General features: G+C 54.6%; 53 protein-coding genes, 1 tRNA gene and 2 pseudogenes (2 of these 56 running past the window's edge). 21 read left to right on the top strand and 35 right to left on the bottom strand.

Translation table 11 applies throughout. From position 1 onward, the window contains the following. Window positions 1-556 carry the 3' portion of an urease accessory protein UreG gene (gene ureG, locus PYL13_RS14615; protein ID WP_275641816.1) on the top strand. The gene continues 56 nt to the left of window position 1, outside the view, so only the last 556 of its 612 coding nucleotides appear in the window; its start codon lies beyond the left edge, outside the window; its stop codon occupies window positions 554-556. Between the two features lie 203 nt (window positions 557-759). On the opposite strand, the gene PYL13_RS14610 is transcribed toward ureG, so the two are convergent. The 11 genes from PYL13_RS14610 to PYL13_RS14560 all read right to left on the bottom strand — a co-directional run bounded on the left by PYL13_RS14610 (window position 760) and on the right by PYL13_RS14560 (window position 13,950). Further along, window positions 760-1,452, bottom strand: a complete 693-nt coding sequence (locus tag PYL13_RS14610; RefSeq protein ID WP_250982092.1) for a Crp/Fnr family transcriptional regulator — start codon at window positions 1,450-1,452, stop codon at window positions 760-762. Window positions 1,453-1,738: 286 nt separating this feature from the next. Continuing rightward, window positions 1,739-5,065: an efflux RND transporter permease subunit gene (locus PYL13_RS14605; RefSeq protein ID WP_275641815.1), complete on the bottom strand. Its 3,327-nt coding sequence runs from the start codon at window positions 5,063-5,065 to the stop codon at window positions 1,739-1,741. Between the two features lie 12 nt (window positions 5,066-5,077). Then, complete coding sequence (locus PYL13_RS14600; RefSeq protein ID WP_275641814.1) at window positions 5,078-6,265, bottom strand: efflux RND transporter periplasmic adaptor subunit; 1,188 nt, start codon at window positions 6,263-6,265, stop codon at window positions 5,078-5,080. Between the two features lie 423 nt (window positions 6,266-6,688). Further along, a complete protein-coding gene (locus PYL13_RS14595; protein WP_275641813.1) occupies window positions 6,689-7,681 on the bottom strand; it encodes an ABC transporter substrate-binding protein in 993 nt (330 codons plus the stop codon). 20 nt (window positions 7,682-7,701) lie between these two features. After that, window positions 7,702-8,574 (bottom strand): ABC transporter permease, encoded by an 873-nt coding sequence (locus PYL13_RS14590; protein WP_275641812.1) that lies wholly within the window; start codon window positions 8,572-8,574, stop codon window positions 7,702-7,704. Beyond that, window positions 8,571-9,446 carry an ABC transporter permease gene (locus PYL13_RS14585; protein ID WP_275641811.1) on the bottom strand — a complete coding sequence of 292 codons (876 nt, stop codon included), beginning with the start codon at window positions 9,444-9,446 and terminating at the stop codon, window positions 8,571-8,573. The genes PYL13_RS14590 and PYL13_RS14585 overlap by 4 nt, the downstream gene beginning before the upstream one ends. Before the next feature lie 156 nt (window positions 9,447-9,602). Further along, complete coding sequence (locus PYL13_RS14580) at window positions 9,603-10,397, bottom strand: ABC transporter ATP-binding protein (protein ID WP_275641810.1); 795 nt, start codon at window positions 10,395-10,397, stop codon at window positions 9,603-9,605. Beyond that, entirely contained in the window at window positions 10,394-10,756 is a 363-nt protein-coding gene (locus PYL13_RS14575; RefSeq protein ID WP_275641809.1) for a hypothetical protein, read from the bottom strand. The genes PYL13_RS14580 and PYL13_RS14575 overlap by 4 nt, the downstream gene beginning before the upstream one ends. A gap of 59 nt (window positions 10,757-10,815) precedes the next feature. Beyond that, entirely contained in the window at window positions 10,816-11,244 is a 429-nt protein-coding gene (locus PYL13_RS14570) for an NUDIX hydrolase (RefSeq protein WP_275641808.1), read from the bottom strand. Window position 11,245: 1 nt separating this feature from the next. Then, entirely contained in the window at window positions 11,246-12,700 is a 1,455-nt protein-coding gene (hydA, locus tag PYL13_RS14565) for a dihydropyrimidinase (RefSeq protein ID WP_250982084.1), read from the bottom strand. Beyond that, window positions 12,697-13,950, bottom strand: coding sequence for a Zn-dependent hydrolase (locus tag PYL13_RS14560; RefSeq protein WP_275641807.1), 1,254 nt, complete (start codon window positions 13,948-13,950; stop codon window positions 12,697-12,699). Before PYL13_RS14560 ends, hydA begins: the two co-directional genes overlap by 4 nt. A gap of 267 nt (window positions 13,951-14,217) precedes the next feature. On the opposite strand from PYL13_RS14560, the gene PYL13_RS14555 reads away from it, so the two are divergent. From PYL13_RS14555 to PYL13_RS14545, 3 genes and pseudogenes are all read left to right on the top strand, one after another. Continuing rightward, entirely contained in the window at window positions 14,218-14,868 is a 651-nt protein-coding gene (locus PYL13_RS14555; RefSeq protein WP_192488264.1) for a TetR family transcriptional regulator C-terminal domain-containing protein, read from the top strand. Window positions 14,869-15,118: 250 nt separating this feature from the next. Continuing rightward, window positions 15,119-15,442: pseudogene (locus tag PYL13_RS14550) on the top strand (DUF2325 domain-containing protein); the annotation flags it as partial. Then, complete coding sequence (locus PYL13_RS14545; protein ID WP_275641805.1) at window positions 15,423-15,737, top strand: hypothetical protein; 315 nt, start codon at window positions 15,423-15,425, stop codon at window positions 15,735-15,737. The pseudogene PYL13_RS14550 and the gene PYL13_RS14545, both read left to right, overlap by 20 nt. Here the strand turns inward: PYL13_RS14545 and PYL13_RS14540 are convergent. The 3 genes from PYL13_RS14540 to PYL13_RS14530 form a co-directional block, all read right to left on the bottom strand. Continuing rightward, on the bottom strand, window positions 15,727-16,095 hold the full coding sequence (locus PYL13_RS14540) for a DUF423 domain-containing protein (protein WP_250982079.1): 369 nt from the start codon (window positions 16,093-16,095) through the stop codon (window positions 15,727-15,729). The genes PYL13_RS14545 and PYL13_RS14540 overlap by 11 nt on opposite strands. Then, entirely contained in the window at window positions 16,092-16,493 is a 402-nt protein-coding gene (locus PYL13_RS14535) for a group II truncated hemoglobin (RefSeq protein ID WP_275641804.1), read from the bottom strand. Before PYL13_RS14535 ends, PYL13_RS14540 begins: the two co-directional genes overlap by 4 nt. A 94-nt stretch (window positions 16,494-16,587) precedes the next feature. After that, window positions 16,588-18,003, bottom strand: coding sequence for a phosphomannomutase (locus tag PYL13_RS14530; RefSeq protein WP_275641803.1), 1,416 nt, complete (start codon window positions 18,001-18,003; stop codon window positions 16,588-16,590). Between the two features lie 331 nt (window positions 18,004-18,334). On the opposite strand from PYL13_RS14530, the gene PYL13_RS14525 reads away from it, so the two are divergent. Then, window positions 18,335-19,933, top strand: a complete 1,599-nt coding sequence (locus tag PYL13_RS14525; protein WP_275641802.1) for a GumC family protein — start codon at window positions 18,335-18,337, stop codon at window positions 19,931-19,933. Here PYL13_RS14525 and PYL13_RS14520 read toward each other — a convergent pair whose 3' ends face one another. Further along, on the bottom strand, window positions 19,934-21,004 hold the full coding sequence (locus PYL13_RS14520) for a glycosyltransferase family 2 protein (RefSeq protein WP_275641801.1): 1,071 nt from the start codon (window positions 21,002-21,004) through the stop codon (window positions 19,934-19,936). Between the two features lie 3 nt (window positions 21,005-21,007). After that, on the bottom strand, window positions 21,008-22,078 hold the full coding sequence (locus PYL13_RS14515) for an endo-1,4-beta-xylanase (RefSeq protein WP_275641800.1): 1,071 nt from the start codon (window positions 22,076-22,078) through the stop codon (window positions 21,008-21,010). A 192-nt stretch (window positions 22,079-22,270) separates the two neighbouring features. Here PYL13_RS14515 and PYL13_RS14510 point away from each other — a divergent pair, with 192 nt between their 5' ends. After that, window positions 22,271-23,179 (top strand): glycosyltransferase family 2 protein, encoded by a 909-nt coding sequence (locus tag PYL13_RS14510; RefSeq protein ID WP_275641799.1) that lies wholly within the window; start codon window positions 22,271-22,273, stop codon window positions 23,177-23,179. A gap of 12 nt (window positions 23,180-23,191) precedes the next feature. Continuing rightward, entirely contained in the window at window positions 23,192-24,133 is a 942-nt protein-coding gene (locus PYL13_RS14505; protein WP_275641798.1) for a glycosyltransferase family 2 protein, read from the top strand. Window positions 24,134-24,139: 6 nt separating this feature from the next. Here PYL13_RS14505 and PYL13_RS14500 read toward each other — a convergent pair whose 3' ends face one another. Continuing rightward, the gene (locus PYL13_RS14500) at window positions 24,140-25,381 is read right to left on the bottom strand and encodes a lipopolysaccharide biosynthesis protein (protein WP_441296668.1); all 1,242 of its coding nucleotides are present in this window, start codon (window positions 25,379-25,381) and stop codon (window positions 24,140-24,142) included. 353 nt (window positions 25,382-25,734) lie between these two features. On the opposite strand from PYL13_RS14500, the gene PYL13_RS14495 reads away from it, so the two are divergent. Beyond that, complete coding sequence (locus PYL13_RS14495) at window positions 25,735-27,048, top strand: O-antigen ligase family protein (protein ID WP_368077686.1); 1,314 nt, start codon at window positions 25,735-25,737, stop codon at window positions 27,046-27,048. Further along, window positions 27,041-27,817: a polysaccharide deacetylase family protein gene (locus PYL13_RS14490; protein WP_275641796.1), complete on the top strand. Its 777-nt coding sequence runs from the start codon at window positions 27,041-27,043 to the stop codon at window positions 27,815-27,817. Before PYL13_RS14495 ends, PYL13_RS14490 begins: the two co-directional genes overlap by 8 nt. Window positions 27,818-27,827: 10 nt before the next feature. Here the strand turns inward: PYL13_RS14490 and PYL13_RS14485 are convergent, their stop codons facing one another. The 3 genes from PYL13_RS14485 to PYL13_RS14475 all read right to left on the bottom strand — a co-directional run bounded on the left by PYL13_RS14485 (window position 27,828) and on the right by PYL13_RS14475 (window position 29,998). After that, window positions 27,828-28,037, bottom strand: coding sequence for a hypothetical protein (locus PYL13_RS14485; RefSeq protein WP_275641795.1), 210 nt, complete (start codon window positions 28,035-28,037; stop codon window positions 27,828-27,830). A gap of 178 nt (window positions 28,038-28,215) precedes the next feature. Beyond that, complete coding sequence (locus PYL13_RS14480; protein WP_275641794.1) at window positions 28,216-29,079, bottom strand: WecB/TagA/CpsF family glycosyltransferase; 864 nt, start codon at window positions 29,077-29,079, stop codon at window positions 28,216-28,218. 409 nt (window positions 29,080-29,488) lie between these two features. Continuing rightward, the gene (locus PYL13_RS14475; protein WP_250982067.1) at window positions 29,489-29,998 is read right to left on the bottom strand and encodes a MarR family winged helix-turn-helix transcriptional regulator; all 510 of its coding nucleotides are present in this window, start codon (window positions 29,996-29,998) and stop codon (window positions 29,489-29,491) included. A 341-nt stretch (window positions 29,999-30,339) separates the two neighbouring features. On the opposite strand from PYL13_RS14475, the gene PYL13_RS14470 reads away from it, so the two are divergent. Continuing rightward, a tRNA-Arg gene (locus tag PYL13_RS14470) sits at window positions 30,340-30,416 on the top strand. 205 nt (window positions 30,417-30,621) lie between these two features. Continuing rightward, a complete protein-coding gene (locus tag PYL13_RS14465) occupies window positions 30,622-31,305 on the top strand; it encodes a hypothetical protein (RefSeq protein ID WP_275641793.1) in 684 nt (227 codons plus the stop codon). Window positions 31,306-31,556: 251 nt separating this feature from the next. Here the strand turns inward: PYL13_RS14465 and PYL13_RS14460 are convergent, their stop codons facing one another. Beyond that, window positions 31,557-33,431 (bottom strand): prohead protease/major capsid protein fusion protein, encoded by a 1,875-nt coding sequence (locus PYL13_RS14460; protein WP_275641792.1) that lies wholly within the window; start codon window positions 33,429-33,431, stop codon window positions 31,557-31,559. Continuing rightward, on the bottom strand, window positions 33,432-33,851 hold the full coding sequence (locus PYL13_RS14455) for a hypothetical protein (protein WP_275641791.1): 420 nt from the start codon (window positions 33,849-33,851) through the stop codon (window positions 33,432-33,434). A 349-nt stretch (window positions 33,852-34,200) separates the two neighbouring features. Between PYL13_RS14455 and PYL13_RS14450 the strand changes: the two genes are divergently transcribed. Together PYL13_RS14450 and PYL13_RS14445 are read left to right on the top strand one after the other, a co-directional pair. Beyond that, on the top strand, window positions 34,201-36,744 hold the full coding sequence (locus tag PYL13_RS14450) for a phage tail tape measure protein (protein ID WP_275641790.1): 2,544 nt from the start codon (window positions 34,201-34,203) through the stop codon (window positions 36,742-36,744). Between the two features lie 81 nt (window positions 36,745-36,825). Next, complete coding sequence (locus PYL13_RS14445) at window positions 36,826-37,722, top strand: AbiTii domain-containing protein (RefSeq protein WP_275641789.1); 897 nt, start codon at window positions 36,826-36,828, stop codon at window positions 37,720-37,722. On the opposite strand, the gene PYL13_RS14440 is transcribed toward PYL13_RS14445, so the two are convergent. From PYL13_RS14440 to PYL13_RS14380, 13 genes and pseudogenes are all read right to left on the bottom strand, one after another. Further along, the gene (locus PYL13_RS14440; protein WP_275641788.1) at window positions 37,723-37,923 is read right to left on the bottom strand and encodes a hypothetical protein; all 201 of its coding nucleotides are present in this window, start codon (window positions 37,921-37,923) and stop codon (window positions 37,723-37,725) included. It lies immediately after the preceding gene. Between the two features lie 129 nt (window positions 37,924-38,052). After that, complete coding sequence (locus tag PYL13_RS14435; RefSeq protein ID WP_275641787.1) at window positions 38,053-38,289, bottom strand: hypothetical protein; 237 nt, start codon at window positions 38,287-38,289, stop codon at window positions 38,053-38,055. Then, on the bottom strand, window positions 38,286-38,609 hold the full coding sequence (locus PYL13_RS14430) for a hypothetical protein (protein ID WP_275641786.1): 324 nt from the start codon (window positions 38,607-38,609) through the stop codon (window positions 38,286-38,288). Before PYL13_RS14430 ends, PYL13_RS14435 begins: the two co-directional genes overlap by 4 nt. Continuing rightward, window positions 38,606-38,887: a hypothetical protein gene (locus PYL13_RS14425; RefSeq protein ID WP_275641785.1), complete on the bottom strand. Its 282-nt coding sequence runs from the start codon at window positions 38,885-38,887 to the stop codon at window positions 38,606-38,608. Before PYL13_RS14425 ends, PYL13_RS14430 begins: the two co-directional genes overlap by 4 nt. Window positions 38,888-39,577: 690 nt before the next feature. Beyond that, entirely contained in the window at window positions 39,578-39,832 is a 255-nt protein-coding gene (locus tag PYL13_RS14420; protein WP_275641784.1) for a hypothetical protein, read from the bottom strand. A gap of 220 nt (window positions 39,833-40,052) precedes the next feature. Next, complete coding sequence (locus PYL13_RS14415) at window positions 40,053-40,268, bottom strand: helix-turn-helix transcriptional regulator (RefSeq protein WP_275641783.1); 216 nt, start codon at window positions 40,266-40,268, stop codon at window positions 40,053-40,055. A gap of 196 nt (window positions 40,269-40,464) precedes the next feature. Then, the gene (locus PYL13_RS14410; protein WP_275642043.1) at window positions 40,465-41,391 is read right to left on the bottom strand and encodes a tyrosine-type recombinase/integrase; all 927 of its coding nucleotides are present in this window, start codon (window positions 41,389-41,391) and stop codon (window positions 40,465-40,467) included. 33 nt (window positions 41,392-41,424) lie between these two features. After that, window positions 41,425-41,676: pseudogene (locus tag PYL13_RS14405) on the bottom strand (Arm DNA-binding domain-containing protein); the annotation flags it as partial. 221 nt (window positions 41,677-41,897) lie between these two features. Beyond that, complete coding sequence (locus PYL13_RS14400; RefSeq protein ID WP_275641782.1) at window positions 41,898-42,116, bottom strand: hypothetical protein; 219 nt, start codon at window positions 42,114-42,116, stop codon at window positions 41,898-41,900. A gap of 243 nt (window positions 42,117-42,359) precedes the next feature. Continuing rightward, window positions 42,360-42,497, bottom strand: a complete 138-nt coding sequence (locus PYL13_RS14395) for a DUF1127 domain-containing protein (RefSeq protein ID WP_192488279.1) — start codon at window positions 42,495-42,497, stop codon at window positions 42,360-42,362. A gap of 192 nt (window positions 42,498-42,689) precedes the next feature. After that, window positions 42,690-43,898, bottom strand: coding sequence for a TIGR03862 family flavoprotein (locus PYL13_RS14390; protein WP_275641781.1), 1,209 nt, complete (start codon window positions 43,896-43,898; stop codon window positions 42,690-42,692). Between the two features lie 193 nt (window positions 43,899-44,091). Then, window positions 44,092-45,576, bottom strand: a complete 1,485-nt coding sequence (locus tag PYL13_RS14385) for a pectate lyase family protein (protein WP_275641780.1) — start codon at window positions 45,574-45,576, stop codon at window positions 44,092-44,094. Between the two features lie 206 nt (window positions 45,577-45,782). Beyond that, entirely contained in the window at window positions 45,783-46,463 is a 681-nt protein-coding gene (locus PYL13_RS14380; protein WP_275641779.1) for a GntR family transcriptional regulator, read from the bottom strand. A 255-nt stretch (window positions 46,464-46,718) separates the two neighbouring features. On the opposite strand from PYL13_RS14380, the gene PYL13_RS14375 reads away from it, so the two are divergent. From PYL13_RS14375 to PYL13_RS14340, 8 genes are all read left to right on the top strand, one after another. Beyond that, entirely contained in the window at window positions 46,719-47,837 is a 1,119-nt protein-coding gene (locus tag PYL13_RS14375) for a mandelate racemase/muconate lactonizing enzyme family protein (RefSeq protein ID WP_275641778.1), read from the top strand. A gap of 191 nt (window positions 47,838-48,028) precedes the next feature. Beyond that, window positions 48,029-48,529 (top strand): RNA polymerase sigma factor, encoded by a 501-nt coding sequence (locus PYL13_RS14370; RefSeq protein WP_259143474.1) that lies wholly within the window; start codon window positions 48,029-48,031, stop codon window positions 48,527-48,529. A 112-nt stretch (window positions 48,530-48,641) separates the two neighbouring features. Then, complete coding sequence (locus tag PYL13_RS14365; protein WP_275641777.1) at window positions 48,642-49,649, top strand: FecR family protein; 1,008 nt, start codon at window positions 48,642-48,644, stop codon at window positions 49,647-49,649. A 148-nt stretch (window positions 49,650-49,797) separates the two neighbouring features. Further along, entirely contained in the window at window positions 49,798-52,569 is a 2,772-nt protein-coding gene (locus PYL13_RS14360) for a TonB-dependent receptor (protein WP_275641776.1), read from the top strand. A gap of 128 nt (window positions 52,570-52,697) precedes the next feature. Then, a complete protein-coding gene (locus PYL13_RS14355; RefSeq protein WP_275641775.1) occupies window positions 52,698-53,465 on the top strand; it encodes a hypothetical protein in 768 nt (255 codons plus the stop codon). Between the two features lie 14 nt (window positions 53,466-53,479). Next, entirely contained in the window at window positions 53,480-55,327 is a 1,848-nt protein-coding gene (locus tag PYL13_RS14350) for a type I secretion system permease/ATPase (RefSeq protein WP_275641774.1), read from the top strand. Beyond that, on the top strand, window positions 55,314-56,627 hold the full coding sequence (locus PYL13_RS14345; RefSeq protein WP_275641773.1) for an HlyD family type I secretion periplasmic adaptor subunit: 1,314 nt from the start codon (window positions 55,314-55,316) through the stop codon (window positions 56,625-56,627). The genes PYL13_RS14350 and PYL13_RS14345 overlap by 14 nt, the downstream gene beginning before the upstream one ends. 170 nt (window positions 56,628-56,797) lie before the next feature. After that, window positions 56,798-57,671: the beginning of a heavy metal translocating P-type ATPase gene (locus PYL13_RS14340; RefSeq protein ID WP_275641772.1), read on the top strand. Its footprint extends 1,391 nt past the window's final position; the window shows 874 of its 2,265 coding nt (coding positions 1-874); the start codon lies at window positions 56,798-56,800; its stop codon lies beyond the right edge, outside the window.

Genomic DNA, 57,671 nt, shown 5'->3' with positions numbered 1-57,671 from the left:
AAAAACCGCTCTGACGGAAAAGCTGTGCAAGGCGATGAGCGCGGATTACTCGGTCGCTGTCGTGACCAATGATATCTACACCAAGGAAGATGCCGAGGCGCTGGTGCGTATGCAGGCTTTGCCATCTGAGCGTATCGTCGGGGTCGAGACAGGTGGTTGTCCGCACACCGCCATTCGCGAAGATGCCACCATTAATCTGCAGGCCATCGCCGGTCTCAATGAACGGTTCCCGGATCTCGATGTGGTGTTTATCGAATCGGGTGGCGACAATCTGGCTGCGACCTTCTCCCCTGATCTCGCAGACATCACCATCTATGTGATTTCGGTTTGCCAGGGTGAAGAAATCCCGCGTAAGGGCGGTCCGGGCATTACCCGCTCCGATTTGCTGGTGATCAACAAAAAAGACCTGGCGCCCTATGTCGGCGCTGATCTCGATGTGATGGACAAGGACGCAACGCGAATGCGCAAACAGATGCCGTTCCTTTTCACAGATATGAAACGCGGCGATGGCGTCGATGGTATCGTCAGTTTCCTGAAAATGCAGGGCGGTCTTTAAGGCTGTTGCCTTGTTTCCTGCTCCGTAAACCTTGGGTGCCATGAAACAGAAAAGACGGAACGCCCCACGAAGGCATCCCGTCTTTTCACTCCCCCGCTCCCCGCAGGAAAGGGTCAAGGCACGTTGCGGGTAATGGTCATGCAACGGCTTTGGATTTGTCCTATTTCTTTCCCAATGCCATCTCGGCGTTGAGAGATGCGGTGCTAAATCTGGCGCAGCGCGCCGATGTCATTTACCTGAACGACGCGACCACGAACCGTCACACCTGCGTCCCGCAGGGTGGAAAAAGCGCGGGACAGCGCTTCTGGCGCAAGGCCCAACTTGCCTGCCAGAAGACTTTTCTGGAATGGCAAGCGCAGGGAATAGGATGTCGCGCCGTGAGGGCCGCTGGTGATCAGATAGTTTGCGACACGCTGTGGTGCTGTCTGCAAACGGTCATTGGCCACACAGTCCATGGCGTTGAGAAGGCTGTTCGACAGGCACTGCATAACGGCCTTCGCAACACCGGGCTCCTGCTCGATCATGTTGCGGATACGCGGCAGCTCGAAACGCGCCAGCGTTGTGCTTTCGGCAGTCTGGGCATTGTAACGGTAGCGGTCGCTACCGAAAATTAGACACTCGTTGAAAGTGTCACCCGGTCCGCAGACACGGATATCCGCTTCGCGGCCGTCCTTGTTCAGGCGATAGATACGCACAAAGCCATTCAGCACACAGTAAAGGTGCTCGGCCGGATCATTTTCGCGAAAAAGGATATGGCGTGGATCGAATGTTACGATGGCCGCCGCTTCCAGAAGTTTCAGCGCCGACGCATCATCCCCCGCTCCTATGAAGGGAGCGCGGACAAGGATGTTCCTGTCCTTATTGCTCAGTTTCACAGTTTTGTTCACGTTTGTCATGGCTCCCGATCAAACCCCGACCTGACAGACGATACCATGAACGCAGCAGTCCGGTTCACTGCTTCCGGCCCTGCACACCATGCCACTGGTGTTCTCACTGTCTGCCAAGTCTTGCCAACATTAAACTTGCCAATTTCGGGAATAATACCACGGCGGAAAATCCGCTATTTGATTTCGATCAACGAACTGTGAAGTTCCCTGTAAATGTTGCTTGGCATTTATGTGCCCGCGCAAACAAAAACGCCGGATTATGCACCCGGCGTTTGTCGTGTCATTGAGCAAGACTTTATTCTGCAGCGAGGGGCGGTAATCTCAGAACATTGTCGTTTTTCGTATTGTCTCGCGTTGAGCCTAATCCGGTACGCTCCATGGCATCCATCCGTTTTTCAACCTCTGCCAGGACGCGGGAATTATCGAGCGCCATTTGGGACAGTTCTTCCTTGGAGAGAACGTCCGGGTCTTCTTCCTTCTTGCCGACAAAGCGACCGAAAATCCGTCCCAGAAGCGTGGAGAGGTCATCCATGATCAGGAAGAAGGCAGGAACAACCACCAGTGACAGGACTGTCGAGACGATGATGCCGCCGATCACCGCAATCGCCATTGGCGCGCGGAATGAACCGCCTTCACCAACGCCGAGCGCCGAAGGAAGCATGCCGGCTGACATGGCAATTGAAGTCATAATGATTGGACGGGCACGTTTGCGACCAGCCTCCACCATGGCGTGAACACGCTCCATGCCGTGGCGTCGCATTTCAATGGCGAAATCAACCAGCAGGATGGCGTTCTTGGTGACGATGCCCATCAGCATCAGGATGCCGATCAGAACAGGCATGGACAGCGCATTCTGGGTGATAATCAACGCCACCGCCACGCCACCGATTGCCAGCGGCAGAGAGAACAGGATGGTAAATGGCTGGATGACGTCCTTGAACAGCAGGATGAGTACCACCAGAACCAGCATCAGGCCAAGCAACATGGCGTTGCCGAAGCTCTGCTGCATCTCGGCTTGAATTTTGGCGTCACCACTTTCGGCAAGATGCACTGATGGTGGCAGCTGGGTTTCAGAAACGATGCGCTTGAATTCGGCCGTCGACGTATCAAGTGCTGTACCGAATGGCACATCCGAGCCGATGGCAACCACGCGGTTACGGTTGTTGCGCTTGATGGAGCTTGGGCCTTCCGAATAATCAATGTCGGCAACGCTGTAGAGCGGTACGGATGCGCCGGCTGCCGTCTTGATCTTGATGGCACGGATTTGTGCAAGATCACGGCGAACATCGAGCGAGGCCTGAACCCGGATCGGGATCTGGCGATCATCCAACGAAATCTTGGTCAACAAGGCGTCGATATCACCGATAGTGGCAACGCGAACAGTTTGGGCGATCTGCTGGGGCGTTATGCCGAGGCGGGCAATCTCATCCTTGCGTGGACGAATTTGCAGTTCCGGACGGGGCAGGGCGCCTTCCGAGCTTACATTTGCCAGAATTGACGAGGCACGCAGGCGAGATTCCAGGATGCCGGTTGCTTCGTTCAGATCGGCTTCATTTGACGACAGGAAGTTGAATGTCAGTTCGCGTTCTGCACGGTCATTCAGCTTGATGATGCGAACATCGGGAATGCTTTTTACGCGTGCGAAAATATCGCGTTCGACATCCCATTGCGGTCTGGTGCGCCCTGTTTCCTCGACCTTTGGCGAGTACTGTCCAATGAGCGGAATTGAGCCTAGACCTTTGTTGACCAGCATTTTGACAAGTGAGTGGTCGATGTTCTGCAAAATGACGCGCACGGTGGCACGGCGCAGTTCCAGATCACCCTTTGGCGAGGCACCACCGAGAACGAAAACGCTTTCCACGCCATTGATGTCGCGTAATGCGTCATAGATTTTCGTGGTGGTGGCGTCGGTTTCATCGAGAGTCGCATTAGGCGGCAGTTCGATGGACAGCACGACGCGTGAGGAATCTTCCGGAGGCATGAAGCTGCCCGGCACGCCGCTGAGAAGAAACAGCGAGCCAGCAAGAAACGCCACTGCACCGACCAGGGTCAGATAACGGGCCCACCATTTGCGTGTGGTGGCAGTGACGAGGCGGGTATATGCCTTCATCAGCTTGCCGTCATTATCGTGATGGTCATCCATGGCGTCTTCAGCGCGCATCAGATAGGCGGCCATCAACGGTGTGATAAGACGCGCCACCATTAGCGAGAAGAATACCGAGAAGGCAACGGTCAGGCCGAACTGGATGAAGTACTGGCCGGGTACACCCGGCATGAAGGACACCGGCACGAAGACCGCGATGATGGTGAAGCTGGTGGCAATCACCGCAAGACCGATTTCATCGGCAGCTTCCAGCGCTGCACGATACGGCGTTTTGCCCATCTTTATATGGCGGGCGATGTTTTCGATTTCCACGATCGCGTCATCCACCAGAATACCGGTGGCGAGCGTTAAGGCGAGGAAGCTGACGAGGTTCAGCGAAAAGCCCATGACATCCATGATCCAGAATGTCGGGATAGCAGAAAGCGGCAGCGCGACGGCGGCAATCAGTGTTGCACGCCAGTTGCGGAGGAACAGCAACACCACGATGATGGCAAGAACTGCACCTTCAATCAGCGTGTGAAGGGCAGACTCGTAGTTGCCATAAGTGAAATAGACCGCATCATCGACCATTTCGATGGTAACGTCCTTATGTGCGGCACGCACTTCATCAAGGCTTTTAGCAACGGTTTCGGCAACGGAGACTTCACTGGCGCCTTTCGAACGGAAAACGGCAAAGGTTACAGCAGGTGTGCCATTGAAGCGCGAGAAGGACTTTGGCTCCTCGTAGGTGTCGTTGATGGTGCCGAGTTCCGATAATTTTACGAAACGGCCGCTTGGCAGGGAAATGGTGGTGTCGGCAAGCTGTGCGACATTGCGTGCATCACCCAGGGTACGGATGGTCTGCTCGTTTCCTGCGACCTGTCCGCGACCGGAACCGAGGTCGATGTTGGTGCCACGAAGCTGGCTGTTTACCTCGGTTGCAGTAATGCCATAGGCATCCAGCTTGGCAGGATTGAGCGAAACACGGATTTCACGGTCTGCACCGCCATAGCGGTCGATCTTGCCGATGCCGGGCTGGCCTTGCAGCGCGCGCTTGACGGTGTCATCCACAAACCATGACAGTTCTTCCAGCGTCATGTTTGGCGAAGAAACCGCAAAGGTCTGAATGGCCTGGCCTTCGACATCCACCTTCGTAACAATTGGTTCTTCAATGTCAGACGGAAGATCGCTACGGATCTTGTCGATGGCGTCCTTGGTGTCCTGAACGGCTTCTTCGGTCGGCTTTTCGATACGGAAGATAACCGTCGTCTGCGACTGGCCATCCGTTACCGTTGACTGGATTTCGTCGATACCGCTGATTGAGGCGACCGCGTCTTCAATTTCCTTGGTGACCTGCATTTCCAGTTCAGATGGCGAGGAGCCACTCTGGTTGACCGTGATGGCCACCACTGGAACGTCAATGTTGGGGAAGCGGGTAATCGGCAACGTATAAAACGACTGTATGCCGACAACAAGCAGCAGCACAAAGCCGAGTATCGGAGCAATCGGATTCTTGATCGACCATGCTGAGAAGTTCATGGGATCGCTCCGTTAATTAGAGACGGCGGCAGAAGCCGCGACAGGGCTGATATGGTCACCATCACGCACAAATGCACCGGCCTTTTCGACAACCTTGTCGCCTGCGGAAAGGCCGCTCAACACTTCAACGAAACCGTTGTCCTGTATGCCGGTTTCGATCTTCACCTGCCGGACAATATTATCCTCCACCTTGCGTGCGGTCGATCCGTCACGATTGGTGGTAACAGCGGAAAGAGGAAGCGCCAGAGCATTTTCCTGGGCGACAATGATTTCGGCGTTGGCGTACATGCCCGAGCGTGCCTCATCTGCCGGAATTGTAATATGGATAGAGCCAAGACGGGTCACCGGATCAACGGTTGGCGACACAAGACGCACCTTGCCTTCGACACGTTTGCTGGCTCCGGCAATGGTCAAAAATGCGGACTGGCCGATTTTGATTTTCTGAATGCTGGTTTCCGAGAGTTCGGCGACCAGTTCAATAGCGCCGTCCTTGATAACTGTAAAAAGCGGTGTTCCAGAACCACTGGCAATGGCACCAATCTTGGCGTTCTTTGCCGCGATGATACCGGCCACCGGAGATTTGACGCCGGTGCGGGCAAGTTTCAGATCAATGTCATCAATCTGGGTATCAACGACCTTTACATCGGCTTCGCCGACCGTGACCGCCTGTCTGGCGGCTTGCAGCCGTGCTAGCGCAACTTCGGCCTGTGCCTGGGTCTGTTCAACCTGCGAGACGGAACCTGAGCCGCTTTTGCCGAGCCTTGCGGCGCGGTCGCTTTGACGGGAGGCATCGTCGGAATTGGCCTGCGCTTCGATAACCTGCGCCTTGAATTGTGCAAGGGCAGCTTCAGCCTTCGCCTTGTTGGCTTCAAGCTGGCTCTTTTGCAGGAGAAGCGCGTCGGTAGACAGCACAGCCAGAACTTCGTTGGCTTCCACTTTGTCACCGATATCGACATTCAGCTTGTCAATGGACAGACCGTCGACCAAAGGCTGCACGTAGATTTCATCAACCGGCTGAATGGTGCCCGTGGCGATAATCCGGTCCACCAAATCGCGTTTGACCGTTTCTGTCACGACGATTGAAGGCAGGTTTGCTTGTGCCTCAGCGGGAGACTTCTCCTCGGCCGTTGCTGCAAAGGGCAGCAATACGCTGGAAAAAAGTGCCACAACAAATGGCTTGCCGATGGTTTTGCGCTGCATGTGTCATATCCGCGAAAGGTCGTTCACATGCTCTTATGCGTGCTCCACGTCAGAAGGCATTGACTACGACTTGTGAAACCAGAGACGAAAACTCTTGTCATTTGGCGCAGGCTATATTGTCCAGAGCATTAAGGCGAAACTGTATCCCCCGCACCAATGCCAGCCATCGAAACCGCAAACAGAAAATTTTTATCTGCAACGCAATGTAATTAGTCAGCTGGTACAAATCAATATACGCAACAACTTTAGTTGCTATACATTTATGAATATCTCCAGTGGTTGTATTGTTCATCAAAATCGCGGGTTTAAATGAAATGAGGTGCGTAGCCAAAACCACGCACCTCATTTTTGTCAGTTGATGTGACCCGGCACCAAAGCACATTGGAATGAGTGTTCAGGCTCCGCCAGTTATGGGGCCTGTGACTATTTCAGAGCAGCATCGGTGATTTCAGTGGTGTAGGCACCGCTTGGTTCCTTGGTAATGACCGGATCGGAGCCGCCACCAAGAAGAGTTTTGACGGTACGTTCGTAATCCGCAGCATCTAGTGCACCGGTGGCGCCTGCCGTCAGTTTTGCCACTTCCGTCATCATGCCCTTCTGGTGTGCTTCGGTCTGTGCGCCGGAGGCGTCGTTTTCAAGAACGATATCAGCGGCTTCATCGGGATGGTCCTCGGCATATTTCCAGCCCTTCAGTGACGCACGGACGAACTTGACCATGTTGTCCTTAAACGTCGCATCCTTCAGCTTGTCCTCCAGAACATAAAGACCGTCTTCCAGAGTTGCGACACCTTCATCTTCATATTTGAAGGTCACGAGATCGTCGGCCTTCACGCCAGCTTCGAGGACCTGCAGATATTCATTGTAGGTCATGGTGGAAATGCAAGCGGCCTGCTTCTGCAACAGTGGATCGACGTTGAAGCCCTGCTTGAGAACCGTGACACCTTCTGCACCACCTTCGGTCGGGATGTTCAGGTGCGCCATCCAGGACAGGAACGGGTATTCGTTGCCAAAGAACCAGACGCCCAGTGTCTTGCCCTTGAAATCATCAGGTTTGGTGATGCCGGTTTCTTTCAGGCATGTTAGCATCATGCCAGATTTTTTGAATGGCTGGGCAATATTGACCAGCGGCACGCCTTTTTCGCGTGTTGCGAGCGCCGATGGCATCCAGTCCACGATGACATCCGCACCGCCACCGGCCAGAACCTGTGCGGGTGCAATGTCAGGGCCACCCGGCTTGATGTCGACATCAAGCCCTTCAGCCTCGTAAAAACCCTTGTCCTTGGCAACGTAATATCCTGCAAACTGTGCCTGTGTGACCCATTTGAGTTGCAGTGTCACCTTTTCGGCAGCTTGAGCGCTGAACGCAGTCATCAGCGACGCGCCCGCCAGAAGAATGGATGCAAGTTTCATTTTCATTGCTGTTCCCTTTTTCTTATTTACGTTCGCCCACCACGGACGGACGGATGCCAGAAGGTGACGGCCCGCTCTGCGAGCGCCACCAATCCGTAAAAGCCTGAACCCGCCAGCGCCGCGACGGCGATTTCGGCCCAGACCATATCCACATTGCTTCGCCCCATTTCGGCGGAGATGCGGAAACCCATGCCCACGATGGGCGTGCCGAAGAACTCCGCGACGATGGCGCCGATCAGTGCCAGCGTGGAGTTGATTTTCAGGGCGTTGAAGATGAACGGCCAGGCGGCAGGCAGGCGCAGCTTCAGCAGCGTCTTCCACCAACTGGCCGCATAGGTGTGCATCAGGTCCCGCTCCATGTGGCTCGATGCTTCCAGCCCCTGCACGGTATTCACCAGCATCGGGAAGAAGGTCATGATGATCACCACCGCGACCTTGGACGGCCAATCGAAACCGAACCACATGACCATGATCGGCGCTACGCCGATGACGGGCAGGGCGGAAATGAAATTGCCGATTGGCAGCAGGCCCTTTTGCAAGAAAGGAGAGCGGTCGATCAGAATGGCGACAATGAAACCAAGGCCGCAGCCTGCGATGTACCCGGTGAGAACCGATTTCAGAAATGTCTGGCGGAAGTCCGCCCAGAGAATGGGAAGTGAGCTAAAGAGCCGCGCACCAATGGCACTCGGTGCAGGCAGCAGGATCGATGGTACGGCAAAACCGCGCACCAGCCCTTCCCACAGAACCAGCAAGGTGACACCGAACAGGATAGGCACGGCAAGACGGGCTGTCTGGTTCAACGCGTCGGAGTGGAATTTCTGGCGGACAAGCCATTCATTCAGAGACCAAGCGGCGATCCAGAATGCGACTGCGCTGATCATCCATAAGGGTTGGGTCATGGTCTTGCTCCCATGCGTTTCAGCACACGTCGATGGGCAATACCAACAAGCGATACGAGGATGGCAGCCACGGCAGCTGCCATGAACAGGGCCGCCCAGATCTGCACGGTCTGCCCGTAGTAGGAGCCAGAAAGAAGCCGTGCACCGAGACCGGCCACAGCACCGGTTGGCAGCTCACCGACGATGGCGCCGACCAGAGAAATGGCGACCGCAATTTTCAATGAGGTGAACAGGTAGGGCATGGCTGATGGCCAGCGCAACTTCCAGAAGGTTTGCTGCGGTGTGGCGTTGTAGGTGCGCATCAGGTCAAGCTGAATGGCTTCGGGGCTGCGCAGTCCCTTCACCATGCCAACAACAATCGGGAAAAAGCTGAGATAGGTGGAGATCAGTGCCTTGGGCAACAGGCCCGAGATATTGATGGAGTTGAGCACCACGATGATCATCGGGGCGATTGCAAGGATCGGGATGGTCTGGCTGGCAATGACCCACGGCATTAGTGAGCGGTCCAGCGCGCGGTTATGCACAATGGCAATGGCCAGCACAACACCAAGCACGGTGCCGATACCAAAGCCGAGCAGCGTGGCCGACAGTGTAATGCCGGCGTGATAGACGAGGCTGCGTTTTGAGGTGATCGCCTTGTTGACGGTGGTGTCCCAAAGTTCGGCGATGATCTGATGCGGGGCGGGCAGTACCGGCCGCTCCTGCGCAAAGGTTTGCGGCAGCACGTGCCAGAAGCCGATGTCCTGACCGGCGCGTGCCGCCTGATCACGCACGAATGGCGCGTTCAGATAGACGACAAAAAGGTGCCAGATGACAAGAATGGCGAGAATAACGGTAAGGACGGGCAGGATGCGATCACGGAAGAGGGTCATGACCGGCCCCCTGTTTGTGGTATCATCCCTGTCTTGATCTCTACTTCTGCCTCAGCCCTCGACGTGTTGCGAGGTGAGGATAAATGTGGGGAAGAGGGGTGTGATGAGAATTCCTTGGAGGCGGGAGGGCTGGCGAGAAACAAGGCGGAAAATAGACTACTCCTCATAGCTGTGCCCCGCTTTCAGACCTTCGCGGACCCGGTGGGCGATTTCCAGGAATTCCGGGCTCTCGCGAATATCGAGTGGCCGTTCGCGTGGAAGAGTTGATTCAATGACGTCGGTTACGCGGCCGGGGCGCGGTGACATGACAACGATCTTGGTGGAGAGGTAGACCGCTTCCGGAATGGAGTGGGTGACGAAGCAGATGGTTTTGCCTGTGCTGTCCCAAAGCTTCAAAAGCTGTTCGTTGAGGTGGTCGCGCACGATTTCATCCAATGCGCCAAATGGTTCGTCCATCAGCAGAAGGTCTGCGTCGAAGGCCAATGCGCGGGCGATCGAGGCGCGTTGTTGCATGCCGCCGGAAAGCTGCCATGGATATTTTTTGCCAAAGCCATTGAGGTTGACGAGGTTCAGCGTGCGCTCAATGCGGCTTTGCTGCTCGGCCTTGGTGTAGCCCATGATTTCCAGCGGCAAGGCGATGTTTTTTTCGATGCTGCGCCAGGGGTAAAGGGCGGCGGCCTGAAATACATAACCGTAGGAGCGATCCTTGCGGGCATTTTCCGGTGTCGTGCCATTGACGGTGATATCGCCAGAAGTGTGTTTTTCCAGATCGGCGATCACTCGCAAGAATGTTGTCTTGCCACAACCGGACGGGCCGATGAAGGAGACAAAATCTCCTTTCTTGACCTCTAGATTGACGTTGGAGAGAGCATGCACCGGACCATCACCCGTTTCAAAGGTGAGGCCAAGGTTTTGGGCGGAAACAACGGAGTATGAAGAAGGTACTGTCATCGGCATTTCGGAAGCGGTCCCCAGCTTGTGCCATCCTTGAAACGGATCGTGTAACCCTTGGTGCTTTTGGTCAGATCGACCATTTCCTTGTCGCCCTGTTCCCCTTCGCTTTCGCATTGGGTTTGGATGCGGAAACCGGACGAGGTCTTCTCGGCTGTGCCTGAAAACGCGCAATAGGCGGTCGAGGTGGTGATGCCGTCGTCATTCAGCAGGAAGAAGATATCGGCTCCGCTGGATTCCGCGGTTTTGGAATAGCGGCAGCCTTCCTTTTCGCCATAAGCGCCATCCAGGAAGGTGGCGCTCATGGCTGTGGTGGCAGACAATAAAGGCAATGCAATCAACATCAGAATTCTGGCCATGACTGATCCAACCTGTTGTGAAATTTGCGTTTTGACGTGTTTACGGACTGTCCTGCTTATTACGGTGTGTTGCTGCCAAGCGCCTTTCTGGCGAGCGGCAACATGTGGAACTCTGTCAGTTTCGCTAGAGGCAGCGGGCTTTGCCCGTGAATGGGAAGCCAGCGGACATCTTCGATTTCTGCCTGCGGGGTGACGTCTTGGTTAAGCATGGCGACAAAGGCATGGGCGACAACGGTGGCGCCCGGTTCGTTGGCTGCCATTTCCCGGTAGACGCCCTGATAGGAGAAAGCGCTTTCGTCGAGATCGAGAGAAATCTCCTCTAACAGTTCACGGCACAGCGCTTGGCCGGGCGTTTCGCCGGCGTCGATCTTGCCGCCGGGCTGCATGAACTGGCTGGTGCCGCGTTTGCGCACCACCAGCATTTCCTGCTTTTCGTTGAGAAGAATTGCAGCGGAGATAATGATTTCGCGTGTTGTATCGTCGCTCATGTCACACTCCACTTGCCGGAATGCCCGATCGTTCCACCTTGCGTGGTGCGGTCAGTTCTTTCCATGTCGAGAGCGCCTTGCCCGTTGCCGTGAACGGATCTCGGGCGATAAATTTGCCATGTCCCTCACGGTTCTTGATGGTGTTTTCTTCAATAGAAACAACACCTCTTGTCAGGGTGAAGCGGGGCAGGCCTTTAACCTTCCGGCCCTCGAACACGTTGTAATCGATGGCGGATTGCTGTTGGGCAGCCGAAATGGTCTTTTCCCGTTTGGGATCCCACACCACGATATCGGCATCGGCGCCAACCAGAATAGCGCCCTTGCGCGGATAGATGTTGAGGATCTTGGCGATATTGGTGGAGGTCACTGCCACAAATTCATTCATGGTCAGGCGTCCAGTCGTTACGCCGTGGGTCCACAAAAGTGGCATGCGGTCTTCAAGGCCACCGGTGCCGTTTGGTATCTTGCGAAAATCACCAATGCCATTGCGTTTCTGCTCTGTCGTGAAGGCGCAGTGGTCGGTCGCAACACACGACAGTGAGCCGCTGGACAGGCCAGCCCACAGGCTATCCTGATGTTGTTTGTTTCGGAATGGTGGTGACATGACGCGACGGGCGGCATGATCCCAGTCCTTGTCGAAATATTCGCTTTCATCCAGAACCAGGTGCTGGATCAGCGGTTCACCGTAGGCACGCATCCCCTTCTGGCGGGCGCGCCGGATCGCTTCATGGCTTTGTTCACAGGAGGTGTGCACGATATAGACAGGCGAACCTGCCATGTCCGCGATGACGATGGCGCGGTTGGTGGCCTCACCTTCAACCTCGGGCGGTCGGGAATAGGCATGGGCTTCCGGTCCGGAATTGCCTTCGGCAATCAATTTTTCCTGCATCTGGGCAACGATGTCGCCGTTTTCAGCATGGACGAAGGGCAGGGCGCCCAGTTCAGCGCATCGCTGGAAGGAGGCAAACATCTCGTCATCATTGACCATCAATGCGCCTTTGTAGGCCATGAAGTGTTTGAAGCTGTTGATGCCCTTGTCCTGAACGATGGTCTTCATTTCGTTGAAGACCTGTTCGCCCCACCAGGTAATCGCCATGTGGAAGGAATAATCGCAATTGGCGCGGGTCGTCTTGTTGTCCCAGCGCTGCAAAGCATCCAACAGTGACTGGCCGGGTTCAGGCAGGCAAAAATCGACCACCATGGTGGTGCCGCCTGCCAGAGCCGCTCTTGTGCCGCTTTCAAAATCATCCGCCGAATAAGTGCCCATGAAGGGCATTTCGAGATGGACATGCGGGTCGATACCGCCCGGCATCACGTAGCAATCGGAGGCGTCCAGCACCACGTCGCCGGAGAGGTCGGTGCCGATTTCAATAATCTTGCCGTCGTCGATCTTCACATCGGACCGGTAGCTGAGATCGGCTGTGACGATGGTGCCACCCTTGATGACTGTGGTCATTCTGCAATCTCCGCTGTTTCCAACACTGCATGCAGCAGGACATCCGCACCGGCCGCAGCCCATTCTTTGGAGATGGCTTCGGCTTCATTGTGGGAAAGTCCATCAACGCAGGGGCACATGATCATGGTGGTTGGCGCGACTTTGGCGGTCCAGCAGGCGTCGTGACCGGCGCCGGAAATGATATCCATGTGGCTGTAGCCGAGGTGTTCCGCTGCATTACGCACGCAATTCACAAGAGTCGGGTCAAAGGTTACAGGGTTGAAGTGGCCAATGGCCTCGATAGAGCAACCAACGCCAAGATCGGCGGCGATTTTTGGTGCTGCGGCTTCGATATGCGCGCGCATGCTGTCAAGTTTTGCCTGATCCGGTGTGCGGATGTCGATGGTAAATACGACTTTGCCTGGCAGGACGTTACGGGAGTTCGGGGAGAAAAAGACCTGGCCAACCCCGCCGACTGCACCGGGTTGATGGTCCATTGCAACGCCCTGAACCATTTCCAGAATGCGACCCATTGCCAGCCCGGCATTAACGCGCATATCCATTGGCGTCGAGCCGGTGTGGGCTTCTTTGCCTGTCAACGTCACTTCCAGCCACCACAGGCCCTGGCCATGGGTGACCACGCCAATCTGCCGGTTTTCGGCCTCCAGAATGGGGCCTTGTTCAATGTGGTATTCGAAATAGGCGTGCATCTTGCGCGCACCGACCTCTTCCTCGCCAAGCCAGCCGATACGTTTCAGCTCATCGCCGTAGGTTTTACCGTCCGGGTCCTTACGACCATAGGCGTAGTCAAGCGAGTGCACGCCAGCAAATACGCCTGACGCCAGCATGGCTGGGGCGAAGCGCGCGCCTTCCTCATTGGCCCAGTTGGTAACAACAACCGGATGTTTGGTTCTGATGTTCAGATCATTGAGGCTGCGCACAACCTCAAGCCCCGCCAATACGCCGAGAACACCGTCATATTTGCCACCTGTCGGCTGGGTGTCGAGGTGACTGCCGATATAGACCGGCAGGGCATCCGGATCGGAGCCGGGGCGGGTGGCAAACATGCTGCCCATCTGGTCGACGCCTACCGTCATGCCGGCAGCTTCGCACCATGATTTAAACAGGTGGCGACCTTCGCCATCTTCATCCGTCAATGTCTGGCGGTTGTTGCCGCCAGCAATGCCAGGGCCGATCTTCGCCATGTCTTCCAACGCATCCCAAAGCCTGTCGGCATTGATCCGCATATTTTGTCCCGGTGCTGCCACCATTCTTATCTTTTCCTCACCTGTTTGACATTGCTGACGCAAGGGGCATGCCATTCCTGATTTTTCGCAATTCTTTTTCGTGGATTGCCCATTGCCAGCGATGTTTGATAAATTGACCGCTTGGTAAACATTGTGAATTTTCGATCTGCTGATTTACCCTGTGTCGTGAATTTCAATGGTAAAATCCGCAAATAATGCCTAAACTATAGACCGTGCCAATTTTCTAGTCATTGCTGGTTGGCAATTGCATTTAAAAGAAACAGGACGCCCATGGCCATTCCACGTGCCGCAAAAACCCAAAAACGCACCCGTATTCAGGAAGAGAAACAGGAAGCAATTCTGGAAGCGGCACTGGATGTATTTTCCGTTCATGGTTTCCGCGGCACCACAATAGACCAGATTGCCGAAGTGGCGGGAATGTCCAAACCCAATCTGCTCTATTATTTTCGCACCAAGGAAGCGATGCATCGCGGCCTGATCGAAAGGGTGCTCGACACATGGCTGGATCCGCTGCGGGCGTTTAATGCGGACGGTAATCCTGAAACGGAAATCCGGTCTTATATTCGTCGCAAGCTGGAAATGGCACGGGACTTTCCGCGTGAAAGCCGACTGTTCGCCAATGAAATCCTGCAAGGCGCACCGCATATTGAAGATGAATTGAAGGGCCCGCTGAAAGAACTGGTCGATGAAAAGGCCGAAGTCATTCGCGTGTGGATCAAGGCGGGGCTGATGACCAAGTGCGATCCTTACCACCTGATTTTCTCGATCTGGTCGACAACCCAGCATTATGCCGACTTTGATGTGCAGGTGCGTGCCGTGCTCGGCAAGGAAAATGACGGGGAGGGTCGCTTTGAAGATGCGGCGCGCTATCTCGAACAGTTGTTCGTCGGCGGCCTCAATATCAAGCCATTGAGCGCGTGATACGACATATATTTACGGTTGAAAAATACGCCGCATAAAAAATCATGACGTAAATCATCAACTTTATACTTTACTCTAAAACTCACCTTTATTATGGTGCCGGCAACCCCGACGATTCAGGGTGTGTTAAACAACATAAAGGTGAGGCATGGCGCGGAAAGACAAGAAGAAAGCTGAACGTGGTGGCAAGTCTGCTGCAAGTCAGTCTCAATCTGTAGTTTCCGCCAATGAACAGGTCGCTGCCGGCCCGAAAAGCTTTCTTTATGTTGGCGGCCGCGACTGCCAGGTTGCACATCTTCGCCAGATTGCCAGCAACTTCGATGCTGAACTGATCCATCACGATGGTGGGTTGCGTGAAGCCGTCTCGCGTATCGATACACTGCTTCCCTCTGTCGACTGCGTTTTCTGCCCCATCGACTGTATTAGTCATGATGCGTGTCTGCGGGTGAAGTCGGGCTGCAAGAAATTCGGCAAGACATTTATTCCGCTGCGCAACGGTAGCAAATCCAGTCTGGAGCGGGCGCTTCAGACGATGAATGAGCGGAATGCCAGCAATGAGCGAAGAGCACAGTGACAGTTCATTATCTTTAAACGACGACCTTGCCGATCTGCACAAGATCGCAGCCAGCAATGGCGAAGGGTTTGTACCTGATATGCATGAAATTATCGGCGAGCGTGAGAGACGCTCCCGCGCCGCACGGGAAAAGACCAACATACTGCTCTTTCCCCATTTGAGGGCACGCCATCCCGGCGATGACATTCCGATCGATCTCGGCGCGGATGCAGAAAATGGCGGTGAGGTTTCGCTGGTAAAAGCGGTAGAACGTTACTCTTGCAATATCGGAGTGCTTTCCTGGCTCAGGTTCTGACCTTGAAGAAAGCACCCGCAGCGAGAACCAGCCATCCACCGATCATGCCAAGGCCCCCTGATGGCGCCGCCATCGGGAAAAGGCTGCTTCCTGAGAAGTGGCGTGATACAAGATCGCCAACGAAGATCAGCGTTCCCAGGCCCAATAAAAGGCTGGCGGGCATTGCTGTTCTGACAGTATTCCATCCGATGAACAGTGCAACGAGGACAGGCGCATGAGCAAGGCTCATCGCTGACGCATTGCCCAGCATATAGGTTTCGCCGGTATGGGTGGCCGCTGCCGCCAAGGCGACACCGGCAGCACCAAGAATACCACCGAGGAAAAGTGCCACGGGGCGCAATCGGTCATGTGCGGTCATGATGGATTTTCTTCCTGATTTTGCATATGCAGAGCGAGCTGTTCGACCGGCCGCCAGATGATGTCGCGCAATTTGGGGTTGGCGATGGTTTCTTCCATAGCAAGCCGGAAGCACAGCAGCCACTCATCCCGTTCGGCAGGACCGATCGGTGCCACGAAATGGCGACGGCGCAGCATCGGGTGACCATATTTTTCTACATAGACCGGTGGTCCGCCAAGATAACCGGTCAGGTAGTCGTAAAACTTGCTTTCACTTTTGGACAAATCCGGCGGATGGATGGCACGGCAGCGGGCCGCTTCCGGCATGGTATCCATCAATTCGTAAAACCGTTTCGTCAGCGCGCGGACGGTCTCGTCGCCGCCAATCGCCTGATACAGCGTGATGGTTTCATCGCTCAAGACCGTCATCCCTTGTTGGTTGCCGCACTTATTGCGCTAACAAAACGCAAGCGCAACAGTGAAACAGGGGATGCGGCAATTTCGCAGGGTGACCTCAGCCGAAATTACGGATGAGGTTCAAGCCCTTTTTCAACAGCGTTTCAGCGTCCTGCTCGTTGGCGGCTTCCACGTAGCAGCGCATCTCTGGCGCGTTTCCGGATGGGCGGAAGTGAATGGTGCTTCCGTCGGTCAGGGCAACACGAAGTCCATCTATGTCACTGGTGGACTGTACCTTGCCGACTGATGCAAGAAAACCAGCCAGATTGTCCCCGGAGGCACGCAAATGCGCCATTAGGGCAGCACTTTTTTCCTGGGCAAAATTCTCCAGCCTATCTGCTGCTGCAACGGGCAGATTATATGTTTCTGCCAGTGCCGACAGTGTTTGTTTGCGCTCAGCGGCAAGCGACAGAACGGCGAGAATCGGCAGGAAACTGTCACGGGTTGGCAGCGGTGAAAGGCTGTATCCGTTGATGGTGAAGGTCGAGGCCGTCAGCAGGCCGCCATTGGCTTCAAAGCCCATCACTGCATCCTTGCCCGCCGCTAGTGCGTCGTTCATGCCTGCAATGACGAAGGGCGAGCCCACCTTGGTGCGGACAACATCGAAGTCACCGCTCGCTTCGATACCGGAGTTGGACGTGACCGGGGTGACGACAGCTTTGGCACCGAGGAAACCAGCAGTGATGAGGCCAATCAGGTCGCCACGCAAAGGCGTGCCGTTTTCATCGGCGAGCAGAGGGCGGTCGCCATCACCGTCGGCGGAAACAATGGCATCGAGCGTTTGCTGGTAGGCCCATTTTTTCAGGAGTTTTAACGTCTCGTCAGAAACTGCTTCCGTGTCGACGGGAATGAATGTCTCAGAGCGTCCGAGAGCTACTACGTCGGCACCATAATGGCTGAGAACGTCGACAAACAAATCCCGAGCGACCGTGCTATGCTGATAGACGCCGATCTTCAGACCAGCGAGTGCTTTTTCAGGCAGCAGGGCGATGTTGCGGTCATAGAACAGCTTTGCCGTCTTGGCCGATTGGTCTTCTGCCGTTCCGGGCGTCAGATCGCGGAGTTCCTGCTCCACCTTTTCGGCTTGCGCAGCAATAGCGGTCTCATCCTGCTTGTCAATCTCGCCATCCGGGCGATAAAATTTGATGCCGTTACGGTCAGCCGGAATATGGGAGCCTGTGATCATCAAGGCTGGCGCATCAAGCGACATGGCGTGAAGCGCCAAAGCCGGGGTCGGCACTGTGCCGCAGTCAATCGGCTTGAAACCCGCGCGCGTCAACGCGCCAATGCAGGTTTGTGCGATGGAAGGGCTGGACGCACGAAAGTCGCGCCCGATCAATATGGGTGACCCTGTCTTGGCAAGACCAGCAGCAATCAGGTGTTTTGCAAAGGCAGTTGCGTAAACGGCAGAAGCGCTGCCTTCGAGGTCGACTGAGAGGCCGCGAAGACCACTCGTTCCGAATTTCAGGCTCATAATCCCTCGTTCCACATTTGCGCTGCGACGCAGCTAAATTGAATTTTGTCCAGATTTTTAAATGAATTAAACCCGGTTAGGTTCCAGCATCCATGTTGGCGCACATTACCACATTTTCTGGCCCATCTGCTTTGCAAGAGCAACAAAATGTTTGGCCGTTGCTAAAAGCCAGCCTTTCAAGTTTTAACTAAAGTAACTCAATATTCATGATGATGACCTAGAAATGACGTGTGCGGTTTTGCGCAATTTTGCCAAATCGTTGGTGCGTAAGCTTTGCCTGTCCATTTGTGGGACGGCTGAGTGTTGATCATGGAGTGTGTTGGAAGAGCGGATGTACAAGCTTGGAAAAGCGAAAGACAAACAGGCTCACTCGCCCATGGAAGAAGCTCCGCGGCCGCAGGGATCGCTGCTTGACGCCTATCTGAACGCCGAATCCGATAAACCGTCATACACGGAATCTGAACGGCCCGCACTAAGGCCGGAGCCGCAACAAGCTTACGTTATCCGTCCGCAACAATCCGCATTTGCCGGTTATTTCCCCGGCATCAACTTCATCGATCGCATTGGTATCGGTGATATTCTGTCGTGGCTGCGGGACGGCATCATATGGATCATTCTGGCGATCATCGCTTGTGTTGGCGCAGCGCTTGCCTATTCGGCAATGACACCACAGCGTTACACCGCCTACACCGATATCATAGTTAACCCATCCAACCTCAACGTGATCAATGATGGTGTGTTTTCGGTCAGCCCGCAGCGCGATACACAAATCCTTGAAGTCGAAAGCAAGCTGCGAACCCTGACATCCCGAAACGTGCTGTCGCAGGTGGTGAGCGAACTCAAGCTGGACAAAGACCCGGAATTTATCAACCCTACCCCGATTGAACGCTTCAAGATGTTGCTGTCCCGTCCGCCGGAAGAAGGCGACAACAGCATTGGAGCATTGCGTGCATTGGGCGACCGGGTGGTCGCCGAACGCGACCCACGTTCGTTTGTCGTGACGGTGGCTGTCTGGTCAGCAAACCCCGAAAAGTCGGTGACGCTTTCCAACGCCATCATCAATGCTTTTGAGAATGAACTGTTTCAGACAACGTCTGAAGGCAGTCGTCGTGTTGCCGATGACCTGAATACCCGCCTTGAGGAATTGCGGGTCAATGTGACGGAAGCGGAAAAGAAGGTCGAGGAGTTCAAGCGACAGAACGGCTTGCAGGTCAATAATGGTGAGCTGGTCAGTAACCAGTTGTCTGGTGAACTGAATGCGCAGGTACTCTCTGCGCAACAGCGTCTTATTCAGGAAGAATCGCGACTGAAGCAGATGGAGCAGGCTATTTCGCAACAGCGTGTGGCAAGTTCCGCCATTTTTGACAGCGAGACGATGAACACGATCCGCGAGCAATACAGCATCTTGCAGCAGCAGATCGGCGCGATGACCATGACCTATGGCAGCCGCCATCCACGCCTTGCGACCGCCAATGCAGAAAAGGCGATGCTGGAACAGGGGTTTGCGCAGGAAGCGCAGCGTATTCTCGAAACAGTTAAAACCAGCGTTGCTGAATCACGGTCTTCGCTGGATGCGTTGCGCCAGAAGGCGGTTGCCGAACGTGCCAATGTGTTTACCGACAATGATGCGCAGGTAAAGCTGCGTGATCTTGAGCGTGACGCAAGAACCGTTGCGGCAATTTATGAAACCTATCTGACCCGATCGCGACAGATTGCCGAACAGCAGGCCATCAACTCCACCAACGTGCGGGTTATTTCCCGTGCGGTTGCGCCAAACTTCCGCAGCTGGCCTCCCGGCAAAATGACGCTGATGACCTTGGGTGGTTTTGCCGGACTGTTCCTCGGAATTGGCCTGGCATTGACGTTTGGTGCGTGGCGTTACCTGCGCGGCAGTTACGGATTTGCCCCAGCGGCTGCCACACGCGCCTGATTATTTTCGCGAAAACCGTTCCATATTGGCAGAGATCAGGTGCTTGAGTGCCTTGAGATAGCGTTTGGAACGGATTTTGGCAGCAATCGCCGAACTCCAGTCGACCATCGATGAATTGATGTCGAAATCGCCGCGCTGGCTTTCCGGGATATTGCCCGCTTCAATGCGTTTGATCAGTGATGGCAAGGCCGCATAAAACTGCGGCGAGCGATAGGGAGGGTGTAGTGAGTACATGCCCTGGCCGGTTCCCATATAGTCCAGTCGATAAAGATCCCTGGCAATCATATTGGTGCTCAGGGCTTCTTCTGCCGGCATGGAAATCGGCTTCTGATTAAAGGCGTAGGAGCGTATGCGACGCTTGAGGTCGGGGCGCAGCAGCTCGAGCGAACCGATGCGGTCAGTGAACCGTTGCATGTCGATCATGAAAATGCGCGTGCTGACAGTCGGGAAACGCCAGGCGGGGCTGTCCAGCTGCAGTTTTTCTGCGCGAAGAATGTGCTTTACCCCGGGCATTCCAACATGCAGTGAAAGGCTCATGTCGCCACCATCTTTCGGTGGGCCGGAGAAGGGGCACACGACCAGTGCGTTTGGTTGTGTTTCAAGCTGGGCAATGGCTTCGCTTATCCATGTCGGGCTGGCGCCACCAAACAGCATGTCGCTGTCCATGTGCAGCACGTAACGGGCGTTGGCGCGCATCAGCCCATAAAAATACACATAAAAAGGGCCGCCATCGAATGCCTTGTCGGGGTAATGCGGAGCCCTGGAGAAGAACAGTTGCCCGAGTTTTTGGTGCGCTTCTGCGCCATAGTCGACAGTATCGATATGCAGTTTGGGATGCTTGATCCTCAGGCTTTCCAGAAAGGCAAATAATCGTGCCTTGGCCGCGTCAAAGCCCTGGCCCTTGTAGCGGCCAGCATTGACCTGTCCGGTATCAACCGTCAGCAAAATGCGATCAACCTGATTTTCCCATACCCGGATCTGATGCGGCAATGTGTGGATGACATGCGGCGCATCAAAAGGATGCATATTGATTTGAAGGGCAGTTTGGACGGGCGCCAGATCAGCATTCATGGACTATGCACCGCGATTACGGAATTCATTGATAACGGACAACATGGATTTCGGCTGGAAACTCCAGTCCAGCGGCAATGGTCGATTGACCGTGCCATCCTTGCGCGGATAGGCCCAACGTATCCAGCTGTACTGGTCGGAAATGCCCCAGGTGGTGATGGAATCGAGAGGACCGCCTTCCGATGCCGCCTCAAGGAAGTCCTTGACCTGTGCTGAAATAATTGCGTCGCGTTCCTCTGCTGGCTCCGGCAGTTCATGGTCCATCACATCAAGCTCTGTTACCAGAACTTTCAATCCATGCCCACGCATCTCGCTGACAAGCGCGGCCAGTTCCTGTTTGGCAATTGGCCAACCGCCGCGCAAATGGCCCTGTAGACCGATGGCATGGATCGGCACGTCCTGGTCCAACAGTTCCAGTACGAGATCGCGGAAGGCCGCGCGCTTATTGGGTGAGTTGCGGATCGAAAATTCAATGTCGTATTCGTTGAGGACAAGTTGTGCTGTTGGGTCTGCCGCATGGGCATAACGAAACGCCTTGGCGATATGGTCGTTGCCGAGGTTCTCGAACCAGAAGCCATCGCGCCGGGCCTTGGGGCCGTCTGCGGCATCGGGGATTGGTTCGTTCACAACATCCCAGCTTCGTGTCACGTCCTTATAACGAGCCACAGTGGTGTTGATGTGATCTTCCATCAGCTTTTCAACGGCGGCTGCACCACTGACTGACGATATCCAGCTTGGCAGCGCTGCATACCACACCAGCGGATGTCCATGCATGGTCAGCTTGTTCTGGCGGGCGAAATCGGCAATCGCATCCACCGCGGTAAAATCATACGCGTCAGGGGAGGGACGCATGGCGTCCCACTTCATTTCATTGACGGGCGTGATGCGTGAGCAATATTGCAGGACGGCTTCGCCAACCCGTGAATCCGCCTGCATGTCCGGCAGATAGACGGCAGCCCCATAGGGGATAAGTTTACTGTCGGTCTTGCTCGATTTGGCGAAGGATGAACCAGCCGCTGTCAGTGACAGACCTGCCGCTGTTGCTGTGCGCAAAAAATCTCTTCTGCCAAACATTCTCGGCACCTGCTCCGCTTTGTCTTTTGATGGGACGGATAATAACAGACTATTGTTTACCGGAGGGTTTTCTTGTGAAATGAAGTTAACGCCCTGTTTGGCATGATATATCGGCAGTTTTTCATTTAATGCCGTAGTAACTTCCCTCTGCGCATGCTGCCGCCAGTTTTATTATTTGGCCAGAAATCACCCATGTCCGTGTCCGTCGTCATTCCTGTTCGCAATGGTGAAGCCTTTATCGGCGAAGCCATCAACAGCGTGCTGGCGCAAGGTCCGCTGGCCGGGGAAGTGATCGTAGTCGATGATGGTTCGACGGATGGAACGGCTGCAGTTGTTCAGGCAATTACAGACCCGCGCGTCACGTTGCTGACCAGACCTTGCGGGCGAAAGGGTGTGTCAGCGGTTCGCAATTTCGGTCTTTCAAAAGCCTCGGGTGAATGGACACTGTTTCTCGATGCCGATGACCGGCTGCGTGAGGGGGCTTTTGCGACCTTGCTTGCAGGTGCATACGGCGCTGACGAGGTTGCCATCTATGGCGACTATGAGCGGATAAATGAGCAGGGCGAAAAAATCGGCAGGCGCAATCTGATCCGCAAACGCAGCAAGCCTTCAGGTCACATTCTGGAAAATCTGGTCGGCGGCAATTTTATTGTCAATGGCGGCATCATGCTGGTCAAAACAGCAGTGTTTCGTATGGTTGGCGGTTTTGACGAAACCTTGCGCTACGGCGAAGATTGGCATGGCTGGTGCCTGCTGGCGGCCAAAGGCTTGTTCCGCTATGTCGAAGGTGCGCATGTGCTCGATTACCGTGTCCACACCTCAAGCGTGATGATGTCCAAGACGCTGGAGTTTGCCGATTGTATTCCTGTCATTGACGCGATTTTTAATGACCCGTCCATTCTGGCAGGTCTGCCGTCCGAGCGGGTAAAAGCCCTGCGGCAGAAGGCGGAAGGGCATATGAATGCTTATACGATTGCCCAAGACATACGTGCGCACCGATATGGGACAGCATTCATGGCATTAAGCGATACTTTAATTCACCGGCCAAGACAGGCCAAGCGCGCATTGCTGTTTTCGGCTGCTGCGCTCGCTGGACTGTAGGAGTTAGATTTTATGACCACTCAGGCTCCTCACGCCGTTGTCTGTATTCCAAGTTTTCGCCGGCCGGACGGTTTGAAAAAGACGCTGGCGTCGCTCGCCACACAACAGGTCGATTTTGCGTTTGCCATCGTGGTCATTGACAATGATGGCGTCGGTCAAGAGGCTCTGGCGGTCACGCAAAGCTTTTTTACTGATACAGGCATGTTGGGGCAGGCATTTGTTGAACCGCAGCAGGGCAATTGTTACGCCATCAACTCGGCCTTTGCCAAAGCGCGCAACCTTTATCCCTCTGCATCTTACTTTTTGATGATCGATGATGACGAGATCGCATCGCCCATTTGGCTCGCCAATATGGTGCGCACGGCTGAAACGCTTGGTGTCGACATTGTCGGCGGTCCGGTCATACGCGCCTTTGACAAGCCCGCTTCCAAGGGGGTGGAGCTACATCCGCTATTTGGTTCGATCGAGGCAAAAACCGGCCCTGTCGATATGATCCACGGCTCTGGAAATTGCCTGCTGTCCAAACGGGTTTTCGAGAGACTGGAAAAGCCGCAATTTGACGTACAGTTCAACTTTCTCGGTGGCGGCGACATGGATTTCTTCACACGCAGCAAACGCTCCGGTTTGCGTTTTGGCTGGAGTGCGGAAGCCATCATCACCGAGTTCGTGCCGGTTGAGCGTATGGAACCCAAATGGATCATGACACGCTCATTGCGTACCGGCATCATCAACTATTCGATTGATCGTGCCCGCAGGCCCGGCCTGCAGGGAGCGGTGATGCTGCAGGCCAAAAACATCATAAGCCTTGGACTGTCGCTCGTGCGTTCCGTCTCGGTGTTTGCAAAAACCGGTCAGCCGCTGGTTGCCACACACCCGGTTTTGCTTTCGGTCGGCCGTGTGCTTGCCAGCATCGGTATTACGCTGTCGCCCTATAAGGCAAAACCGCAATCATAAGCCGGTTCAGGCGCTCACCTGTGCAGGCGAAGGAGAATTGCGCAGGCTGAGAAGAGCCATCCATACGGCCAAGGCAATGCCGATTTCGACAATGAAATAGCTGCCAAGCGTTCCATAAATACCGAAGGCCCAGGTGGTCAGCGCCACCAGCAGCGAACCGATGAGGTTGCCGCTGTTCCAGATTTTTGCGCGGATATTCTGGTGTCCAGAAGCCCCCAATGCCTCGAGCGCCGTAGCTGCAACCGCCATAGGCAGCACTGCCCAGCAGAGGATACGGGTGAGGCTTGGCAGGGACACGTATTCCTGGCCGAACAACAGCGGCAGCAGTGGCGCAAAAATGGTGATGACACCGGCGCTGCCGATAGCGATAACAAGTGCTGCTTTCAAAATACCCTTGGCACGTTCAATGGTCTTGCCCATGCCCTGCATGGCAAGCGACGCGGAGCCCGGATAGATCAGGCGATTGAGCGCTTCTACAGATAGGTAGGAGCTGTCCAGAATACGACGTGCAATCGAATAGCTGCCGAGAATTTCTGCACTGGCCAATGCGCCGAGTATCAGGATGTCGGCATTACCGCGCACAGCCTTGAAGAAAAACTGGGTCGAGAACAGGATGCCGATACGGATTTCTTCACGCACGATCGTAAACAGCGGTGCGCCCAGCCTTTTGGTGGTCTTGAGGCAGATGACGGCTGTGATGGCGTGAGCCGCAAAGTTCCACAGTGCCCAGCCTTCCACGGTCGTGACATTGAAAACCAGACATGCGCCAACCGCAGCAATGGTCCGGGTTATCGCAAACAGCACTTCCAGCTTGTTTGCCGAGGCAAATTCCGAATGGGCAATAAAGCTTTGCGTCGATAACGACACCACCTTCAACAGAATGAGGTTGGTGAACAGGATCAATGCGGCGGTGATCAGCGTGTCGACCAGCAGCGGTGACGTCGGGAAAAACACCGGTATGGTGATCATGCCAATCAGAAACAACAGGCCGCCGGATGCAGCACTGAGAATGTAGGCATGACCGAGCATCATCGGATAGGACGAGCGATCCTGCGCCACACGGCGGATCAGTGTTTCGTTGGAACCGATGCCGCAGATTTGTACGCCAAGATTGGTGACGGCGGTAATCGAGGCAAACAGCGCAAACTGTTCTACGCCGAGATGGCGGGCGAGCAGGGCGAATGTCAAAAGCTGGGCAGCGCTCGACATTAGTAGTGCGCCACCGGACGCCGAGTAAGACAGGGCCATTTGCAGCAAACGTCGGAAATTATAGTTTGACGTATTCACGTCCTGCTCCTGTTTTCCGGCTTGCGTGCCGCACATCCGGATATATGGCTTCAGTCACGCGACAACGCCCTGCCAGACCCGAATTGAGTTTTGACTTCTGACCTTAACTGCCTGACGGTAAGAGAGAGTTAAAGAGCTTCATGTTTTTATGGTTACTGGGGCTTATGTATCGTATCTCTGAGAAAATGATTCTGTATTTCAGGTCGATAGCCCAGTAGTTGGCAAGATCAGGCAAATTGAAAACGGCTTTATGAACATTAACGTCACCAAAGCAGGACCTTATGGCACGTTTAACTGACATGGATGATGTTTCTATGTCGGATGACGTCTCCGAGCGACCGCGGTGGCTTGTCGGATTTTTGTTCGTGGCCGTGTTTCTGTACTTGTGGATCTCCGTTCGACCATTTGAAAATCTTGCGACTGCTTCTGGTGGTTCCAATGCGCTGAACCAGCTTGTTGGCCTTGCTATTACCGGCGTGCTTTTGCTGTTTGCAGTGCGCTACCAGCTTCTTGGCCTTTTGCTGAAACCGCGCTTGCCGATATTTCTGTTGTTTGGCTGGATGTTGATTGCGTCCGTGCTGGGCAGCCAGCCCGGCACGGCCATCCAACGCCTGGTTTTTACCGGCCTGTTGTGTCTCATCACCAGCATCATTGCGGTACTTCCGTCTGATCGACAGCAGTTTGCGCGTTTGCTGGCCATAGCGTCCAGTGTGTTGCTGCTGGTGTGTTATGCAGGTGTCATCTTTCTGCCGGCACGGTCCATTCATCAGGCCTATGACCTGTCAGAACCGGCGCTAGCCGGGGACTGGCGTGGCGTGTTCAACCACAAAAATGCCGCTGCACCAGCCATGATCATGCTGGTGTTTTTTGGGCTTTACCTGCGCGGTTCTTGGTCCAAATGGAAGGGAACGATCATCACGTTGCTGGCCTTCGTTTTTCTGATGAAGACGAATGGTAAAACAGCCGCCATGCTTTTGCCTGTTACCCTGATGTTGTCCTGGTGGCTGGAACGGCACCCGCGCCAGGTTCTCTTGGTTGTGGGTGGCCTGATCGGTCTTTTGAACCTGTTTGCGGTGGGCTCTACCTTCTCCAGCTCGATCCGCGATGTGGTTGAGAGCCTGGGTGTCGACGCGACATTCACCGGACGTACGGATATCTGGGAACTGTCATTCGTCACCTTTTTCCATTCACCGATTTTCGGGCAGGGGTTCCAGTCCTTCTGGAACACAACCGCCTTGCTCGACCAATTTGCAGTTCATGAGACATGGGCGGTTGGCGCAGCGCACGCCCATAACGGTTACATTGAAAGCCTGCTGAATGGCGGTCTGCCTGCTTTCGTTCTCACCTGCATCTGGTTGGTTATCCTGCCGGCACGCGATCTTACCAAGTCTATCCAGAACGGTGCAGCGCCGGATTTGAACCGGCTGTTTGCCCGTATGTGGATCTTCGCTCTGCTTTCTGCTTGCCTTGAAAGCAATTTTTTCACTGGGACTGGTCCCATCTGGTCGTCAATGTTGATTGCAATCTATTGTATGCATCATCAGGCACATGACCAACTCTGTGAGGCAAATGTTGCTTCAGGTTCTTCGAAACAACGTTATCCGGAAAGGCACATAACCCATGTCTAGCAAGGGAACGCTGTTTGAGAGAATTTCCAACCGTCTTGTCCGGCATATTCCAACGAAGCGTGTGAATGTGCAGACCCGCACACCAATCGTGTCCTTTACGTTTGACGACATTCCGCAGACGGCAAGCAGCGCTGGTGCGCAGATCCTGGAAGATGCCGGCGGGAAGGGTACGTTTTATATCTCGGCCAGTTTTATCGATACGGTCGACAATGGGGAGCAGATGGCAACCACTGCCGACTGCAGAGAACTTGCCGCGCGCGGGCATGAGCTTGCCTGCCACACATATTCTCACCGCAAACTGATTAGCTTTTCGAAGCAGGAGTTGGATAACGATCTGACACGCAATGGCGAAGTGCTTTCAAGCTTCGACCATGGTCAAACGCCACGCAATTTTTCAGTGCCGTTTGGAAAGGCTTATTTGCCATCGCAACCGACGCTGAAGCGACGCTTCCGTTCATCACGCGGCATTTTGCCTGGCGTCAATCGCGAGAACACCGATCTCTACCATCTGCTGGCGGTCGAACTTCGTCCTGATCCGCATTTTTTGGAAACTGCAGATTATTGGCTGAATTCGGCGATTGAAAATCCCGGCTGGCTGATTTTCTTCACGCATGACGTCTCGGACAATCCATCATTTTACGGATGCCCTAGGGAGCGTCTGCAATCGCTTGTGCAAAGGTCGGTTGCTGCTGGTTGCCGCATCCTGACTGTCGATGCGGCGCTGGAGGAGCTTGGCCTCGTAGAGGCGAAGCGGGCTGCCAAGGTATAGTTGGTTTTGGTTAGTGCCTTGCCAGCTTCATTTTGAGGCCTGAGGCGCTAATAACCACAAGCATGACGACAATCAGGGCTGGCCAGATAAAGCAGAGTGCCAGACCCATGACGCGCATGACATCCCATCCGCGGCCCTTTTTCACACCTTCCAGATACGTCATGGTCAGCGAAATTGCGGTGCCGATCACATAAATAACAAGCGAAATGGTCGTGAGCATTGTCGTTTCCCACTGTGGACGTTAGAAAATTCATTTACCGAGTTATTGATTAAAATTATATCAATCATGGAAATGCGGCAACATTGAAGAACGCCCGGAACGCGTGCAAACCGGTCTAATTGTCACCCTTCAAATCTTAGGGTCACAGACATTTGCCAGAAATGAAAAGAGCCAGACCTTATTTGGGCTGGCTCATCTGGTAGGGTTTTGGGTTTGGCCGGGTCTTTGTTCGCGGCAGTTTTTTGGCAGCTGCTGCGCGCTTGGGAAAAAAACGGTGCTGTAGCAGGGCATAGATCGCCAGCGGATTGGTCAGTAGATAGCGTTTGCCCAAACGACGGGGTTCCTGCAGCATGCGGTGAAGCCATTCCAGCCCCATATCCTGCATCCATTGCGGCGCACGTTTGTTGCGTCCGGCAAGGAAGTCGAATAGGCCGCCACAGGTCTTGATGACCGCGACGCCTTTCAGCTTGTCGATATTGCGGCTGACAAATTGCTGCTCAAGCGGAATGCCAAAGCCGACCCACAATATGTCGGTGCCTGATTTGATGACTTCTTCAATGACGGCGTCTTCCTGATCGGCAGTAAAATAGCCATTGCGGGCACCCGCAAAGATCAGATCAGGATAAAGCTCTTTCATTTTGGCAACTGCGGCGTCATTGACCTGTGGCGTCGCACCAAGGAAATAAAACCGTGTTCCCGTCTTCTCTGCGCGTTTGGCAACGGCATGGACAAGATCCGTTGTGGCGACACGTTCCGGCAATTGCTGTTTGCAGAACCAGCGGGTGAACAGCACGAGCGACATGCCGTCAGCATGGATTTCATCGGCCTCGACAATGGTCTGCTCAAAGGCAGGATTACCGTGACATTCGGCAATGACTTGGCCGTTTGCAGATGTGGAGTAATAGGGCCGCGCAGTGCGGTCACGCGTGGGGGCGGCACGTTCGATGAAGTCATCGGCCGATTCTTCCATGCCTGCTTTAACGACTTGCAATCTCGCGAGTGCAATCGTCGGCCAGTTTCTCCCTTGGCCTTTTGCATGCATGGTGTTCATCCCCACAAAATCATTTTGGATTTAAACGGTTATTGGCCCGTTTCGAACTATATTACTGCCTCTTTAAATACAAAACTGCAACGCGAAAGGGTTGGCCTAGTTAACTGCAAGTTACGCCAATTCGTATAATCGAGCGTTTTTACCGTTATTTAGCCAAGAAAATGCGTCTTTTCCTGTCCTTAAGTTGGTCAAATGTTCCCAAACGGGCAGGTGAAACAGCATAAGGGGATTTTGTATTCATCTTTTGCTAACCATACCGCACAAGGGCTGTGCATGAAGGCATGTAATGAGGTTAGCGGGGAAGGGCCTCACAGGAAGGTGGGGCTGAGGTCCGCTCTTAACGGAAACGACACGGCTACGGTAGTCGTGTCGTTTGTAATGTGACTTTAGGGCAGATGCCTTAGTCTTTTATGCGTCGTAGAAGATTGATCAGTTGATTGCGCGCCTTTTCTCCTCCAAGGCGGCTGATGAGCTTTTCCTCATTATGTTTCCAGATCTCGGAGAGATTGCTGAGCATTTCGCGGCCATCGGGTGTCATATCCAGAAAATGTACCCGGCGATCCGTGTCTGATTTTCTGCGGGCCAGCAGCCCCTTGGCTTCCAAATTGTCAATGATTGCAACGAAGTTTGCTCTTTGTATGCCGAGTGCCTCGGCCACGTCGCTTTGCTTGAGATCAGTGTTGTTGGCCACGACGATAAGGACCGAGAAATCTGCGGGCCGCAGCCCGATCGATGCCAGGCTGTCATTAAAGTCCTGAACCACAGCGAGCTGTGCGCGACGCAAACGGTATAATACTGCCTCCGACAGTATGGAATAATCGACATCACTCCCCCCATAGGACGGCTTGTCGGGGGACGCTGCATACTTGCTTTTACTCTTTGAAGTTACATATGCGAGATTCCCATCCATCATCGACTCCTCTGATTCGATAGTGATATTAATTAATTACAGAATTATCTTTATTAGAACAAGTTTAATAACGAATGAAAAATAAACGATATTGCTCTATTTCTGATAGTAATGTCCTGATGATTTTGTGATTTTGGTAACGATGCGCTTCGTAGCGCAGTCGGCGGTTTTGTTGGCGAAGTCACGGGCTTAGCCAGTTTCATGCGCCAACCTGCCCGATGACGGCCAGATACATGCTGAAGGGTGGAGTGATGCAAGTTGCTGCATTTTCCGCATTGATGCGAAGCCCAACCTAGTCTAAGAACCAACATAGTTCAGGGCGATTCAGCGCCCTTACGGATGCACCCGTAGCTCAGCTGGATAGAGTGTTGGATTCCGATTCCAAAGGTCACAGGTTCGAATCCTGTCGGGTGCGCCAATAAAATCCTTTAAGTGTCTGTTTTATAAGTGAGTTTTTGACGGTCGTGCCATTTGTGCATAACTTTATTCATAACCGTTTCTCTTAATTTTTTTCTTTTTCTTTCAATTGTCTGTTTCTTAGTGCCGGTTGGATGTTGGCGAATCTCTTTCTGTGCAGATAATCCAGACGTGAGCGAAAATCGCTCACGCTACTGAGGTGGGGCATGGAAGAGTTTTACGAGAACGCCCGCTACTTTGCAGATAAGGTAGCGGACTGGCGAGCACTGCAGGATTTACAGGCACAGTTGGACATGGCGAGCTGGGCCGGCTGGATGTTTTGGGCCACACTGTTCAGCGTGGCCGCAAGTGCTTTAGCCGTACTCTTAGCTGCGAAGTCTCTCAGCGCGACTCGACAGATCGGTGAAAGCCAGACCCAAGCATACATTTTGGCTTCGGAGGCTAATTTCGGTTCAAAAGGCAATATTTTAATAACAGTCAGAAACACGGGTCTTACGCCAGCGACCCACTTTGCAGTGAATGCCACAGCCAAAATTGTTCAGCCAGGAAAAGTCACCGAGTCAATCTCCTTCGTCAACCATGGCTTCAAAGTTTGGTCGGCGCTTGGCTCGGGAATGGAATACAAGGTCAGCGTTCTTGAGGGCGACGAAACAATCAAGAGTTTCCATAACAATTCGCTGAGCGGTGATCTCCTGCTAGTTAGCGGCCAGGTGACTTATTGCACTGTGTTCAACCATGATCACCTGACCCAGTTTGCTTTTTTTGTCCAAAAAGGCACGACGCGTTTCCGGCGTCCCACGTCAAACTTGATTACATTTCATCGGTTGAGAAAAAACAAAGCTGCGTCATCTCGGATCGTGGAAGTTCGGCTGGACGAAAATGACTTCTAACTTTCGGATGCCGTTTACCCGATCGACCGTGTGGCTTGTAGGTTTGTCCAGGCGGTTGAGCGCGGGTATCTCCATCTGTTGAAAAGAATATGCCCGGAGGTTTCCGGCCTCCGGGCTTGCCTCCGTCCATGAAGGACATGGGTAGGCTTGCGGGGTGATTGTTTCTGAACCGCCAAGATTACCGGCTCGACGTCCCACCAGCTTTGATGCTGGTGAGAAAGCGCGAAGCGTTTCCACCCCGCATTTGATTATTAGTTGACCCCCGGGTTGCGATACGTACCGCGGAAGTCAACGGCACCACCACCAAAGTGCAGGACTGCACGGAACTCTGTACCAAGGCGTTCAAAGCCATCGCGGCTATCGATCTGCGGTCCTTCGTATCCGCTCAGGTAGCTCCATTCGAGGACTGGCGCGGCTGCGGGATCACCGAATAGGTACCAGCTTTTACCGTCCAAGTTTGGTTCAACTACCGGGACGAGGTTCTTGATAGCGTCTGGAACCGCGTCATGCGTCGTGGCAGGCGAGATGCTCGCAACCAACTTCTGTGCTGTCAGCTCGAGCTCTGGACCGGTCAGGATATAGCGCGGCGCGAGGTTCGTTCGCTGGCCGCCGAGGGATGTCTGTTTGCGGAAAGCCAAGATTCCGTTGCCCAAATTATTCTCATCCAGGGCGGTGCCTACTTCAGCCAGGTTTTTGTGAACTTCATGGAACAGATGCTCGTTGTCCTCCGACATAAGGGGGCCCGCACCTTCTCCATCAAGCAGAAGATCCAGCAAGACTTTGTTCTCGGTGAGCGCTGCCATGCGGCCTGCCTGCACGCTCCAGTCGGTGAATGCTCCAAGATCATCGTTGACGATTGCCTGGAAGCTCAGCGCGAAAATCCGGCCGTAGGTTTCGACCTTGTACGACTCCGCAGTTTCAGCGCGGGTCATACTTTTGATTTCGCCAGACTCGTTCACCTTTGTGAGGAGGCCGCCATCAGAGATTTTCAGGCTACTCTTGGCGCGAAAATCGTTTGCTGTGCTACGACGGCTGAGGACGGTTTTGAGAGGGCTTTGCGCAAGTTCGTAGGCTTGCATAAGGACGCGGTGGCCGGCGCCTTGCAGCAATAGCGGGAAGTCCGAAGTGGTGTGCATACCGCCCATTGAGCGGCCACGATAGCCAAGGATTTGCTCACGGCTCAGGGTACGAGTGTCAACGCCCTGTGCTTCGAGAAGGCCGCGGGCGTGATCCATAAGAGAGGCGCTCATGAAATGGCGAGCGTTGCCCTGAGGCACGGTGCCGGTCATACGAGCCGCAATGGCTTCCTCACGGAGAATGACCTGCTCCTGATAGTTCGTTCGGCTATCACGCAATTCCGAGTGGGGGAAGGTCGGGCTCTGCTCTTCTCGTTGCACCATCGCCTCCAAAGCTCGGGCGCGGAATGCATCAGTGGTCGAGCCGTCGTCGATCGCGCGCACCAGCTCAGCATCGGCAATGCCGGCTAGCTTCGCGATTTCACGCAGCTCCTTCTGGCGGGTGCGTTCGCGGATGGTGTCGTTGCGAGGCTGGCGCTCGTCCTGGCGTTCAAGCTGTTCAGTCTGCGGCATTGTGTGGTCCTCTTCAGTCTGTAAGGCGCGCGTCGTTGCAGCCGGGTCTGCCGGAATGCTGACGATGCTCAATTCGAGCGGTGTCCAACGGGTAGCGCGGATGGTGGGAAGGCCGCCCGATGAGGGCGCCTCTGTCTTTTCAAAGGTGTCGATGCGGTAACCGACACTGGCACCCAGCACATGGCCGTCTTCGAGATCGCGAAACAGAGCTTCGCCTCCGGCATTGCGTGAGATTTTGGCCGTGACGATCGCTTTGCCACTTTCGACGCGAAGGCTTCCAGCCAGGACGGAACCCAAACGGGACGCAAGGCCAGAATACGCGTCATGCTGATCGAGCAGCGGTAGCGCGTCCAGCCGACTTGTGTCGATCGCAGTCTTGTTGATGGCGAGAACTTCAATGTAGGAGCCATCCTCCCACGAGCGACGTTTCACCTCGCTCTCGGTGGCGAGCACGACGTCAATGGTGCGTGCGTCTGCATTGAACGAGGACAGAGTGAGCTCTGCTCGGTTCTGAATATCTTCGATCGTCTGCGGCATTTACGCGGCCTCTCGGCGATTGAGGTGCTTCGTCATCGACGCGTATCGTTGGCGTGCCCGCTGCAGTAGCGCATGCAGCGGCAAGACTTGCGCCCGAGGAAATGCGCTTACGAGGCTGTCGAGGTGCGCTTGCGTCATCGCCGCAGCGGTGAAGTTGGCATCTTTGCTTGAACCAAGAACGAGCCAAACCTTGCGTGACGATCCTGCGGTCAACCATCGAAGCTCGGAGGAAAACTCCGAAAGTATTTTTGCCGCTTCATGGCCATGCAACCCAGCTGTTTCCGCTTCATGCGAGACGAGAACAGAAAGGATATCGATCTCAGCAAGAGGTTTGCCAACACTGTCCAGTGCGCGAAGCCGACGGCTAATCGTCATTTCGGAAAGGCCGGTTTCTCGAGCGAGGTCTGCTTGTCGGATCATGTTCGTCCCTCCTTAGAAAGTAACACGAACATACCATTGGATCGTGATGTGTGATAGGTTTTATTTATGGGTTGCACAAAACCTATAACTTTTATTGATGTATCTGGAGAACGTCATGACCACCCGTACCGCTACCCTGCGACTTCAAATGATCGACTCGGTCAGCGGCCCATCGAAGGGCATGACTGCTTCGTTAAAAGGAGTGGACGGCGCTCTCGCTCGGTTCGGTCGAGGCGGGACACCAGAGATTAAGAAGCTCGTTAGACAGCTGGAGCACCTACAGAAGAGGGCAGGCTCGATCGAGGATTTCACGGCGAACCGCCGGGGTTTCAAGGATCTGGCAACACAGATGGCCGCAGCACGGTCGAATGTGTCCCGTCTGGCACAGGCGCTGAAGAGCGCAACGAAGCCGACGGCAAGGATGAAGGCGGACCTCGAGTCCGCCAAGGTGCAGCTGAAGGCCACCAGTCAGGCCTTTCGGGAACAGGGTGTTGCCGTCAGGGGTGCAGAGAAAGCGCTGCACTCCTATGGCATAGTCGGCCGTCGTGGCATCACCAGCTCACAACAGGCGATCCGCAATGAGATCGCTAAGACTATTCGTGAAATGCGTCGCCTTGATGCGGAGGCACGCAAGCCTAAGCCACCACGCCAACCTCCGCCGCCAAGCCAGAGGCCACCAGGTGGTGGTTCTGGTGCATACGGTGCAGCCGCCGACGTCATGGGTGGTGGTTACGTCGCCTATCAGGGTCGCAACCTTGCGCAGAAATCGTTCTTCACTGGCGTGGATTTCAACCAAGCGGCCGAGTACCAGGCCGCGCTCGGTGATTTCAAAGGCGACGATCGGTTGGCGCTGAACCGTCAGGCCGAAAAGATCGGTGGTGACACCCGTTTCTCGAACGTGGACGTCGTCCGCGCACAGACAACCATCCTGCAGCGAGGCATTCGTGACTCCAAGCAGATCATGGATCTGACGCAGAAGGTGACGGACTACGCTCTCGCCATGGGCGTGACGCTGGAAGAGGGCGCCGACGCTGTAACAGGTGCCGCGCTGACCAAGCGTGTGGATCTGCAAGACACCAAGGCCATCGGCAACTTCGTCGATTTCATGGTCTGGATGGCGAAGAACGGCGGTATGACCAACGAGGACGTCAGCCAGTTCATCAAGTATGCCGGCGGCCCGACCACGGGCGCAAAGCTGCCGGACGAATACATGGCTGCCATGGGCATGATCCTGCGCCGCTCTGGCGTGCGTGGTGACGAAGCCGGTGTCTTTGGTCGTTCTGCTGCCTCGAAGCTCGTAGCGCCCACTCAGAAGGGCCGTGACGCCCTTGCTGCAATGGGTATCGACTTCAATAAGTTCACCGCCACCGACGCCATGAACCCCGAAGGCATCGGGATCGTCATGAAAAATAAGTTCGGCCAGCGCATGACGGCCGAGATGAAGACGGCTGTTGAGCAGCTGATGTCCAGTGGCGAGTTCTCCGACCCTGAAACCGGCGAAAGCCGATCGGTGATTTCTGACAGTGGCGAGTTCGTCTCGCAGATGAGCCAGATCCTATCTCCGCTGTTCGCCGACAAGAAGGGCAAGGTGTCCGCCATGGACGCCAAGGCGCTGGCAAAGGCGCTGTCGGATTACCACAAGTATTCGATCGATAGTGTCGATGCTGTGGGCCTCATGAATGCCATCGCGGCATCGGACCCGACACTCGGTAACCTCAATGCATTCTTCACGGACAAGCAGGGTGGCCGCGCCAACATGATCTTCCAGCAGTGGCCGCTCTTCCAGGAGCTGCTCGAGAAGATGCGGAACGTTCCCGGCGGCGTCGCCCACAAGATCGGTGAAGAAGCCAACCAAGGCGTCTACGGCGATTGGACAAAGCTGACCGGTACCGTCGAAACAGCCATGCTGCGTATCTCTCAGGATTGGGAGTTCGCAACCCGGCCGATCATCCGCACCACGGACAGGATCATCGACGGCTTCACCAACCTGTCTGACTCCACACGTCGTCTCATCGAAGTCTTCGGCGCTGCCGTGGTAACACTCGCAGGCTATGCCGCGGTAAAGGGCGGTGCTGCGCTGGTAGGCGGTGCGCTTGGTGGTGGTGGCATCGCAGCGGGTGGCGCGGGTGCTGCTATGCTCGGCACCATGGGCAAGGGGCTTCGGTTCCTTGGTCCGATCGGCGCTGGCATCCTTGGCTGGCAGATCGGAAGCACCGTAGGCGAGGGCGCGGCAGAGGTCGGCGCCATCGCTGCCGGTAAGCACTGGATGCCGAAGGACGCGGCCGACGCTGACGACCTTCGCACACAGGCCGCAGAGAAGCGCAGAAAGATCGCAGAGATCCGCGCCAACTCCAGAGTGCCGGCGATGGCGGAGACACTGATCCAGCCACTCCAGACAGATCTCGATTTGTTGGAGGGTCGCATCCGCGCCTTCGATCAGATGACGGTTAAGCCGCAGATCGATTCCAGCAGCATCGACGCGGCGCAAGCCAAAGCGAACCTGCTGAAGGACACCTTGGCACGCTGGAACGTCAGCGGCACGGACAGCGGCGGTTCGTCAGGACCAACGCCCGGTGTGGCCGGAGCTCGTAGGAGGGGCGGACCCGTCAAGGCAGGCAGGACGTACCGAGTCGGTGAGGCAGGCGAGGAACGTTTCACGCCCGAAGCCGACGGCTTCATCACTCCGAACCATGGACTCAGTGGTAGCATTGCGGGTGTTCACGTGCAGGTTTCACTGGTGCAGCATATAAACGGGGCAAGTGAAACTGATCTTCAAAGGATGGCGAGCCGCGCCGCCGAAGCAGTGGTTGGAGCAGTGACATTAGGACTTGATCAAAAACTTAACCGGGAAGCGCAGACTGCGTTTTCTAATGTGAATTATGGCGAAGCATAGTTCATGGACATCTATCAATTACTCCTATTTCGGTTGTAGGTTTCAGGACAGGAACTCGACCGAGATAGGACGTAAGCGTTGATGATCCAAGATATCATTCGCAGCCTTAGTGAAACGAAAGATCCCGTCAGCGATATTCTCCGGAAAACCCTCGTGCTGACATACCGCATGAAAAATGAGCAACTCCGTACGTGGGTCGAGAAAGAGCTCAACGGGTACTCAACAACGGATGAGCTGCCGTCTTATCGCCAAGCGGTCGGAACTGCGAAGGGTGTATTTTTGGGTGGGTTTGGTCAGCAAATAAACAATCAACCGTTGGCGAGCGGAGTGCTCAAACCTGAGCACAGGCACTGGGCTAGAGAAATCAGGTTGCGGCAACCGATAATCGCGTACGAAGGCAAAGATCCCTCAATGTCAGCCGCTCTAGAGTGGCCAGCAGATCTGGTGGTGCTCTACCAAGAGAAATTCTACGATGATTTCGCCCTGAACCGCGCGTGGTTGGAGATTCCCGGAACAATCATCCAAGGGGCCGTGGACACTGTTAGGACAAGACTTCTGATGTTTATGCTGGAAATCGAATCCGAATCTCCGGGTAATGAGGATGTCTCCGTTGCTCAAATCCCCCCTACTACAGTAGACCGCATTCTTCACGTGACGATAATGGGTGGAAACAACGTCATCGGTCCGGTGAATGAGTTTAACTCCACCACTGTGGTTGCTGGCGACTTCGGGAGCCTCCAAGGGGCTCTGCATACCTTGGGAGTTGACGCAGACCAACTTGCCTCGCTCGAAGCGGCGCTATCAGAAGACAAGCTTCTTTATGTCGATCAGGGAAAGCCTAAAACCGTAGGCAAAAAGACCTTGGAATGGATTGGTCACGCCGCAAAAGCAACGGGCAAAAAGGGGTTGGAGGTTGGTGGCGCGGTGATGGAGGAGGCCATCAAGCGCGCTGTGTTTGGTTATCTTGGATATTCTTAATCATCGCCGTGAGGTGATAGCCTCGAGTTCTATGTGCGTCAGATAATATCGAGTGGTGCGGCCGATGTCCCAGCGGTCGTGCCCAATTTTCCCTGAGATCCAGTTGTCTCGCTCGAGCTTTTGTAGCGTGCGGATGTGAATTCCGAGGATCTTCGCCATTTCCGTAGTGGTGGCTTCTCTGAGGGTTGCCTGATTTTGCATTTTTTCTTTCCTTAAAACGAATACGAATCCCTGAATTTTTTGCACCAAAATCGCTCAAAGCGTGCGCTGCCGCCGACCCGCGGTGCCTGCCCCTCTGGCCGGAAGAACCTACCCGTGGGGGAGGTGGCGTCACACCCCTGTCTCATCGAGCGTCATGTCGATGCACTCGCAGCCGCGCTCGCGTGCCTCGGTTTCGGCGACGAGCATAGCGTGTTCGAAGCAATCGAAGTCACCGAGCGGGATAGCGCCGTTTCGCCAATCACCATCAATGACAACGAAACGGAGCGCATCCGCTGGCGCCGTGATCGTAAACGCATCTGCGCGCAGAATACGCTGCACCAGCACCGCAAGATGAACGGTAATCATTGCAGCCGCTCCCCGCGCTCGCTCTTCAGCTCCTGCATTTCAGCCGCGATCCTGTCCAGCGCCTCTTTTTCTGTTACATGGAGCGATTTCACCCGTACGTCGTCACCGTCTTTCACTACGACAACGTGCACTCGAGCGGGTCGTTCAAGCTGAATGGATATTTGCGTCCCGTTCTCAAAGACCAGGTCTTGTCCCGCGATGATGGCCGGCATGCAGGCAAATTGTCGTTCTGTCATGGGTTCTGTGCCTTTCTTCGGATCGGCTTGTGTGGCGGCGAGCATGTGCATCGCGCCGTCAATGAAATTCCAAATGGAGTTCACACCGCACCTCCCGATGCAAAACTTATGACTTGTCCGTGATGCCCGCTCGGCATGCCAGCGAGCTCGTTCAAGCGTGCTCGTACCGCTGCTTTGAAATCGTCCTCGAGCTTCACTGCTTGCCAACGTTGTGCACCTGCGGATCGGGCTTGCTCTGCAATGCGACCAGCTCGTGTTGCAATTTCACGCGTCTGGACCGTGCCTTTACGATGCTGAATTTCAGCTGCCAGTAACCGCACGCATGTATGAAAGTCTTGATTTAGATAAAACAGCTCAAGCATGTTTTCCTCCATCAAGGCCTATTACTAAGCTATCGACATACTGAGAGGTTAGAGATGAATCTCCCACGTGTGTGGAAACATCCGGCGTAGCCGGTTGAGGTTGAGTCTTATGATTAAGGTGGAACAGTTCGTTCCTATTGTTGATGGAACACTCTGTGCGGGGATCGATCCTTAGCCACTGCGATGGCGGGACACGTTTATAAGCGACAGAACGGACATCGCGGCCACTGCCTCCGGCGTCTTTTCGACCAAGAGCTAGTCGGGCTATCTCAACCGGAAGGTCGCGGCAAACTATCCGATGGATGGCACCAAGTTCCGATAGTTGGGCCAAGCCGTAGGTGACGGCTCGAACACTTTTCCAACCTGCTCGGTTGGCGATAGTCTGCTGCGAGGGCCAGCAATACGGCGAGCTATCGTTGAAGGCACCGAAGAGAACGTTCGCGACGAGAAGTCCTTTCTGGGAGATACGGCCGTGACCGCAAGCCAACGTGATCGCCTCAAGCCATTGAAACCGACTTCTGTCGGGCGCGGGCCTTGTGCTGCGAACGATGTCGGAGGCCTCCTGTGTCGAGAGACTGAAGCGGTCCGCAAAACTCTGCAGATCCCAAGATGTGAAGGCCGTTTCATCGAACCCTGGCTGTCCACGAAGTACCGCCAGCTCCTTGGTGGCAAGGTCGAAGCGTGTCGCGCTCATGCCTGCGCCACCTTCCGTTCGGCAATGATCCGGTCGAGGTGCGCTTCGGCCTCAAATTCAAACAATCCGTCGAGTGTCAAGTTATCAGGTGCGACGAGCCGAATGCCGTGCGGCGCTGACCTGAGCCGCCGGAAGGTTACGCCTGCTGCAACCGCCTTGCGGCGTAGGCGCCTGTCTTCAGCCACGAGGACACGCAGGCCCTTTCGAGTGAAATTTAGGATCCATGATTTTGAGAGGTGTCGTCGCGTCATTGCTTGCGCTCCTGGACCGAAACAGGCTCTGTCATCTCGTACGCAAGGCTTGCGACCAGCTGGGAGATTTGTCTCGAGATCGTTGCAGCCTGGCGAACGTTCGCCTTCGAATCGGTCTCCGTAGGCGGCCGTTCGGATAGCGCGACTATTGCTTTTGCGAGATCGTCTATCGACCGAAGGACTGCAAGTTGCTGATCTGTGACGAGGGGCGCGCGCGTCATCATGCGGTCCTCCCGGCGCGAGCGGAGATGCGCCGCTCAATCCATTCAACAACTTCGGATCGAACGAACGCGACCCTTTTTTCACCAAGTGCCACCGCCGTCGGAAACTCGCCAGCAGCACGCATTTTGTTAATGAACGTCCTCGAAAGACTCGTCATGACACAAGCATCGTTCAAGGAAATCAGTACGGATTGAGATGTTTTGTTGGTTTTCATTTTTGTCGCCTCGTTTTTATTGTCTGAGGCGACATTCTCGAATTATTTGTGTTTATACAACCCTGTTGTAAGAAGTTTACCTTTTTATATCAATACGTTACGTATTGAATTGTTCGATTTGATATTACGGTTTGTTGAATTCATTGTTGAATTTTTTTTGTAATTTTTCTGTCTTTTTTGCCCCTTTTGGCCGTTCTCACGCTCGATGAGGCAGCTTCAGCACATCTGCCGCAGCGCCAGTAACGAAGTTCGCCCACGCATCCATGAGCAAACGGCGCTTATCCAGCGCGTCGCCACGTCGATAGGCTCGCTCTACGCTGTCACCGACAGCGTGGGCGAGCGCGGCCTCGGCAACCTCGCGCTGAAAATTTGTCTGCTCGCTGACCCAATCGCGAAAGGTCGAACGAAATCCGTGAACCGTGTAAGCTGCTCCTCCAGCGGCTTTTAACGCCTTGGACAGCGTCATGTCTGATAACGGGCTTGATTGCTTGGCTCCTGGGAAGATCAGGTCATCGACAGCGCGTTCTCGCATTGCCTCAAGTATCTCAAGAGCGCGATCGCAGAGCGGTACGCGGTGTTCCCGATTCGACTTCATACGGGTGGCAGGGACAATCCAGACTTTGGCGACAACATCGATCTCAGCCCAAGTTGCGCCTCGCACCTCACCAGGCCTCGCCGCAGTGAGGATCGTGAACTCGAGCGCGCGCGCACCAATGCCACCTATGATCCCAAGGCTCTTGAAGAAGTCCGTAATGCCTGCGAACGGCATAGCTGCGTGGTGCCCTCGAACCAGTTTCTTAGGTGGCGGGAGGATCTGATCGAGGTGTCCGGCCCACTGTGCTGGATTGTCGCCCGACCGCAAGCCTCTGGCCTTGGCATGGTCCAAAACGAGTTTGACACACTCACGGATATTGCCAGCCGTCTCTGGCCGCTCCGCCCACAACGGCCGGACAATTTTCAACACGTCTTCAGTTGCAACCGCCTCAACTGGAACCTTGCGGATAGCCAACGCATGTGTCGTGGCAAATCGTTGCCATTTGAGGAGCGTCTTTTGAGACCTCCATTTTGTTCGCATCGCTGCAATGTATTCATCAGCAACCTGACCGAACGAGGCGACTTTCACTGCGGCCTTCCTCTCAGTCAGATCCGTTTTAGGATCTCCGCCAGCACCGATAATCTCGCGACACTCCTGGGCCTTCACCCGTGCCGCAGCCAGGGAGACATGGCCAGACCCAGATCCGTAAGGACCAAGACCGAGCTCCCGTCGATTTCCATACCGGCGCCAAACAAAGATCCATGATCGACTGCCGGATTGTTGGACGCGAAGATACAGTCCATCGCCGTCACCGTGCACTCCAACTTTGGTCAGGGTCTTGATCTTGGAATCTGTGAGTTTGTGCCGTGCCACCGTTCATAACCCTTTTCATAACCGAAGGTGTTGCCACCATGTTCAACCACGTTGACCATTTCGGCAAACTGTTATGAAAAATCAAGGGTATGTTTCCAGCAAAGTCAGCAAAATCAATGTGTTGTCGCCTGTCGGGTGCGCCATAATCTTCAAAAATAATGATTTATGTTTTCACGTGCAAACGTGACGATCGCCGTTGCCTGCCATGTAGAATGCAGATGTCAGAGAGGGGTTGAGCCCAGCGTGCCGCTCTGCTCGCCTGTGAGATAATAATAGAAAAAGGCAGCGGCGAAAAAGGCCACAACAGCCAAAATGACGAGCAGACGTTTTTGCCACGGCGGGGTTTGCCGCGGTGGTTTTGGTTGAGGGCGACGCTCGAATTTTAAAACGTTTTCTGACATGGCATTTGCATAGAACAAATCTGTGCTGTTGCCAATCATCGCAACTGCAAACCAATGCGTGTGGGTTAATTTCCACAAACTGCGATGCGCGTGACCATAGGCACGGTTTGCCCTGCTGGGTTCTGTGATGTGTTTTTGGAAGGCTGGGGCAGGCCGCTCTAAACTGTGCGTTACCTGTCAAAAGGCTCATTTATGGGAGCCAAATGGTGCCGGCTTTTGAGCGTCCGCCACCATTAATGTGCAGTAGTTTCAATGTGCGTATTGGCGCACACTGCCAAGGGATCAACGACCCCAAACAGCATGGCTGATCTGCTCACGACGCAGGCCGATATCGTTCAACGAACGTTCGTCCATCTGGTTCAGTTCGCGAACTGCGCGACGCTTTGCTGTGTAACTTCTTACGATCTCACCGAATTTCATGTCCATCTCCTTTGTTTGGTATGACTAAATAATAGGACATTTCTCGCCTAAAAATAATGCATAAGTATAATTGGCAGGCATGCGTTTTTTGCATCCCATGCCGCTTTACGATGCTGGGTTGCAAGACTGCCTGTATTTTGATCGAAATTGCCGCTGAAACTGGGTGGCCTGAAACCTGTAGGTGGCTTTGGCTTACGTCTTGAGGAATTCTAGCATGCCTTTGGCTGCCGCTTTGCCTGTCGCAAGGCATGCGGTCAGCAGATAGCCGCCTGTTGGCGCTTCCCAGTCCAGCATTTCACCAGCTGCAAAAATGCCCTGCAACGGGCGCAGCATGTAATTTTCATCCAGTTGCGACCATTCAATGCCGCCAGCGACCGATATTGCCTCGGCAATTGGTCTGGTCGTGGCTACCGGAAGTGCAAGCCCTTTGATCTTTGCTGCGACAGCGGCAGGGTCCAGCTGGGTGATCTCAGGTGTGAGTTCACGCAACAGGGCAATCTTGACGTCGCTAAGACCAGTCTTTTTGCGCAGTCTGTTGGTAAGGCTGTCTTTCGAGTTGGCTTTGGCGAGGTCGCTGGCCAGCTTTTCTTCCGTCTTGCCCGGCGCAAGATCGAGAAACAGGGTTGCCTTGCCTGTGTCCAGCAGCGCGTCACGCAACACGGCGGAGTGGGCGTAGATCAGGCTGCCTTCGACGCCATGTTTGCTGATGACAAATTCACCCTGAAAGCTGCCAGCCGCTGAACTTGTCACCACGGATTTGATTGCGGCACCGGCAAAACGGCTGCGGAAGACATCGCTCCACGGAAGATCAAAACCACAATTGGCTGGTTTGAAGTCGGCAATGCCAATGCCTTTGTCTCTCAAGGTCGGCAGCCAGGCGGCGTCGGATCCAAGCCGGGGCCAACTTGCGCCGCCAAGTGAAAGCAATGTGGCGTCTGAGCGGACGTCGATTGTTCCAGTTGGGTTCTCAAAGGTCAGCAGGTCGCCGTTAAAACCGGTCCAGCGGTGGCGGGTATGAAGTTTGACGCCCTGTTGTTCGAGGCGATGCAGCCATGCGCGCAACAGAGGCGAGGCTTTCATGACCTCGGGAAACACCCGGCCGGAGGTTCCCACAAAGGTTTGCTGGCCGAGTTCTGCCATCCAGTCACGCACATCGGATGGTCCGAAGTCATCAAGTGCCGGTTGCAGATGTTGTTTGGCTGCGCCGAAACGCTCATTGAATGCGGAATAGGACTCGGAATGGGTGATATTCAAACCGGACTTTCCGGCCATCAACAGCTTGCGTGCCACGGTGGGCATGGCTTCATAGACGCTGACATCATGACCCGCGGCAGACAAAATATCAGCGGCCATCAGGCCGGATGGTCCTCCACCAATGATTGCCACGCGTTTTGTCGCCATTCGGAATGCCATCCTGCTTTTTCCACTGCTCAAGTTAGAGCGTTGTTATCGCAAGTCGGCCGGGTTTTGCACGGCCGCAGCACTTATTTTTTGGAAATTGATAGCGGCGCGTCGATTCGACGTTCTGACGGGGAACTTATGGCGGTGCAAACCGCCATAAGAGCGTTCTGGTACGTAAGGCAGGGATTTGCAGTTAAAGTTTGCCAGCCCCGGCATTCGCCCTGACATAATCAGGTACGTCTTTCGCGGGAATGGGACGCTTGCCATAGAGAGCCGGTTTCCAGCCCACATCTGGTGAAATCGGCTTTTTCGGATCAGCATTCAGTACTGTCGCAAAGTCTGCCGCCTCACCATTCACCAGCGAACCGGAGTCAAAGAACCTCGTTCCGCCTTGAATGTTGCCCGCATTGCCAATGTTGCCGTTCCTGATCTCAAAGAAGTTGTTTTCCGAATAAATGGCGGAGCCTTTGCCGATACCAAAAGCGCTGCGGAAAATAGGGATGTCCTTTGACTGGCTGATGCCGCGTTCATGATTTTCAAGGACGCTCAAATTTGCGTCAGGCGCACCGGATGCATCGCCGGAGAAGTAGTTGTTGTAGCTATGCACCTTGCCAAAGCGCACGCGCGGCATGCGCTGTCCTGCGTTTTCAAACCAGTTGCCCCTAAACGTAACGTTCAGTTTGCCCTCGTCTGAGGTCAGGCTGTCGCTACCGCCGATCAGTGATGTCTTGTCGTGATTTTGAAAGTGATTATAGCTCAGAGTTACGAGGTCGGCGCCGTTGGTAATGTCCACTTGGCCATCGTGGTGCTGCACTTTTTGCTCGACCTGATTGTGTGGGAAGGGGAATACTGGCGGGAACAGCTTGTCCGGCCGCTCACCATCGGTGAAGGTGTTGTGATCCAGCCAGACCCTTTTGCCGCCATTGATTGAGATGCTGTCATATTCGGAGTTCCAGCGGCCGCCGGGGCATTTTTGCGGGCCGGTATCAGCATCGACATAAATCTCGTCGCAACCGGGGTAATTCTTGTTCAGCGACCAGGAATCACCCGGATCCCAGGCCGGGAAATAATCGAAGGCATCTTCAAATGTGATGTTGCGGATAATGACGTTTTCGGTGCCGTTGCCGATAAACAGATTACCCTTGATGATTTTGGCATCATTTCCAAGGCCGATGATCGTGGTGTTGGAGGTGATCTGAATAACGATGCGCTTTTTCTGATTGTCGGCAGACCGTTGCCGTGCTTCTTCCTGTGGGCCAGTCAAGTCACGTTCCGGGCGTTTTTTGTCCGTCAATCTCACGTTCCAGACTGCGGGCGCGTAAGCCTTTTTATAGGCCTCAAAGTCATAGGCGGGATCGGCGTAGTCTTTCTGGGTCAACTCCTTATTGTCATCGTCGACCGACAGATTGATAGTGCCTTCTACCTTGATGATCTTGGGCAAATCAGGTTTTCCGCCTGCCTGGAGTGCGTCCAGCAATTCGTTGCGGTTTGACACGGTGTAGATGTTGGACGGGTCGGCCTTCGAGCCACCATCCGTGCCTGCAGCCCAGCCATCATTCGCGCCAATTGCCTGCCGGGCAATTTCTTCGTGTGCCTGTGCGGCGAGAATTGGCACGATCATGCAGGACAGGACTGTCCCTGCCACGAGAAACGCGGCTTTGCGGAATGTGGTTGTCATCACTGTCTCCTCCTCGAAACGTAGAATCAACTCCCCCCGCTAGAATGGTAGACATTACTGCGAATTTAGCACAATCAATAATTGAATATATAATTTTTGGTTGCATATAATATTGGCTGAATCTGTTTTCCAGCTCTATGCATTAAAGAGCTGCTCTCCAGCAGCCGATGCTAAACAGCGATGTAAAGGGTATTGTGTAGAGCGACTTATGCCGAAGTTGATTTACGGGCTTTTAGAATAGCAACCTGATGCAGCGTATTGCGTCTGCTCATTTCCAGATGTGTCTTGAGCGCCTGCACGATCTTATCCCTGTCCCCGGTTTTGATGGCATCAAGGATGGACTGATGTTCGGCGACCGACCGGCTGTAATCTCCCGGCAGTGAAACGAACACCGTGTGGGTTTGCGCAACAATGCGGGCATGGGTTTCCGAGATGATCGGCATCTGCGCGGCGTCCACCAACAAGCTGTGAAAGGCCCGGTCGTGCTGCAGGGCTTTCGACAGGTCGTCGAGGGAATGGCGGGTTGCGAAGTATTTATGCTGCGCAAGTGTTTCTGCGAGTTTCTTCTGTAAGGTCAGATCGAAACGACCTGCGTCAAATGCTGCCTCCACCGCGCCCTTTTCGATGAGGATACGCGCGGCATAAAGCGCTTCGACATCGGTTTCACCGAAACTGCGGACAACCATTCCCCGCCGGCTTGAGGTGGTGACAAGGCCGTCTGCTTCCAGACGAAGACATGCCTCCTTGATGGGGGTGGGGCTGATGCCGAGATCGACAGCAAGTTCGTTGGGCAAAAGGCGGAAACCTTCCGGCAATCGCCCCTGAATGATGCGGTTGCGCAGCTCCTGATAGGCCTGTTCGGCCAGCGTGGTCTTAATCATCGTCATGGCGTTATTTTCTGTCAGATTCATAACGAGTGCAATTAAAAACAAAAAATAAAAAATTTTTTATTTTCTAACGTATGGTTCTGCGTTAGATGTTGATCAAAGAAGGAGAGGAGGCCTTCGTTTTAGCCAGATTTTTCCTGCAGCCCCAGTTTGCCTGCACCCTTGCGACGGCAGCACAGTTGCCCCACCCATGACATTCCAGTTCACGATCCCCCCCGTTTTCCAGCGTTCACGGATCGACCAGGAGCAAAACAGATGAAAATTGCCTCAGTTCACCCCTTTATTGTCCACCTGCCACTGACTTCGGATTCCATTTCAGATTCAACGCACAACATCACCCATTGGGGTGTGGTTGGTACCAAGATCGTCACCGATGATGGTCTGGAAGGCTATGGTTTTACCGGTACGCACTCACATCTTGCATCAGACCGGTTGATCACTTCATGCATTCAAAATTGTTACGCACCGCTGCTGATCGGTGAAGATGCGTCGGATCACTCGCGCCTTTGGACGAAACTGGCGCGCAATCCGGCACTGCAATGGGTCGGCCGCGCCGGCATCACCCATCTGGCGCTTGCGGCTGTTGATGTCGCTCTGTGGGATTTGAAGGCCAAGAAGGCAGGCGTACCGCTGTGGAGTTATCTCGGTGGTGCCCGCACCAAGGGTGTCGAGGCTTACAACACTGATATTGGTTGGCTTTCCTTTAGCAAGGACCAATTGCTTGCCGGATCGGCAAAGGCTGTGGAAGAGGATGGTTTCACACGCATCAAGCTCAAGGTTGGGCATGATGACCCCAATGTCGATATTGAGCGCCTGACTGCAGTGCGTAAACGCCTGGGTAGTTCCATTCGCATCGCCATTGATGGTAATGGCAAATGGGATTTGCCCACCTGCCAGCGGTTTTGCGCCTCAGCGCAGGGACTGGATATCTTCTGGTTTGAAGAACCACTCTGGTACGATGATGTCGGCAGCCATGCGACGCTGGCGCGCAACACCACTATCCCTGTCGCACTGGGTGAGCAGCTTTATACGGTTGATGCCTTCCGTTCCTTCATCGAGGCCGGTGCCGTTCAATATGTCCAGCCGGATGTGACGCGCCTAGGTGGCATTACCGAATATATTCAGGTGGCCGACCTTGCTCTGGCGCATCGTTTGCCGGTCGTGCCGCATGCCGGCGAAATGAGCCAAGTGCATGTGCACCTCAGCTATTGGCATCCGGCCTCGACCATTCTGGAGTATATTCCATGGATCAAGGACCATTTCGAAGAGCCGATTGCTGTCAAGGATGGTGTCTACGCGCGTCCTGAACGTCCGGGTGCCAGCACCACCATTCTGGCGGAAAGTTTTGCCCGCTATGGCAAAAGACTGAGCTAAGACCGGCCCTCGATCTCAATTTTGATGTGCCCGATCTCAGCCGATCGGACACATCACATAAAGGTAATCAATGGAAAGTAGAATTTCATGAGTTTTTCATTCATGTAATTCTGGATCGGAGTTGTTCCGGCTGATATACGAGCTTGGAATGGTTCGGGGTCATCCGATATTGATTAGCTGTTTGGTATAAAATGGGCATTCGGGAAGACGACAAGCGTTATGCCGTTTATGTCGCGCATCGCCTTGATCTTATTAAATATGCCACACCCATTCTTGGCTCCCGAGAGGAGGCAGAGGATGTTGTGCAGGAAGCCTTTATCAAATTTGTACCGCAGCAGGCCGAAGCGCCGAGTGCCCTCAAGGCCTATCTCTTCCGTGTTGTTCGCAACCTTGCACTCGACGTCCGCAAACGTCGTCGCTACGACCTTCGGGAAAGACCGGATGACACGCCGTTCTGGGGCCTGCCGCAGGACCATGGATCACCCGAAGACCATGCTTTGTTCTGCGATCAAGTTCGTCAGGTCAGCGAAATCCTCAACGAGATGCCGGCGGACACGCGCCTCGCGTTGGAAATGCACCGTTTTGGCGGCTATCGCATGGAGGATATTGCGGTGCATTTGGGTGTCTCGGTTGCCACCGCACACCGTCTGGTCAAGACCGGGCTTGCGGAGTTTGTCAGGAAAATGAAATGAACGTCCAAAAACATGACGTTTCCATGAAAAAAATAATGCGTTCAATCGTCTCTTTAGAAGGAGAGCATGAAACCGTTATTTTTACTCATGAGAGACCACAGGCAGCACGTCGATGAACGATCCCGCGAAAACAGACGCAGGCGAATTGGATGTTTTTGACGAAGCCGCTGACTGGTTCTTACGTCTCGAGGAAAATTCGGATGATGCAGATCTGCTGAAGGAATTCAGCAACTGGCTGGAACTGAGCCCGAACCACCGTCAGGCATGGGAAAAGACCTGTCGTGGCTGGAGTGTTTTCGGAGCGGTTGAACCGGCTATGCGCTCCCAGTGGGAGAATGCGGGTCAGGCCGCACCACAACGTCGTGCAACGCGGCGGTTCTTCATGCCGAGACGAACCTTTTCCCGGTTCGCGCTGGGTGGGGCAACGCTTGCAGTGCTCTGTCTTGCCGTCATGTCCATTCCGGACATGGCCGTTCGTCTGGAAGCTGATTATCGCACGAGCAATGGTGAAAGTCTCACCGTGACATTGGCCGATGGCAGTACCGCTGTGCTTGCACCCAAAAGTGCGCTTGCGGTTAATTATCATCAAGGCCAGCGTGATGTCGCCGTGCTTGCCGGTGAGGTATTCTTTGATGTGATCAAGGATGAGGCGCGACCGTTCGTGGTCGACGTACGCGATGTCAAAGTGGAGGTTCTGGGAACCGCTTTTGATGTTGGCATGTCTGACAAGGCGACCATTGTTGCCCTCGCGCGTGGCTCGGTGAAGGCCAGTCTCCGTGACGATTCATCCGCAACACAAATATTGGTGCCGGGTGAACGGGTGACTGTTGACGGTGCAACAAAACGCATGAGCAAACAGGCGGTTTCTATCGATGAGATTGGTGCCTGGCGTCGCGGCGAACTTTATGTCGTGGAAGAGACAATCGCCGAAGTTGTCGAAAAGATTGGCCGTTATCACTCCGCCTGGATCAGCGTGCCGGACAGGTCGCTGGCCAACAGCAAGGTGACCGGTTTTTACAATCTCAACGAGCCGGATCAGGCGCTTGAGGCTTTGGTCACGCCTTATGGCGGAAAAATCCGCTCGATATCGGGATCAGTCAGGATCGTGTCGCGCTTTTAAGTCTCACGTGGCGTAAAAATTTCCATTACTTTCCAGTTGGTTACAGACAAAATTCGTTTTGGTTGAAAAAAATTCCGAGAGCAATCGTCTTTTTGTTGAATGTGAAATTCAACATTTGCCACTGTAGGCAAAGAAGACGGGCAGGGTAATGAGTTCTTCCAATAAACAAAGTGCAAAGCAGTCTGGCGTGGGGCAGACGGGCAAGCGCGCACTTCTTATGGCCAGCACGGCCATGGCAATTTTTTACGGGGTATCAGCGGCGCATGCGCAGTCATCCGGTGGGGCAACACCGGCAACGAATGCAGCTCAGGCTGAACGTCGTGCTTTCAATATCCCAGCGCAATCGCTGTCGGCTGCGGTTGGCGCATTTGGTCGCCAGTCCGGCCTGCAGGTGACGCTTGCCTCTCCGGCCTCCGGAAGCGTGCGTACCAACGCGGTTACCGGCAGCCTGACCGTTCAGGAAGCTTTGACGCAACTGCTCGGTGGCACGGGTATTACATTCAGGTTTGCGGGCAATGGCCGGTCGGTGGTTATCGGTGCAGATCAGGCCGCTGCCGATGTGCCGTCAGTGGATGGTTCCACAATGCTTGAAACCATTACGATCACCGGTAAATCGGGCAGAAACGCTGCATCAGGAGCCGGGTATCAGGGAACACCCGACTGGGTGTACGAAACACCGGCCAGTGTCAGTGTTGTCAGCCGCGAGGCCATTCAGTCTGACCTGGGTGCACGTGATGTGCGCGATCTCTTCGACAATGTCGCGGGGACCTACGTCAACAACTCCGTTGCCAACTCTCCGGCAGTGTCGCCCAATGTTCGTGGTGTGCAGGACATGGGTCGAGTGGTGCTTTCCGTTGATGGTGCGCGCCAGAACGCTAATCGTACGATTTCAGCAGGTGGCGACAGCTACATTGGCAGTTCTGGTAAGGGCTATGTTGAAACGTCCTTCATTCGTGTCGTTGAGGTTGAACGGTTAACGGGCGCCAAATCGGGCCTTGCAGGTTCACTGGCGGGCGCGGTGACATTCCGCACGGTTGGCGCAGACGATATCATCTCGGATGGAAAAGACTGGGGTGTCGAGATCGATACGACTGTTGGCACCAACAATCAGCATTTCAACGGTTCCATACTGGCGTCGAAGCGTATGGGAGATTCCCCATTCTCGATCACCGGCGGCTTCGCGCGCCAGAAGCTTGGCAATTACAAGATTGGCAGCCACGGGGATATTGAGTGGGATGGGGATGAAGACGGTGAAGTTACCTTCATGCAACGAGACAATATGTCGTCGCTGTTGAAACTGGAAGGTGATTTCGGAGACGTGACGACCGGCGTAGCATGGACCCATCAGAAGAAGGATTTTGCATGGTTCATGGGTGGGCTCAGCGATGAAGAGGCCACAGTTAATACTGTAACCGCCAATCTTGACTGGAACCCCATCGATAATGACCTGATCGATTTCCGTTCAACATTTTGGCTGAACGACACGATGGAAGAGACGCTTCGCCACACCCGGGGCGGTGCTGCAGGTTATCCCGACACACTGATCAGTGCTGATTTCATGAGCTTTGGTATCAATATCGACAATACCAGCCGTTTTGAAACTGCTATCGGTCCGGCAACACTGAATTATGGCGTCGAAGCCTTCCGTGATCACGGAAATTCCAGTGCTTCCAGCACATCAATTGATGTGTGGCCGGAATTGGCATCGAACTTTACATCGTTCAGTCCGGCGGGTCGTCGCGATATGGCAAGTCTCTTTGTCAACGGAGACATTGAGCCAACCGATTGGGTCAAACTATCGGCAGGCTTACGATATGACTGGTATCGGCTCAAGGGTTCGCCGAAATACTACGACTACAGAGATCGTGTGAATTACATCGCATCCGCCGTCACAACTGAGTATGATTATGTCGCGACATATGATCCGGCACGATTTGCCAGCGCTAACGCCGTTCTGAGAAATATCTGGTCGACCCGTCAGGGTGAAATCTATAACGGCCAGTTTTACAGAGCCGGCACAACCATTGCTGCATTAAGCACGCCGGCCGGTTATCCCGAAAACACCGTGAATATCGATCGTTCCGGCGGCGCATTGTTGCCGTCCTTCACTGTCGAGTTTACGCCGGTTGAGTGGTTGCGACCATGTGTTAGCTATTCGAAGAGCTACCGGCCACCGACTGTAACGGAGGCGTTCTTTGCTGGAGACTTGCCGAAAGACGTATCTCCGCTGTCTGTTTATGCACCGAACGAAAGTCTCCGGCCTGAAACAGCAGAAACCTGGGAAATTGGTGCCAACATCAACTTTGACGGTGTCTTTACAGAGGATGACACGCTCCGTCTGAAGGTGTCCGCTTTCAATCGCAAAATCGATGATCTTATTGTGATTGGTTATTTCTATCCATATGCAGGATCTCGACAACTCCAGAGTTATGTCAATACAACTGATGCCACCCGGATGCGCGGAGTCGAGCTTGAGGGCAACTATGACACCGGTCGCTTTTGGGTCGGTGGCTCTGCGACCTGGTTGGACGCAGAATGGGCGCAAAAGGTGCCAAGCACCTGGTACGGTCAAACCGTCTCCTCAGACAATGTTCAGATGTACTCGAGCGTGGGTGTGCCGCCAAAACTCAAGGCTACTCTTGATGCCGGTGTGCGTTTCCTCGATAACAAGCTGGCAATTGGTGGTCGCGTAACCCATTCGACGCCGACATTATCGCAGGTGAAAACCTTTAATCCGGATGGCGGTTACACATCCAACAAATACACAAAACTCGATCTCTACGGTTCCTACCAGTTCAACGATCGCACCACGTTGCGACTGAGCATCGATAACGTAACCGATATCAACCACGTTCCTGCCGGAAGCCGTTACCCCTCTCCGGGGCGGACCTTCTTCGCCAGTCTGAATGTGAGATTGTGACGAATTTTTGAGCCGGTGGCAGGCTCAAATGCAAGTTCCCATGACCGGGCGGCAACCCGGCCAAGGGAGTAACCGTCCTGATTGTTGGATCAGGATAAACCTTAGCAACCAAGCAAAGGAAATCTATTATGGCTACCACTATTTCACTAACGTCTACATCTTCGGATTTCAAATCATATCTGGAGAATTGGAGCAACACGACTTACAGCTCCACTTACGGTGCGTTCTACGGTAGCGGCCCCGGCCTGCAGACAGATCCTGCAGTTATCGGTGCAAATCCGTCCTGGGATTACACGCAGTGGGGCAACGGCAACACAAGCGGCGGTAATGGTGTGCTCGTCGGTGGTGCTTTCGAGTACTCCTTCGGTAACCTGACCGGTACTGTCAGCTCGCTGGATTTCGGCACCGGCTACGGTGAATCCTCTTCTGGCATCACTCTGTCGAATGTCGCGCTCTCGATCGATCTCGATCCGTCCTTTAACTACAACGGCACGGGCCTTGATGCGTTTGACTACGCAATCTACGGCATCACCCGTGGTAACACGCTGAGCTACCTCTACTCCTACCTGGGTGCCACCGGCACGGTAATTGAAGACACCGCAAGTGACGACATTCTCGTCGGCTTCAGCGGCGCGGACACCTTTGTGTTCTCCGGCGGCAACGATGTTGTCACCAATGATGGCCCTGCTGGTACATCCGGTTACCAGGACGGCGTTGACAAGCTCGACATCTCTGCTTGGGGCGCTGTCAACTTCGGCGATCTGACGATCTTCGATGACGCTGGAGATGCTTACGTTGCCTACGGCTCCGACTCCATCCAGCTCGTTGGCGTGAACTCCGGTGTTCTCGACGCATCTGACTTCGTCTTCGCAAGCGCAACGGCTTTGGCCGCCTAAGGGAAGACAACGCTGTGGGCTTTCAAAACCAGCAGCAAACGCCGCCGCAGTCTCTGACTGCGGCGGTCGTTTCGCCCCTCAAGCGCGCCTTCAGCGGTGTTGCGCTCGTCAGTGGCGTGGTCAACATTCTGGCTTTGACCTCACCGATCTTCATGCTTCAGGTCTATGACCGGGTGCTGGCCAGCGGTAGCGTGCCAACCCTTGTTGGGCTGGCCCTGCTTGCCGTCGGGCTTTATGCGTTCCAGTGCATGCTTGATATCATCCGGTCGCGCGTGCTGATCCGCGTCGGTGAACATTTCGACATGCAATATTCCGGTCAGGTGCACGATGCCGTGGTGCGTTTGCCGCTTGTCGCCCGGACCTCTGGTGATGGTTTGCAGCCGCTACGTGATCTCGACAATGTCAGGACTTTCGTGTCCGGCACAGGACCGACGGCGTTTTTTGATCTGCCGTGGATGCCGCTTTATCTCGGCATATGTTTTCTTTTCCATTTCTGGATCGGCGTGACGGCGTTGAGCGGCGCTATCGTGCTGGTGGCATTGACCGTTCTCACCAATATCTATTCGCAAAAGCCCATTCGCGACACCATCACCGAAAACATGGCGCGTAATCGATTGCTGGAGGCTTCGCGCCGTAATGCCGAAGTTGTGCAGGCCATGGGGCTGGTTGGGCGGCTTGGCAGGCGCTGGCAGGTGTCTAACGAGGGGTATCTTGCTGCCAATCGCAAGGCTGGTGATGTCGCCGGTAGCCTTGGCAATATCGCCAAATCGCTGCGCATGGTGTTGCAGTCTGCCATTCTGGCGGTCGGTGCCTGGCTGGTGATTGAGCAGGAAGCCTCTGGTGGTATCATGATCGCCAGCTCAATCATGATGGGCCGCGCTTTGGCACCTGTTGATCTCGCAATTTCCAACTGGAAATCATTCGTGGCAGCACGGCAAAGCTGGGCGCGTCTGCACACACTTTTCACCCAGGTGCCATCGACCGATACATCAATGGCTTTGCCGCGTCCGGTCAAGGATTTGCGCGTCGAGAATGTCACCATTGTACCGCCCGGCGAAAAACGACCAACGGTAGCCGGGGTTGGTTTTGCTGTCGCTGCTGGTCAGGCGCTTGGCATTATTGGACCGTCCGGTTCCGGAAAATCCACACTGTCGCGTCTTCTGACCGGTGCCTGGACTCCGGCTGGCGGTAAGGTGCGGATCGATGGTGCCAGCTTTGATCAGTGGGATCGTGAGGCGCTCGGTCGTCACATCGGTTATCTGCCGCAGGGCGTTGAGCTTTTTGACGGCACGATCGCCGAAAACATCGCCCGCTTCGAGGACAATGCTGATCCGGACGCCATTATTGCGGCGGCCAAGGCCGCTGGTGCGCATGAACTGATCCTGCGGTTTGAAAAGGGTTACGACAGCAATATTGGGGAGGCCGGTTCGTCGCTGTCCGCCGGTCAGCGTCAGCGGATCGGTCTGGCACGTGCGCTTTACGGCGAGCCTTTCCTTGTCGTTCTGGATGAACCGAATGCCAATCTCGATGCCGAAGGTGAGGCTGCTGTGGTGCGTGCCATGGCGTCGGTGCGGGATCGCAAAGGCATTGTTGTTGTTATTGCTCACCGCCCCAGTGCCATCGGTATCGTCGATTTTGTGCTGATGATGGAAGATGGGCGAATGAAGGCTTTTGGACCGCGTGACGAGGTTCTGTCGAAAGTGCTGCGTACACCGCCTACACCACAACAGCCGGCCGGTGGCTACACCGCTTCTGCCCATGCGGTAACACCACTGCGGGTGGTTGCCAATGCACAGGCCGCACGGCTTGAAAATGCAAGTGAACGGGATGACCGAAAGGAAGACCCTGATGTCAAACATTGACCAGCGCACTTACGTTTCCGGTTCCATTCGCAGACATCTGGTCATGGCGCTGGTGGTCAGTGTCGCTCTGCTGGGCGGTGTCGGTGGCTGGGCAGCAACGATAAATCTGTCAGGCGCCATTGTTGCATCAGGCCATCTGGTGGTGGATTCCTATGTGAAGAAAGTCCAGCATCCAACCGGCGGTGTGGTGGGTGAAATTCTGGTCAGCGAAGGTGATGAGGTCAAGGCCGGTGATATCGTCATGCGGCTGGATGCGACCCAGACAAAGGCTAATCTTGCCATTGTGACCAAGCGGCTGGATGAGTTGACGGCGCGGTTTGTGCGGCTGGAAGCGGAGCGAGATGGTTTGCCAGCGCTGGTTTTTCCGGTTGCGCTTCAATCGCGGCAGGACGATGCCGATGTTGCTGCCGCCATGCGCAGCGAAACCAAGCTGTTTGAATTCCGCAAATCCTTCCGGGAAGGCCGAAAAGCGCAATTGGCCGAACGCATCACCCAGTTCGAACATGAAATCGAGGGGTTGAAGGCGCAGGAGATGGCCTACGAGAAGGGCCTCTCGGTGCTGGAAGCGGAAATCGTTTCGCAGACATCACTGCGTGAGCAGGGCATCGTGTCCGTCCAGCGCCTGAATAGTTTGCAGACGCAGGCCGCCACATTTGGTGGCGAGCGCGGCGAAAAGATTGCCTATCAGGCACAGACTGCAGGCCGTATCACCGAAACCAAGTTACAGATTTTGCAGATCGATCAGGAACTACGCACCGAAGTTGGGCGTGAGTTGCGCGAAATTCAGGCCCAGATGGGGGAATATGTCGAACGCAAAGTTGCCGCTGAAGATGAGTTGAAGCGCATCGATATCATTGCGCCACAATCCGGTGTCGTGCACCAAATGGCGGTTCATACGGTGGGCGGTGTGGTCACGCCTGCAGATCCGATCATGCTTGTTGTACCGGAAGGGGATGATCTTGCGCTGGAGGTGCAAATTGCGCCGAAGGACATCGATCAACTGCAACTGGGGCAAAAAGCCGTTTTGAGGATGTCTGCCTTCAACCAGCGTGTAACACCGGAGCTTGAAGGGCATATCAGCCGTATCGCAGCTGACCTCACCACAGACCAGCGGACCGGATTTTCCCATTATGTGGCCCGTATTGCGGTATCCTCAGGGGAGCGCAGTAAACTCGAAAACGCCACCCTGGTGCCCGGCATGCCAGCGGAAGCCTTCATCAAGACCAGCGAACGCACGGCACTTTCCTATTTGATGAAACCTTTGTCCGATCAGGTAAACCGCGCATTCCGTGAGGAGTGAGACGTATTGATGATATACAGACGGCCTGCAGACCATTGCAGGTCGTTTTCTGCTTTTATGTTGTTGTTTCAAATGGTTGTCATTTTTCGGGAATTTACATGAAAAACCCTCTTGTACCTCTAGTTGCTATAGGTCTTAAAAAAGGAGCGACTGGAAAATGAGGGTTCATTATGGGCACGTCGCACAACACACGTTTCAAGATTGACGGCATGGATTGCGCTTCCTGCGCATCCAAGATCGATACGGCAGTTCGCCGTATGCCGGGCGTGGAGGATGTTTCCGTTTCTGTGACCGGTGGCACGATGACGGTGACGCATGATGACGTGAGCGATCTGCTTGCGATCGGCAAAAAGGTCTCAGGCCTTGGTTATCCGGCAACGCGTCTAGCAGACCGTGATGTGAAGCCGGCGCCCGAGCCGCATGTGCATGGTCCTTCATGCTCTCACAATCATGATCATGGCGACCACGATCATGGGCATGATCAGAAACATAACCACGGGCATGAGCGTGCTGCGAGTGCAGCGGCCGATGATGGACTTGAAGGGTTGCATGGTCATGACCACGGCGTCAGTGATAGGCCATGGTGGCGCAGCCGCAAGGGCCGTTTGACGATCATGGCCGGACTGGCACTTGTGCTGGCTTACGGCATCGGCCACCTGTTCCCGGCAATCCAGCTCTACGCCTTTACGGCAGCGATGCTGGTTGGCCTGTTTCCCATTGCGCGCCGCGCCATCATGGCGGCCTTGGCGGGAACGCCATTTTCCATTGAAATGCTGATGACCATTGCCGCAGTCGGCGCGCTGATCATCAACGCTACGGAAGAGGCGGCTGCCGTTGTTTTCCTGTTTCTGGTTGGCGAACTGCTGGAAGGTGTGGCGGCTGGAAAGGCGCGTGCCAGCATCAAGTCGCTTTCTGCTTTGGTGCCCAAAACCGCCTTGTTGGAAGAAAGCGGCAAAACCCGCGAAGTGCCGGCCGCAAGCCTGGCTGTAGGTTCGGTAATTCTGGTTCGTCCCGGTGACCGCATTTCGGCAGATGGCACTGTTG

This window comes from Agrobacterium sp. Azo12 (assembly GCF_029193765.2).
In the GTDB taxonomy this organism is placed as follows: domain Bacteria; phylum Pseudomonadota; class Alphaproteobacteria; order Rhizobiales; family Rhizobiaceae; genus Agrobacterium.
The sequence above is the reverse complement of the archived record's forward strand: the minus strand, read 5'-3'. Positions and strand labels throughout refer to the sequence as shown.

Bases quoted from the DNA above. Each gene is read 5' to 3' on its own strand.
- hydA (WP_250982084.1), bottom strand. From the start codon at position 12,700: ATGACCACAGTCATCAAGGGTGGCACCATCGTCACAGCCGATCTCAGC.
- PYL13_RS14370 (WP_259143474.1), top strand. From the start codon at position 48,029: ATGGGCATTCGGGAAGACGACAAGCGTTATGCCGTTTATGTCGCGCAT.
- PYL13_RS14450 (WP_275641790.1), top strand. From the start codon at position 34,201: ATGGCCGCAGCACGGTCGAATGTGTCCCGTCTGGCACAGGCGCTGAAG.
- PYL13_RS14440 (WP_275641788.1), bottom strand. From the start codon at position 37,923: ATGCAAAATCAGGCAACCCTCAGAGAAGCCACCACTACGGAAATGGCG.
- PYL13_RS14385 (WP_275641780.1), bottom strand. From the start codon at position 45,576: ATGACAACCACATTCCGCAAAGCCGCGTTTCTCGTGGCAGGGACAGTC.
- PYL13_RS14605 (WP_275641815.1), bottom strand. From the start codon at position 5,065: ATGAACTTCTCAGCATGGTCGATCAAGAATCCGATTGCTCCGATACTC.
- PYL13_RS14515 (WP_275641800.1), bottom strand. From the start codon at position 22,078: ATGTTTGGCAGAAGAGATTTTTTGCGCACAGCAACAGCGGCAGGTCTG.
- PYL13_RS14545 (WP_275641805.1), top strand. From the start codon at position 15,423: ATGAGCGAAGAGCACAGTGACAGTTCATTATCTTTAAACGACGACCTT.
- PYL13_RS14425 (WP_275641785.1), bottom strand. From the start codon at position 38,887: ATGCTTGAGCTGTTTTATCTAAATCAAGACTTTCATACATGCGTGCGG.
- PYL13_RS14465 (WP_275641793.1), top strand. From the start codon at position 30,622: ATGGAAGAGTTTTACGAGAACGCCCGCTACTTTGCAGATAAGGTAGCG.
- PYL13_RS14480 (WP_275641794.1), bottom strand. From the start codon at position 29,079: ATGCATGCAAAAGGCCAAGGGAGAAACTGGCCGACGATTGCACTCGCG.
- PYL13_RS14540 (WP_250982079.1), bottom strand. From the start codon at position 16,095: ATGACCGCACATGACCGATTGCGCCCCGTGGCACTTTTCCTCGGTGGT.
- PYL13_RS14445 (WP_275641789.1), top strand. From the start codon at position 36,826: ATGATCCAAGATATCATTCGCAGCCTTAGTGAAACGAAAGATCCCGTC.
- PYL13_RS14610 (WP_250982092.1), bottom strand. From the start codon at position 1,452: ATGACAAACGTGAACAAAACTGTGAAACTGAGCAATAAGGACAGGAAC.
- PYL13_RS14460 (WP_275641792.1), bottom strand. From the start codon at position 33,431: ATGCCGCAGACGATCGAAGATATTCAGAACCGAGCAGAGCTCACTCTG.
- PYL13_RS14360 (WP_275641776.1), top strand. From the start codon at position 49,798: ATGAGTTCTTCCAATAAACAAAGTGCAAAGCAGTCTGGCGTGGGGCAG.
- PYL13_RS14435 (WP_275641787.1), bottom strand. From the start codon at position 38,289: ATGATTACCGTTCATCTTGCGGTGCTGGTGCAGCGTATTCTGCGCGCA.
- PYL13_RS14595 (WP_275641813.1), bottom strand. From the start codon at position 7,681: ATGAAAATGAAACTTGCATCCATTCTTCTGGCGGGCGCGTCGCTGATG.
- PYL13_RS14415 (WP_275641783.1), bottom strand. From the start codon at position 40,268: ATGAAAACCAACAAAACATCTCAATCCGTACTGATTTCCTTGAACGAT.
- PYL13_RS14395 (WP_192488279.1), bottom strand. From the start codon at position 42,497: ATGAAATTCGGTGAGATCGTAAGAAGTTACACAGCAAAGCGTCGCGCA.
- PYL13_RS14580 (WP_275641810.1), bottom strand. From the start codon at position 10,397: ATGACAGTACCTTCTTCATACTCCGTTGTTTCCGCCCAAAACCTTGGC.
- PYL13_RS14375 (WP_275641778.1), top strand. From the start codon at position 46,719: ATGAAAATTGCCTCAGTTCACCCCTTTATTGTCCACCTGCCACTGACT.
- PYL13_RS14600 (WP_275641814.1), bottom strand. From the start codon at position 6,265: ATGCAGCGCAAAACCATCGGCAAGCCATTTGTTGTGGCACTTTTTTCC.
- PYL13_RS14570 (WP_275641808.1), bottom strand. From the start codon at position 11,244: ATGAGCGACGATACAACACGCGAAATCATTATCTCCGCTGCAATTCTT.
- PYL13_RS14555 (WP_192488264.1), top strand. From the start codon at position 14,218: ATGGCCATTCCACGTGCCGCAAAAACCCAAAAACGCACCCGTATTCAG.
- PYL13_RS14585 (WP_275641811.1), bottom strand. From the start codon at position 9,446: ATGACCCTCTTCCGTGATCGCATCCTGCCCGTCCTTACCGTTATTCTC.
- PYL13_RS14400 (WP_275641782.1), bottom strand. From the start codon at position 42,116: ATGATTGGCAACAGCACAGATTTGTTCTATGCAAATGCCATGTCAGAA.
- PYL13_RS14380 (WP_275641779.1), bottom strand. From the start codon at position 46,463: ATGACGATGATTAAGACCACGCTGGCCGAACAGGCCTATCAGGAGCTG.
- PYL13_RS14575 (WP_275641809.1), bottom strand. From the start codon at position 10,756: ATGGCCAGAATTCTGATGTTGATTGCATTGCCTTTATTGTCTGCCACC.
- PYL13_RS14530 (WP_275641803.1), bottom strand. From the start codon at position 18,003: ATGAGCCTGAAATTCGGAACGAGTGGTCTTCGCGGCCTCTCAGTCGAC.
- PYL13_RS14490 (WP_275641796.1), top strand. From the start codon at position 27,041: ATGTCTAGCAAGGGAACGCTGTTTGAGAGAATTTCCAACCGTCTTGTC.
- PYL13_RS14455 (WP_275641791.1), bottom strand. From the start codon at position 33,851: ATGATCCGACAAGCAGACCTCGCTCGAGAAACCGGCCTTTCCGAAATG.
- PYL13_RS14520 (WP_275641801.1), bottom strand. From the start codon at position 21,004: ATGAATGCTGATCTGGCGCCCGTCCAAACTGCCCTTCAAATCAATATG.
- PYL13_RS14505 (WP_275641798.1), top strand. From the start codon at position 23,192: ATGACCACTCAGGCTCCTCACGCCGTTGTCTGTATTCCAAGTTTTCGC.
- PYL13_RS14345 (WP_275641773.1), top strand. From the start codon at position 55,314: ATGTCAAACATTGACCAGCGCACTTACGTTTCCGGTTCCATTCGCAGA.
- PYL13_RS14355 (WP_275641775.1), top strand. From the start codon at position 52,698: ATGGCTACCACTATTTCACTAACGTCTACATCTTCGGATTTCAAATCA.
- PYL13_RS14420 (WP_275641784.1), bottom strand. From the start codon at position 39,832: ATGACGCGACGACACCTCTCAAAATCATGGATCCTAAATTTCACTCGA.
- PYL13_RS14475 (WP_250982067.1), bottom strand. From the start codon at position 29,998: ATGGATGGGAATCTCGCATATGTAACTTCAAAGAGTAAAAGCAAGTAT.
- PYL13_RS14495 (WP_368077686.1), top strand. From the start codon at position 25,735: ATGTCGGATGACGTCTCCGAGCGACCGCGGTGGCTTGTCGGATTTTTG.
- PYL13_RS14590 (WP_275641812.1), bottom strand. From the start codon at position 8,574: ATGACCCAACCCTTATGGATGATCAGCGCAGTCGCATTCTGGATCGCC.
- PYL13_RS14525 (WP_275641802.1), top strand. From the start codon at position 18,335: ATGTACAAGCTTGGAAAAGCGAAAGACAAACAGGCTCACTCGCCCATG.
- PYL13_RS14510 (WP_275641799.1), top strand. From the start codon at position 22,271: ATGTCCGTGTCCGTCGTCATTCCTGTTCGCAATGGTGAAGCCTTTATC.
- PYL13_RS14485 (WP_275641795.1), bottom strand. From the start codon at position 28,037: ATGCTCACGACCATTTCGCTTGTTATTTATGTGATCGGCACCGCAATT.
- PYL13_RS14390 (WP_275641781.1), bottom strand. From the start codon at position 43,898: ATGGCGACAAAACGCGTGGCAATCATTGGTGGAGGACCATCCGGCCTG.
- PYL13_RS14500 (WP_441296668.1), bottom strand. From the start codon at position 25,381: ATGGCCCTGTCTTACTCGGCGTCCGGTGGCGCACTACTAATGTCGAGC.
- PYL13_RS14560 (WP_275641807.1), bottom strand. From the start codon at position 13,950: ATGGTGGCAGCACCGGGACAAAATATGCGGATCAATGCCGACAGGCTT.
- PYL13_RS14365 (WP_275641777.1), top strand. From the start codon at position 48,642: ATGAACGATCCCGCGAAAACAGACGCAGGCGAATTGGATGTTTTTGAC.